Origin of the sequence: Streptomyces sp. A 4/2 (genome assembly GCF_940670765.1) — a bacterium.
GTDB lineage: Bacteria > Actinomycetota > Actinomycetes > Streptomycetales > Streptomycetaceae > Streptomyces.
The window spans coordinates 57,672-106,300 of record NZ_CALNVW010000038.1; the positions used below are offsets into that span (position 1 = coordinate 57,672).

Annotated in this window: 37 protein-coding genes and 1 pseudogene; 21 read left to right on the forward strand and 17 right to left on the reverse strand. The window is 70.8% G+C overall.

The window, feature by feature from the left end; translation table 11 throughout:
- Positions 1 to 100 precede the first annotated feature (100 nt).
- The 5 genes from NBY69_RS28025 (at position 101) to NBY69_RS28045 (ending at position 5,354) form a co-directional block, all read left to right on the forward strand.
- Complete coding sequence (locus NBY69_RS28025) at positions 101 to 862, forward strand: thioesterase II family protein (RefSeq protein WP_250304658.1); 762 nt, start codon at positions 101 to 103, stop codon at positions 860 to 862.
- Positions 863 to 906: 44 nt separating this feature from the next.
- Complete coding sequence (locus NBY69_RS28030) at positions 907 to 2,175, forward strand: macrolide family glycosyltransferase (protein ID WP_284349457.1); 1,269 nt, start codon at positions 907 to 909, stop codon at positions 2,173 to 2,175.
- A complete protein-coding gene (locus NBY69_RS28035) occupies positions 2,172 to 3,149 on the forward strand; it encodes an ATP-binding cassette domain-containing protein (RefSeq protein WP_250304661.1) in 978 nt (325 codons plus the stop codon). Before NBY69_RS28030 ends, NBY69_RS28035 begins: the two co-directional genes overlap by 4 nt.
- Positions 3,146 to 3,949: an ABC transporter permease gene (locus NBY69_RS28040; RefSeq protein WP_250304663.1), complete on the forward strand. Its 804-nt coding sequence runs from the start codon at positions 3,146 to 3,148 to the stop codon at positions 3,947 to 3,949. Before NBY69_RS28035 ends, NBY69_RS28040 begins: the two co-directional genes overlap by 4 nt.
- Positions 3,950 to 4,130: 181 nt before the next feature.
- Positions 4,131 to 5,354, forward strand: a complete 1,224-nt coding sequence (locus NBY69_RS28045; RefSeq protein WP_250304665.1) for an aminotransferase class I/II-fold pyridoxal phosphate-dependent enzyme — start codon at positions 4,131 to 4,133, stop codon at positions 5,352 to 5,354.
- A 93-nt stretch (positions 5,355 to 5,447) separates the two neighbouring features.
- Here the strand turns inward: NBY69_RS28045 and NBY69_RS28050 are convergent, their stop codons facing one another.
- Both NBY69_RS28050 and NBY69_RS28055 read right to left on the reverse strand, forming a co-directional pair.
- Positions 5,448 to 5,891 (reverse strand): FdtA/QdtA family cupin domain-containing protein, encoded by a 444-nt coding sequence (locus NBY69_RS28050; RefSeq protein ID WP_250304666.1) that lies wholly within the window; start codon positions 5,889 to 5,891, stop codon positions 5,448 to 5,450.
- Between the two features lie 132 nt (positions 5,892 to 6,023).
- Positions 6,024 to 7,208 carry an alpha/beta hydrolase gene (locus tag NBY69_RS28055; RefSeq protein WP_250304668.1) on the reverse strand — a complete coding sequence of 395 codons (1,185 nt, stop codon included), beginning with the start codon at positions 7,206 to 7,208 and terminating at the stop codon, positions 6,024 to 6,026.
- A 144-nt stretch (positions 7,209 to 7,352) separates the two neighbouring features.
- On the opposite strand from NBY69_RS28055, the gene NBY69_RS28060 reads away from it, so the two are divergent.
- The gene (locus tag NBY69_RS28060) at positions 7,353 to 8,312 is read left to right on the forward strand and encodes an acyltransferase domain-containing protein (protein WP_250304670.1); all 960 of its coding nucleotides are present in this window, start codon (positions 7,353 to 7,355) and stop codon (positions 8,310 to 8,312) included.
- A gap of 58 nt (positions 8,313 to 8,370) precedes the next feature.
- Here the strand turns inward: NBY69_RS28060 and NBY69_RS28065 are convergent, their stop codons facing one another.
- The 3 genes from NBY69_RS28065 to NBY69_RS28075 all read right to left on the reverse strand — a co-directional run bounded on the left by NBY69_RS28065 (position 8,371) and on the right by NBY69_RS28075 (position 20,846).
- A complete protein-coding gene (locus NBY69_RS28065; protein WP_250304672.1) occupies positions 8,371 to 17,838 on the reverse strand; it encodes a type I polyketide synthase in 9,468 nt (3,155 codons plus the stop codon).
- A 114-nt stretch (positions 17,839 to 17,952) separates the two neighbouring features.
- Positions 17,953 to 19,038 (reverse strand): arylcarboxylate reductase, encoded by a 1,086-nt coding sequence (locus NBY69_RS28070; protein WP_250304674.1) that lies wholly within the window; start codon positions 19,036 to 19,038, stop codon positions 17,953 to 17,955.
- 152 nt (positions 19,039 to 19,190) lie between these two features.
- Positions 19,191 to 20,846 (reverse strand): beta-N-acetylhexosaminidase, encoded by a 1,656-nt coding sequence (locus NBY69_RS28075; protein ID WP_250304676.1) that lies wholly within the window; start codon positions 20,844 to 20,846, stop codon positions 19,191 to 19,193.
- A gap of 143 nt (positions 20,847 to 20,989) precedes the next feature.
- Here NBY69_RS28075 and NBY69_RS28080 point away from each other — a divergent pair, with 143 nt between their 5' ends.
- From NBY69_RS28080 to NBY69_RS28100, 5 genes are read left to right on the forward strand one after another with little or no spacing between them, the layout of a single operon-like run.
- Positions 20,990 to 22,282: a macrolide family glycosyltransferase gene (locus tag NBY69_RS28080; protein ID WP_250304677.1), complete on the forward strand. Its 1,293-nt coding sequence runs from the start codon at positions 20,990 to 20,992 to the stop codon at positions 22,280 to 22,282.
- Positions 22,279 to 23,160: a glucose-1-phosphate thymidylyltransferase RfbA gene (rfbA, locus tag NBY69_RS28085; RefSeq protein ID WP_250304678.1), complete on the forward strand. Its 882-nt coding sequence runs from the start codon at positions 22,279 to 22,281 to the stop codon at positions 23,158 to 23,160. Before NBY69_RS28080 ends, rfbA begins: the two co-directional genes overlap by 4 nt.
- A complete protein-coding gene (locus NBY69_RS28090) occupies positions 23,157 to 24,377 on the forward strand; it encodes a macrolide family glycosyltransferase (RefSeq protein ID WP_250304679.1) in 1,221 nt (406 codons plus the stop codon). Before rfbA ends, NBY69_RS28090 begins: the two co-directional genes overlap by 4 nt.
- Complete coding sequence (locus NBY69_RS28095; protein WP_250304680.1) at positions 24,374 to 25,594, forward strand: macrolide family glycosyltransferase; 1,221 nt, start codon at positions 24,374 to 24,376, stop codon at positions 25,592 to 25,594. Before NBY69_RS28090 ends, NBY69_RS28095 begins: the two co-directional genes overlap by 4 nt.
- On the forward strand, positions 25,591 to 26,922 hold the full coding sequence (locus tag NBY69_RS28100; protein ID WP_308409507.1) for a cytochrome P450: 1,332 nt from the start codon (positions 25,591 to 25,593) through the stop codon (positions 26,920 to 26,922). The genes NBY69_RS28095 and NBY69_RS28100 overlap by 4 nt, the downstream gene beginning before the upstream one ends.
- Before the next feature lie 72 nt (positions 26,923 to 26,994).
- Here the strand turns inward: NBY69_RS28100 and rfbB are convergent, their stop codons facing one another.
- From rfbB to mqnE, 5 genes are read right to left on the reverse strand one after another with little or no spacing between them, the layout of a single operon-like run.
- Entirely contained in the window at positions 26,995 to 27,957 is a 963-nt protein-coding gene (gene rfbB / locus NBY69_RS28105) for a dTDP-glucose 4,6-dehydratase (RefSeq protein ID WP_250304681.1), read from the reverse strand.
- 15 nt (positions 27,958 to 27,972) lie between these two features.
- Complete coding sequence (gene mqnC / locus NBY69_RS28110) at positions 27,973 to 29,169, reverse strand: cyclic dehypoxanthinyl futalosine synthase (protein ID WP_250304682.1); 1,197 nt, start codon at positions 29,167 to 29,169, stop codon at positions 27,973 to 27,975.
- A gap of 55 nt (positions 29,170 to 29,224) precedes the next feature.
- Positions 29,225 to 30,130 carry a menaquinone biosynthetic enzyme MqnA/MqnD family protein gene (locus NBY69_RS28115; RefSeq protein WP_250304683.1) on the reverse strand — a complete coding sequence of 302 codons (906 nt, stop codon included), beginning with the start codon at positions 30,128 to 30,130 and terminating at the stop codon, positions 29,225 to 29,227.
- A complete protein-coding gene (locus NBY69_RS28120) occupies positions 30,130 to 30,423 on the reverse strand; it encodes a ferredoxin (protein ID WP_250304684.1) in 294 nt (97 codons plus the stop codon). Before NBY69_RS28120 ends, NBY69_RS28115 begins: the two co-directional genes overlap by 1 nt.
- A 53-nt stretch (positions 30,424 to 30,476) precedes the next feature.
- Positions 30,477 to 31,640, reverse strand: coding sequence for an aminofutalosine synthase MqnE (mqnE, locus tag NBY69_RS28125; protein ID WP_250304685.1), 1,164 nt, complete (start codon positions 31,638 to 31,640; stop codon positions 30,477 to 30,479).
- A gap of 322 nt (positions 31,641 to 31,962) precedes the next feature.
- Between mqnE and NBY69_RS28130 the strand changes: the two genes are divergently transcribed.
- From NBY69_RS28130 to NBY69_RS28155, 6 genes are all read left to right on the forward strand, one after another.
- On the forward strand, positions 31,963 to 32,391 hold the full coding sequence (locus NBY69_RS28130; protein ID WP_250304686.1) for a DUF6069 family protein: 429 nt from the start codon (positions 31,963 to 31,965) through the stop codon (positions 32,389 to 32,391).
- A 4-nt stretch (positions 32,392 to 32,395) separates the two neighbouring features.
- On the forward strand, positions 32,396 to 32,872 hold the full coding sequence (locus NBY69_RS28135) for a hypothetical protein (RefSeq protein ID WP_250304687.1): 477 nt from the start codon (positions 32,396 to 32,398) through the stop codon (positions 32,870 to 32,872).
- Between the two features lie 224 nt (positions 32,873 to 33,096).
- Positions 33,097 to 34,833, forward strand: a complete 1,737-nt coding sequence (locus NBY69_RS28140) for a thiamine pyrophosphate-binding protein (protein WP_250304688.1) — start codon at positions 33,097 to 33,099, stop codon at positions 34,831 to 34,833.
- On the forward strand, positions 34,805 to 35,482 hold the full coding sequence (locus tag NBY69_RS28145; protein ID WP_250304689.1) for an SRPBCC family protein: 678 nt from the start codon (positions 34,805 to 34,807) through the stop codon (positions 35,480 to 35,482). The genes NBY69_RS28140 and NBY69_RS28145 overlap by 29 nt, the downstream gene beginning before the upstream one ends.
- A complete protein-coding gene (locus NBY69_RS28150; RefSeq protein ID WP_250304690.1) occupies positions 35,479 to 36,477 on the forward strand; it encodes a 3-oxoacyl-[acyl-carrier-protein] synthase III C-terminal domain-containing protein in 999 nt (332 codons plus the stop codon). The genes NBY69_RS28145 and NBY69_RS28150 overlap by 4 nt, the downstream gene beginning before the upstream one ends.
- Positions 36,478 to 36,530: 53 nt before the next feature.
- Positions 36,531 to 37,886, forward strand: coding sequence for an aspartate aminotransferase family protein (locus tag NBY69_RS28155; RefSeq protein WP_250304691.1), 1,356 nt, complete (start codon positions 36,531 to 36,533; stop codon positions 37,884 to 37,886).
- A 117-nt stretch (positions 37,887 to 38,003) separates the two neighbouring features.
- Here NBY69_RS28155 and NBY69_RS28160 read toward each other — a convergent pair whose 3' ends face one another.
- The 3 genes from NBY69_RS28160 to NBY69_RS28170 all read right to left on the reverse strand — a co-directional run bounded on the left by NBY69_RS28160 (position 38,004) and on the right by NBY69_RS28170 (position 40,387).
- Positions 38,004 to 38,723, reverse strand: a complete 720-nt coding sequence (locus NBY69_RS28160) for a 4'-phosphopantetheinyl transferase (RefSeq protein WP_250304692.1) — start codon at positions 38,721 to 38,723, stop codon at positions 38,004 to 38,006.
- Positions 38,724 to 38,736: 13 nt separating this feature from the next.
- Positions 38,737 to 39,564, reverse strand: coding sequence for a metallophosphoesterase (locus tag NBY69_RS28165; protein ID WP_250304693.1), 828 nt, complete (start codon positions 39,562 to 39,564; stop codon positions 38,737 to 38,739).
- A gap of 139 nt (positions 39,565 to 39,703) precedes the next feature.
- Positions 39,704 to 40,387 carry a DUF4232 domain-containing protein gene (locus tag NBY69_RS28170; RefSeq protein ID WP_250304694.1) on the reverse strand — a complete coding sequence of 228 codons (684 nt, stop codon included), beginning with the start codon at positions 40,385 to 40,387 and terminating at the stop codon, positions 39,704 to 39,706.
- A 215-nt stretch (positions 40,388 to 40,602) separates the two neighbouring features.
- On the opposite strand from NBY69_RS28170, the gene NBY69_RS28175 reads away from it, so the two are divergent.
- Complete coding sequence (locus NBY69_RS28175; RefSeq protein WP_250304695.1) at positions 40,603 to 42,165, forward strand: acyl-CoA carboxylase subunit beta; 1,563 nt, start codon at positions 40,603 to 40,605, stop codon at positions 42,163 to 42,165.
- A 35-nt stretch (positions 42,166 to 42,200) separates the two neighbouring features.
- Positions 42,201 to 42,416: a DUF5988 family protein gene (locus NBY69_RS28180; protein ID WP_250304696.1), complete on the forward strand. Its 216-nt coding sequence runs from the start codon at positions 42,201 to 42,203 to the stop codon at positions 42,414 to 42,416.
- 503 nt (positions 42,417 to 42,919) lie between these two features.
- Here NBY69_RS28180 and NBY69_RS28190 read toward each other — a convergent pair.
- Positions 42,920 to 43,132, reverse strand: a pseudogene (locus NBY69_RS28190) (metallophosphoesterase); the annotation flags it as partial.
- A gap of 414 nt (positions 43,133 to 43,546) precedes the next feature.
- On the opposite strand from NBY69_RS28190, the gene NBY69_RS28195 reads away from it, so the two are divergent.
- Together NBY69_RS28195 and NBY69_RS28200 are read left to right on the forward strand one after the other, a co-directional pair.
- Positions 43,547 to 44,506, forward strand: coding sequence for a sensor histidine kinase (locus NBY69_RS28195; RefSeq protein ID WP_250304701.1), 960 nt, complete (start codon positions 43,547 to 43,549; stop codon positions 44,504 to 44,506).
- Complete coding sequence (locus tag NBY69_RS28200; RefSeq protein WP_250304697.1) at positions 44,490 to 45,167, forward strand: response regulator transcription factor; 678 nt, start codon at positions 44,490 to 44,492, stop codon at positions 45,165 to 45,167. The genes NBY69_RS28195 and NBY69_RS28200 overlap by 17 nt, the downstream gene beginning before the upstream one ends.
- A 53-nt stretch (positions 45,168 to 45,220) precedes the next feature.
- Here NBY69_RS28200 and NBY69_RS28205 read toward each other — a convergent pair whose 3' ends face one another.
- The 3 genes from NBY69_RS28205 to NBY69_RS28220 all read right to left on the reverse strand — a co-directional run.
- Complete coding sequence (locus NBY69_RS28205) at positions 45,221 to 46,951, reverse strand: endonuclease/exonuclease/phosphatase family protein (RefSeq protein WP_250304698.1); 1,731 nt, start codon at positions 46,949 to 46,951, stop codon at positions 45,221 to 45,223.
- A 72-nt stretch (positions 46,952 to 47,023) separates the two neighbouring features.
- Positions 47,024 to 48,139, reverse strand: coding sequence for a transglycosylase family protein (locus NBY69_RS37420; RefSeq protein ID WP_284349455.1), 1,116 nt, complete (start codon positions 48,137 to 48,139; stop codon positions 47,024 to 47,026).
- Between the two features lie 173 nt (positions 48,140 to 48,312).
- Positions 48,313 to 48,629: VCBS repeat-containing protein (locus NBY69_RS28220; RefSeq protein WP_250304699.1), on the reverse strand; the 317-nt coding region annotated here is incomplete at its 5' end.

The window sequence follows — 48,629 nt, forward strand, 5'->3', positions numbered from 1 at the left end:
TCGCCATTACTCGGCGAATTTCCCTAGATTGCCGAACCCTCGCGGTCAACCGGGTCCGGGCGCCTCCATGCTGACCCTGCTCGCGACCAGAGAGGCCAGCATGAACGACAGCGATTTGTGGATTCGGCGCTTCTTCCCCAGTACCCGGGCGGACTTCCAGTTGGTGGTGCTGCCGCACGCGGGCGGCTCGGCGAGTTTCTACCGCCCGGTCGCCCAGGCGCTGAGCCCCCGTATCGAGGTGCTCGCCGTCCAGTACCCGGGCAGGCAGGACCGGCGCCACGAACCCATGGCCGGCACCATCGCCGACCTGGCCGACGGGGTGTCCGAGGCGGTCGGAGCCGCCGTGGACCGCCCGTTCGCGATCTTCGGGCACAGCATGGGCGCCACCCTCGCGTACGAGGTGGCCGTCCGGCTCGAAGCCGACGGGATCCGCCCCGAACGGGTCTTCGCCTCGGGGCGGCGGGCGCCCTCCGCGTTCCGCGACGAGCGGGTGCACCAGCGCGACGACAACGGTCTGATCGCCGAGATGCAGTCGCTCAGCGGCACCGACCAGCAGATCTTCGGCGACGAGGAGTTGCTGCGCATGGTGCTCCCCGCCATCCGCAACGACTACCGCGCGGCGGAGACGTACCGGCACACCGGCGGCCCGCGGCTGGCCTGCCCGGTCACCGCGATGATCGGCGAGAGCGACCCCAAGGCCACCCTCGAAGAAGTACGGGCCTGGCGCACACACACCGACGGGGAGTTCGAACTGAAGACGTACACCGGCGGGCACTTCTATCTCGTCGAGCATGCGGCGGATGTGATCCGGGTGATCGGTGAACGGCTGAGTGAGCCGGCGACCGCAGTGCGGTCCCAGTGAGTACCCCAGGGCCTGCCCGGACGCCGCAGCACGTCGCGATCTTCATGTTCCCGGGGTACGGGCATGTGCATCCGACGCTCGAAATGAGCCGCTGCCTGGTCACGATGGGACACCGCGTGACGTACGTCCTCGACGAACAGCACACGGCGGAGGTGACGGCGACGGGCGCCGCGATCGTCCCCTACCGTTCGCGACGCGGCCGGATCGCGCAGGCCGCGACGGGCGAGGACATCGGAGCCCTGGGGCTGGAGTTCCTGCGGGAGTCGAAGGACGTGGTCCTGCCGCTGGCACTGGACGCCTTCCGGGACGACGTACCCGACCTGGTCCTCTACGACCTGGAGAGCTTCTTCGCGGCCCGGATCGCGGCCCGGCACTGGGACCGGCCCACCGCGCAGCTCTTTCCGTACGTCGCGACCAACGAGAAGTTCTCGCTGGCCCTGGAGGTCTTCGACGGGGCGGACGGACATGTGCAGCAGTGCATCGACCTCGCCACCGAGTACCTGACCGGTCAGGGCGAGGATCCCGACGCGGTCTGGACGTTCATGTCCAACTTCGACGAGCGCAACATCGTGCTGCTGCCCCGGGAGTTCCAGCCACTGGGCGAGACGTTCGACGAGCGGTACACCTTCACCGGTCACAGCTTCCCCACGGACCCGCCGGGCACCGGAAGTTGGCCGGGTCCGCCCGGTGGCGGCCCTGCGGTGCTCATCACGCTGGGCACCGAGGTGAACGAACGTCCGGACTTCTTCCGGCTGTGCGACAGCGCCTTCGCGGACGGCGGGCTGCACGTGGTGCTGCCGGTCGGCCGGGGCAACCTGCCCGCCGAGCCGGTCGCCGCGCATGTCGAGACGCACGAGTGGATCGCCTTCCACACGCTGGTTCCGCAGGTGGAGGCAGTGGTGTGCCACGGCGGCATGAGCACCATGCTGATGGCGATCCACTACGGCAAACCCCTCGTGGTCGTGGGCTTCACACCGGAGGAGAAGCTCAACGGGCGCCGGGTCGCCGAACTGGGCATCGGTGTGTCGCTGTCCGCCGAAGGACTCACCGCGGACCGGCTCCGCGCGGCCGTCGATCAGGCCATGAACGACCCGGCGATCCAGCACCGGGTCGCGCGGATGCGCATCGACATGCTGGCCTCGGGCGGACCGTCCCGGGCGGCCGTACTGGTCGAGGGCTGGCTGCGCGAAAGCACCCGCGCCCGGCTCTCCTGCCGGCCGCACGCGGCCACGACAGGCCGTCCGACAACTTACGGAGATCCCATGAGGCAGAGCGACCGGTGGGCCGAGCCCGACAGGACGGTCACGCCATGACGTACGCGTTCGAGACCGAAGGGCTCGTCAAGCGGTACGGCAAGGTCACCGCACTGAACGGGCTCGATCTGAAGGCGCGCCCCGGCACCGTGCTCGGCGTACTCGGCCCCAACGGCGCGGGCAAGACCACGGCGGTACGTGTCCTGGCCTCGCTCATCAAGCCGGACGCGGGCACCGCCCGGGTCGCCGGGTACGACGTGCAGCAGTACCCGCACGACGTCCGGCGGCTCATCGGGCTGACCGGGCAGTACGCGGCCGTCGACCAGGAGCTCACCGGCATCCAGAACATCGTGATGGTGGCCCGGCTGCTCGGTATGTCCCGGCCCGCCTCCAAGCGCCGCGCGGCGGAACTGCTGGAGCGGTTCGGGCTCTCGGACGCCGGGAGCCGCAAGGCGAGGACGTACTCCGGAGGTATGCGCCGGCGGCTCGACCTGGCGGTCAGCCTGGTCGGCGACCCCTCGGTGCTGTTCCTGGACGAGCCGACCACCGGCCTGGACCCGGAGAGCCGCTTCGAACTGTGGGACATCGTGCGTGACCTGGTCACCGGTGGTTCGACGGTGCTGCTCACCACCCAGTACCTGGACGAGGTCGACCATCTCGCCGACGACATCGTGGTGATCGACAAGGGCGTCTCCATCGCGGCCGGTACCTCCGCGGAGCTCAAGGCGAAGATCGACCAGCAGACCCTGGAGATCCAACCCGCCGACGAGAACATGCTGGACCGCACCTCGGAGATCGTCGAGGAGCTGAGCGGGGTGAAGCCGAACCGGCAGGGGCATCAGCTGATCCTCCAGGTCAACGACGCGGGCCTGCCCGCGGCGGTGCTGCGCAGGCTGGACGAGGCGGGCATCGAGGTGACCGAACTGGCGCTGCGTCAGCCGAGCCTCGACGAGGTGTTCCTCTCGCTGACCGGCAGCCGGGGCCGCCATGTACAGGAGAACCCGGCCGAATCGACGAAGAGTGGTGTGGCATGAGCGCGATCGCCGAGGCGCCGGTGAGGCACCGGCTCGAACCGTCCATGGTCATCCGTAACTGTCTGACCCTGGCCTGGCGCAATCTGGCGCACCTCAAGGCGAACCCGGCCGAGATCCTCGGCTTCGCCATCATCCAGCCGCTGATGGTGATCGTCCTCCTGGTGTACGTCTTCGGGGGCGCGATCTCCGGGGACTCGCACACCTACCTCCAGTACGCCCTGCCGGGCCTGATCGCGCAGTCGGCGGTCTTCTCGGTCCTCAGCAGCGGCGCCGGTCTCAACCAGGACATCAACAACGGGGTGTTCGACCGGCTGCGGTCCCTGCCGATCGCCCGGTTCGCCCCGCTGATGGGGCATCTGATCGGCGACATGGTGCGCTTCGCGTCCGGCCTGGTCATGTTGCTGACCTGCGGTGCGCTCCAGGGCTTCGAGATGCGCACCGGGCTGATCAAGACCCTTGCCGCGCTCTGGCTCGCCGCCGTGTTCGGCATGGGTCTGGCCTGGGTGTCGATGCTGGTGGGGCTGCTCGCCAAGTCGGCCACCACCGTGCATCTGTTCAGCAGCGTGCTGCTCTTCCCGCTCACCTTCGGCAGCAACGTGTACGTGAAGACCGACACCATGCCCGGCTGGCTGGCGGCCTGGGCCAACGTCAATCCGATCTCCCACGAGGCGACCGCGATGCGCGCGCTCATGTCGGGCGGCCCGCTCGGCAATTCGGTGTACTGGACGCTGGGCTGGGCGGCGGGCCTCACCCTCGTCTTCGCCCCGCTGGCGATCCGCGCCTACCGGCGGAGGATCTGATCGCGTGCGCCCGCGCGCCCGCGGCCCTCCTCCGGCCGCCCGAAAGGCCTCCCCCACCACCCCCCATGTCGCGGCCCCGGCCAGGGCTCACCGCCCGGCACCTCAGGGCCGGCGCCGCCGTGAACAAGGAAATGCCGACGGGATCACGTGACACCCATGGTTTGTGAAGGACGACCTTCAGATGAGAGACAGCATTCAACAGCTCGCGCTGTTCGGCGGACGGCCCGCGTTCAGCGAAAACCGCCGGGTGGGCCGCCCCAACACCGGAGACCGTGAGCGGTTCCTGGAGCGGATGAACCAGGTCCTGGACAACGAATGGCTGTCCAACATGGGGCCGATGATGTACGAGTTCGAAGCGCGGGTGGCCGAGCTGGCCCAGGTCCGCCACTGTGTCTCCCTGTGCAACGCGACGGTCGCGCTCCAACTGCTGGTCGGCGACCTGGCGACCGGCGGCGCCCCCGGTGACGAGGTGATCGTGCCGTCGCTGACCTTCCCGGCCACCGCGCACGCGGTGAAGTGGCGCGGTCTCACCCCTGTCTTCTGCGATGTCGACCCGGTGACCGGCCTGATCGACCCGGAGCAGGTGGAAGCACTCATCACGGACCGGACGCGGGCGATCATCGGAGTCCATCTCTGGGGGCAGGTCTGCGACGTGGCCCGGCTGGAGAAGATCGCCGAGAGTTACGGACTGCGTCTGTACTTCGACGCCGCGCCAGCCCTGGGCTGTTCGTACGGTGACGTACCCGTCGGCGGCCTGGGTCATGCGGAGGTGTTCAGCTTCCACGCCACGAAGATCGTGAACAGCTTCGAGGGCGGTGCCATCGTGACGGACGACGACGCGCTGGCCGAACGGATGCGGGCCGAACGGAACTTCGGGTTCGGCAAGGACGGGACCGTGCAGGCGGTCGGCACCAACGGCAAGCTGAGCGAGGCAGCCGCCGCCATGGGCCTCACCTCGCTGGAAGGGCTCGACGCCACCATCGCGCGCAACCGCACCAACTACGAGCAGTACCGGAGCGCGCTCACCGGGATCCCCGGTGTGACGGTCCTGGAGTTCGAGGGACCCAACCGCAACAACCACCACTACATGATGGTCAATGTCGTGGCGGGGGCGGCCGGGCTGCACCGCGACGTACTGCTCGACGTGCTGCGCGCCGAGAACATCCTGGCCCAGCCCTACTTCTCCCAGGTCATGCAGCAGATGACGCCGTACATCGGCGCACCGCCCGTACGGCTTCCCCGCTCCGAGGAACTCTGCGGGCAGTTGCTCGCGCTGCCCACAGGTCCGCAGGTGGACGCCGACGACATCCTGCTGATCGGTGAGGTCATCCGGACCGCGGTGGCGTACGGGCACGAAGTGACCGCGCGCCGGCGGCTCCGTCCGGCCGTCGGTCTCGCGACGTGAGGCGTCCGGCGGCGCCGCCCGCCCGCACGGTGGGATGAGAGTCCGCGCCGGTCCTGCTGCGGACCGGCGCGGCCCCGTACGGACTGCTTCCGGCTACCCGAACTGCCGGCTGTCCCGCAGGAACTCCTCGTAGTCGCGGTAGTAGTCCGCCTCCTCGTAGTGCTGGGAGGCCAGCACCAGACAGACTCCGCCGTCGGAGAACCCGCTGAGGTCCCGCCACACCATCGGCCCCACGTACAGGCCGGTCCCCGGGTCGTTCAGTTCGTACTCGGCCTGGTGGTGGCCGTCGTCGAGCCTGATGGTGAAACTCCCGTGGGCGGCTATGAAGAGCTGCTCCAGCTGGCGGTGCGCATGCCCGCCGCGGGAGGTGCCGCTCGCCAGGTCGTGGAGGAAGTAGACCCGTTCGACCGGGAATCCCGCAGTGTGGTCGGACTCGACGACGGACACACATCCGCGCTCGTCCTTGTGCTGTTCCAGTCCGATCAGCCGGGTGGGCTTCACCCTGCCGACGGACGTCCCGGTGATGGTCGCCGCCATGTAGCTTCTCCTCGCTCCTGTCCGTCGCGCCGCGGCCACGGCGACGTCAGACTACGGAGCAAATACCGGGCATCTCCCTGGTAGTTGAGGGGTGTGAAAAGCGGGAGCCCGGCCATCGGCGGCGCGACGGGTTCACGCCTCGGTGGGTTCCTCGCGCGGGCTCTCACGCGTGGCGCGCACCCAGGCCGTGAACGCCTCGACACCGTCGACGACCGACTCGAAGCGGAGCGAGGTGAACAGGTCGAACGAGTGCTGTGCACCGGGTAGTCGGGCGTAGACCACGGGGCGCGGGGAGGTGCCGCGCAGTGTCTCGACGAAGCGCCGGGCGCCGTCCGCCGACAGCACCGTGTCCCGGTCGCCGTGCGCCACGAAGAACGGGGGTGCGTCGGCGCTCGCGTACGACAGGGGCGACGAGGGGACGCGTTCCCCGGAGCCGAGGCTGCCGTAGTACCCGTACAGGCAGACGGCGCCGGTGACGGAGGTGTCCGCGCTCTCGAACCCCGGCTGGAACTGCGGGTCGCCGGGCGTCAGAGCCGCCAGCGCCGCCAGTTGGGCGCCCGAGGAGCTGCCCGCCACGAACACCGTCGAGGGGTCCGCGCCGTACTCGTGCCCGTGCTCACGCACCCAGGCCAGCACCTTCTTGACGTCGACCAGGTGGTCCGGGAACGTCGCAGCCGGACTCAGCCGGTAGTTGGCGCTGACGCACAACCAGCCCTGGGCGGCGAGCCGGTGGATGAGCGGCAGCGCCTCACGGTTCTTGCTTCCGCTGACTAAGCGTCCGCCGTGCAGATGCACCAGGACCGGGCTGCCGGTGGGCCGGGAACGGTGGCGGTAGACATCGAGCTGGTTGCGCACACCGGCAGGCCCGTAACTGATGTCCGCCAGCCTCTCGACCGCCCGGCTGCGGACCGCGAAGGGCGCGAACAGGATGCGGCCGTACGGGAGTCGGCGGCGTAGCGGGGACGCGGTACCGGCATCGACAGCGGTACGCCAGCCCGCGCCGAGACCGTCGTCCAGGGCCGCGTCCACCACCGGGCCCGCCCGCATCCCGCGACGGGCGACGACGAGGAGCCCGAGCGCCGCGAGGACGGCCAGCCCGAGGACCGCCCGGCCCCCGGGCGATCCGGTGTCACCCTGACTGACGGCCAGCAGGGTGGAGGCGACGATCCAGTAAAGGACCAGGAACGGGAGCTCGTTGAGGAGGAAGCCGAAGCGGAAGCTGAGGAGGGCCAGGGTCCACGGACGGCGCAGCGGCGCCAGAGCGAACCATGTGCACGCCGCGACCAGCGTCGTCGTCACCAGATATCCGATCGGCACCCGGGAACTGTACCAACCGGCCCCGCCGGAACAGGGGAACCGTTTCGGCACCGGGTGCCAAGTCTGGAAGAGTCACTCGACTCCCGTCCCTAGCCTGGTGAGATCCCCGGACCTTCCGGGATATTTCTCCATCGAGGTGACACCGTGGCTCTCGCGTCCATCTTCGGTACGAACCTTTTCCAGTACGAACCGGACCGAGTCATCGAGTTCTACGACGAATCCCCGGAGGTACGCGAGTCGTTCGCCCAGGCGTCCGCGTGGACCGGGCTGAGCGTCGAGGCCCTGCTGCGTCAGAACGGGAACTACGACGACGACGAGCAGCGCATCCAGGCGGTCTCCATCGGCCTCGCGGCGGCGCAGCTCGGCATCCAGGACGTGCTGTCCGGGAAGGGGCTGCGGCCGACCGTGGTCGGCGGGCTCAGCCTGGGCGGGATGGTCAGCAGTTGCGTCGCCGGGGCCATCGGCCGCAGAGAGCTGATGAGCATACTGCTCCGCGGCCGGCACGGGGTCGACCCGGCCGGGGGCGAGCGCGCCGAGGGCATCGCGGCGGCCTATCTGGCGCTCGACTACGACCCGGACCACTACTACGGGGAACAGCGCGAAGGGGTCTTCCTGAGCGGTGACTTCGGTTTGGATGCCGGCGGAAGGATCCGTATCCAGCTGCTCTGCGGCTACCGCGACTCGCTGGAGAAACTGGCCGCCCAGGAGCCCGAGGGCGTCATCAACGTCACCGAGGGCGTCGATGTCGCGGTGCACAGCCCGCTGCGCGAAAGTGCCCGGAGATCGAGCCGGGAGTACATCGACACGCTCCCGTTCACCGACCCGGTCCTGCCGCTCTGCTCGTGCCTGGAGCAGAAGACACTCACCCGGGCCGGTGAAGTGCGTGACATGTTCGTCGACAACGTGGTGAAGCCGGTGAGCGTGGTCCACCTCTGCGAGGAGATGAAGCGGCACGGCACCCAACTCGCCCTGGTCGTGGGGCCGTCGCCGGTCATGAACGCGCTCCAGTACCCGTTCCCCGTGGTGTTCGTCGACTCGCCGCGGGCGCTGCCGCAGGCGGTCGCGGCGGTCTTCGAGCACGGTGTCCCGCTGAGCCGCGGCTGACCGGGCCGCCGCCCGGCCCGTCCGGTGCGGGCGGCGGCGATCGTGCTCCGCGCGGATGTCAGGACCCGTCGGGTCCCGGTTCCGCGCCGAGCCATTCGCGTACCGCCCGCGCTGTCGTGGCCGCGTGCGTCTCCATCATGGTGAAGTGGTCCCCCGGTACGTCCACGGTGGTCCGGGCGCCCGGCCAGTGGGCCTGCCAGTCCCCTCCGTCGGCCGACGGCAGCGGCTGCGAGGCGCGGACCAGCAGCGTGGGCACGGACAGCGGTGCCGCGCGCCATCCCGCGAACAGCTCGAAGTAACGGCTCATGGCCGTCAGCCGGGTGAAGTCCATCGCCCCGAAGGCGCCCTGCCGCTCGTACATTCCCTCCACGAGGGCGTCGCGGAAGGCGTCGAGCGAGGATTCCACGCCGGTCGGTACATAGCTGTCCAGCAGGACCACCGCGTCCGGGGGCGTGCCCGACCCGGCCAGTCCGCACGCGACTTCATGGGCGAGCAGACCGCCCGACGAGGAGCCGACGAGCACGAAGGGGCCGCCCTCCGCGCACTGCTGCACGAGTGCGGTCTGCGCCTCGACGACGGTACGCCGGGTGAGCGGGAGCGGTTCACCCTCGCCGAACCCGGGGTTCGGCAGGGCCCGGACCGCGCGCTCGCCCCGGAAGTGCGAGGCGAAGCGGGCGTACTCGTGCACGCCACCGAGTGCCACGTACGAGCTGAGGCAGACGAGGGTGGGCGCACCGGTGCCCGAGCTGAGTGCGACCGGGGCGCGGTCCCGTCCGAAGTCGCCGGGCGAGGTGAACGAGGGGCGCAACTCGGCCGCGCCGCGCAGGAACGCGAAGCCCTGGGCGGACCGGCCGGAGCGGCAGGCTTCACGGAACAGGGTGCCGAGTGTCGGGGAGGAGTCCGCTTCCCCGTCGGCCGCGTACCGGCCGGGCACGGACCGCACGGACTGCACGGACTGCACGGACTGCACGGACTTCACGGACTTCACGGACTTCACGGACTGAGGCTGTACGGACGCGGACCCGGGCTGCGCGGACGCGGGATCCGGCGCCCCGGCGGGCAGTTGCTCCGCCAGGTGCTCGGCGAGTGCGGTGGGCGTCGGGCGGTCGAAGACCAGGGTCGTCGGCAGCCGCAGGGCGGTCGCCGCGCCCAGCCGGTTGCGCAGTTCCACAGCGGTGAGCGAGTCGAAGCCCGCCTCGCCGAGGCTCTGCGCCGGGGCGATGGCATCCGGCCCGGTGAAGCCGAGCACGGCGGCCACCTCGCTCCGTACCAGTGCCAGCAGGATGTCCTGCCGCTCGGGCGCGGAGCGGCCCGCCAGCCGCTGCAGCAGGCTCGCCGCCGCGCCGGGGCCGCTGTCCGCGGTGCGCCGGGCGGGGCGGCGTACCAGCCCACGCAGCAGCGCGGGCACGGGTTCCGTGTCCGCGCGCCGTGCCGCGGGGTCGATACGCGCGGCCACCAGGACCGCTTCGTCGTGGCCCGCCGCCGCGTCGAACAGGGCGAGCCCCTGGGCCGGGGAGAGCGCGCGCATCCCGTCCCTGGACATCCGGCCGCGGTCCGTCGCGGAGAGCCCGGCGGCCATCCCGGTGCCGTCCTGCGGTGCCCACAGCCCCCAGGCCAGCGCGGTCCCGGGCAGTCCCTGGGCGCGCCGGTGCTGCACCAGGGCGTCCAGGAAGGCGTTGGCCGCCGCGTAGTTGGCCTGGCCGGGCCCGCCGAGCACACCGGCCACCGAGGAGAACACCACGAACTCGGCGAGGTCGGTGTGCCGGGTCAGCTCGTGCAGGTGGAGTGCGGCGTCGGCCTTGGGCCGCAGCACCCGGTCGACGCGTTCGGGCGTCAGCGAAGCGAGCACCCCGTCGTCCAGTACGCCCGCGGTGTGGATCACCGCGGTCAGCGGCCGGTCCAGGCCGCCGACGAGCGCCGCCAGCGCGTCCGGGTCGGCCACGTCGCAGGAGACGGTCTCGGCCCGCGCCCCCGCTTCGGCGAGCTCCGCCACCAGTTCCCGGGCGCCCTCGGCGCGCTGTCCGGTCCGGCTGACCAGCAGCAGGTGCCGGGCCCCCCTCGCCGCCACCAGATGCCGGGCGAACAGCCGGCCGAGCGTCCCGGTACCGCCGGTGATCAGCACCACGCCTTCGGGATCGAGCGGTGTCGCGGTCCGGTCGGTGTCCGGGACCGGTACGCGGACCAGCCGGGGCACGAGTACGTCGCCCGACCGCAGCGCGAACTGTTCCTCACCCGACTCGACCGCGGCGGCCAGCGCGGCCACGGCGGCCATGCCCGAGCGATCCCGGGCGGCGGGGTCGAGGTCGGCGAGCACGATCCGGCCCGGGTGTTCGGACTGCGCCGAGCGCGCCAGTCCCCATACGGCCGCGTGTGCCAGGTCACCGACCGTGTCACCGGCCGCGGTGGAGACCGCGCCACGGGTCGCCAGCACCAGCCGCGAGGAGGCCAGCCGTTCGTCCGCCAGCCACTCCCGGATCCGGTCCAGCGCGTCCAGGACCGCCGTACGCACGGCGGTCGCCGAGGGTGCCTGCGCGGCGCCGTCGGCTGCCGTGGAGTCGACGGGCTCAAGCGGCACGAGGACGAAGTCCGGCGCCGCGCCCTCCCCCTCCGAGGCCCCCGCCGAGGCCCCCGCCGAGGCCCCGACAGCGGCCAGATCGGGGTAGGTCCACACGGCGTCGGGCGGCGCCCCGACGGCGCCGACCACCGCCCACCGCCGGTCGGGGACCACGGCGGGCGCCGCGACCGGCGTCCAGTCGGTGCGGAACAACGCGTCCCGGAGCGGGGCCGCCCCGGAGACCGTCGCGGCCGGGGAGACCGGCCGGGTCCGGAACGCCCCGATGGAGATCACCGGCGTCCCGCTCCGGTCGGCGGCCTCCACGGCGCACCCGCCGTCCGCGCCGCGCCGGAGCCGCACGCGCAGCGCCGTCGCTCCGGAGGCCGACAGCCGGACGTCGTGCCAGGAGAACGGGAGCCGCAGCACCCCGTCCTCCGCCGGCTGTCCGCCGACGATGTCGGCGTGCAGTGCGGCGTCGAGCAGCGCGGGATGGATTCCGAACTCCCCGGCCGGGACCGGCAGTTCGACCTCGGCGAAGGTCTCGTCGCCGCGTCGCCACAGGGCGCGCAGCCCCTGGAAAGCGGGGCCGTAGCCGTGCCCGCTCGCGGCCAGGCCGTCGTAGACCCCGTCGACCGGCACCGCCTCGGCGCCGTTCGGCGGCCAGACCGTGAAGTCGAACGGGGTCTGGGGCGAGGGCTCTGGTACGGCGGCTCGGTCCGTGCCGGTGAGGAAGCCGGACGCGTGCCGGGTCCACTCCGTCCCGCCCTCGGGGCCCGGGGCGTCCCCGTCGCCGTCCTCGGAGCAGGAGTACACGGCCACCGGACGTCTCCCTGACGCGTCGGGCTCCCCCACCCGTACCTGGATGCGGGTGCCGCCCTGCCGGTGCAGCACCAGCGGTGCCCCGATGACGAGTTCGTCGAGTGCGTCGCAGCCGACCTCGTCGCCCGCCCGGACGGCCAGCTCGACGAAGCCCGTTCCCGGGAACAGCACGGCCCCGCCCATCGCATGGTCGGCGAGCCACGGCTGGGACCGCACCGCAAGCCGCCCGGTGAGCAGCACACCCTCTCCGTCGGCCAGCCGCACCGCGGCGCCGAGCAGGGCGTGTGCGGCCGAGCGCTGGCCCAGGGAGGCCGGGTCGTCCGGCGCGGCCCCGGCTTCGAGCCAGTACCGCTCCCGCTGGAAGGCGTAGGTGGGGAGGTCGGTCCGGCGCGCCCCGGAGCCCGCGAAGAAGGCGGGCCAGTCGAGGTCCGTGCCGGTGGTGTACAGCGCGCCGAGGGCGTCGGCCAGGGCGGGCAGCTGCGCCGACGTCCGGCGCTGGGCCGCGACGAAGCGGAGCTCCCCGGCGGGCTCCACGTCGGACAGGCAGTCCTGGGCCGCCGCGGTGAGCGGGCCGTCCGGGCCGATTTCCAGGAAGGTGCGTACGCCGTCCTCGTAGAGGCTGCGGACGCCGTCGGCGAACCGGACCTCCTGGCGGACGTGCCGGACCCAGTGGTCGGCGGAGCAGATGTCGTCGCCGTCGACGAACCGGCCGGTCACGTTCGACACGATCGGGATGCGCGGCGGACGGTAGGCCAGGCCGTCGGCGACCTTGCGGAAGTCGGCGAGCATCGGCTCCATGCGGGCGGAGTGGAAGGCGTGCGAGACGCGCAGCTCCTTGACCGCACGCCCGGTCCCGGTGAACCGGGCGGCCAGCGACAGCACGGCGTCCCGGTCACCGGCGAGGACCACGGCGCGGGGGCCGTTGACGGCGGCGATGTCCACGCCCTCGCCGAGCAACGGCCGGATCTCCGCCTCGGTGGCCCGGACCGGGACCATGACACCGCCTGCGGGCAGCGCCTGGATGAGCCGTCCGCGCGCGGCCACCAGGGTGGCGGCGTCCGCCAGGGTGAGCACGCCCGCGACATGGGCGGCCGTCAGTTCGCCGACCGAGTGCCCGCAGACCGCGTCGGGGCGCAGGCCCCACGAGGTCAGCAGCCGGAACAGCGCCACCTCGTGCGCGAACAGTGCGGGCTGGGTGTACGCGGTCAGGTCCAGGAGTCCGGACCCGTCGGCGATCACCTCGCGCAGCGGCCGGTCCAGATGACGGTCCAGCGCGGCGCACACCTCGTCGAACGCGGCGGCGTAGGCGGGCTGCGCACCGTACAACTCGCCCCCCATGCCGGGGTGTTGGGCGCCCTGCCCGGTGAAGAGCACGGCGAGGCGACCGGCGTGCGCCCGGCCCGTGCGTATCCGGCTGAAGTCCCCGCCGACGACGGCGGCCCGGTACTCCAGCCCGGCCCGCCCGGTGGCCAGGGAGAACGCGGCGTCCCACGGGTCGAGTCCGGCCGCTGCCTCGCGTACCCGCTCCACCTGGGCGTGCAGCGCGGGCTCGCTCCTCGCGGACAGCACCCACGGCACGGCGGTGGGACAGGTCCGGGCCGGACGCGGGGCGGACCGCGCCGGGTCGGTGCGCGGCGCCTGTTCCAGGACGAGGTGGGCGTTGGTTCCGCTGACTCCGAACGAGGACACGGCGGCCCGGCGGGGACGCCCGGTCTCCGGCCAGGGCGTCGACTCGGTCAGCAGCCGTACGGACCCGGCCGACCAGTCCACGTGCCCGGTGGGCTGCTCGACGTGCAGGGTTCTCGGCAGCATCCCGTGGCGTATCGCCATGACCGTCTTGATCACGCCTGCGACCCCGGCGGCGGCCTGGGTGTGACCGATGTTGGACTTCAGGGACCCCAGCCACAGCGGGCGGTCGGCGGGGCGGCCCTGACCGTACGTGGCCAGCAGGGCCTGCGCCTCGATGGGGTCGCCCAGGGTGGTGCCGGTGCCGTGTCCCTCGACCGCGTCCACCTCGCCCGGGGTGAGCCGGGCCGCCGCCAGGGCCTGGCGGACGACCCGCTGCTGGGAGGGGCCGTTGGGTGCGGTCAGCCCGTTGCTCGCACCGTCCTGGTTCACCGCGCTCCCCCGGATGACGGCCAGCACCGGATGTCCGTTGCGGCGGGCGTCGGACAGCCGTTCCAGCAGGATCAGGCCCACGCCTTCGCCGAAGGCGGTGCCGTCGGCGGTGGAGGAGAACGCCTTGCAGCGGCCGGTCGGCGAGAGGGCGCGCTGGCGGCTGAACTCCACGAAGGGCGACGGGGTGGACATCACCGTCACCCCGCCGGCCAGCGCGAGCGAGCACTCGCCGGAGCGCAGCGAGCGGGCCGCCAGGTGCAGCGCCACCAGCGAGGAGGAACAGGCGGTGTCCACGGTGATCGCGGGCCCCTCCAGGCCGAAACTGTAGGAGATGCGGCCCGAGGCGACGCTGCCCGCGCTGCCGTTGCCGAGGTAGCCCTCGACCCCTTCGGGGAGCCGCCGGTGCAGCCGGGTGCCGTACTCGCCGAACATCACTCCGGCGAACACCCCGGTCCTGCTGCCCTTCAGCGAGGTCGGGTCGATCCCGGCACGTTCGAAGGTCTCCCAGGAGCATTCGAGCAGCAGCCGCTGCTGCGGGTCCATGGCCAGGGCCTCGCGGGGGCTGATCCCGAAGTGCGCGGCGTCGAACCGGTCCGCGTCGTGCAGGAATCCGCCCGCCGGGGCGTAGCTGCGGCCCGCCCGGTCGGGGTCCGCGTCGAAGAGGTTCTCGGTGTCCCAGCCCCGGTCCTCGGGGAACGCGCCCATCACGTCGGACTCCGCCATCACAAGACGCCAGAGGTCCTCGGCGGACGAGACCCCGCCGGGGAAGCGGCAGCCCATCGCGACGACGGCCACCGGCTCGTCGGCCTCCGCGGCTGCCTGCGCGGCTGCCTGCACCGCCGCCCGGCTGTCGTCGGCCGGTGGCGCTTCGTGGCCGAAGAGTTCCGTCAGCAGGTGCCCGGCGACCGCGGCGGGGGTCGGGAAGTCGAAGGCGAGGGTCGCGGGCAGCCGCACACCGACCGCGGAGGCGAGCCGGTCCCGCAGCCGGACGGCGGTCAGCGAGTCGAGGCCCAGATCCTTGAAGGCGGTGTCGGTCGTGACGTCGTGCAGGTCCTGCGGGCCCCGGACCGGCCCCAGGACGGCCGTGATCTCGGACCGCACCAGCTCCAGCAGGATCCGCTCGCGCCCGGCCCGCGACGACTCGGCAAGACGTCGCGCGAGGAGTTCCGCATCGGGGCCCGCGGCGTCCTGGCGCGGAGCGACCAGGACGCGCAACAGACCAGGAACCGGGCCGGTTTCGGTGCCAGGGCGGGTGCCGGTCAGGTCCAGCCGGGCGGCCACCAGCGCGGCGTCGGCGCCCGTGAGCGCCCGGTCGAACAGCGCCGCGCCCTGCTGCGTCGACAGCGACACCCGGTCGGCCCGCGCGGCCCACGGCCCCCAGGCCACCGAGACCGCGGGCAGACCACGGGCCCGCCGCCGCTGGGCCAGCGCGTCGAGGTACGCCGTGACGGGCGCGTGTTCGCTCTCCTCCGCGCTGCCCGGCTGCGCGGCGGCGGAGGCGTACACGAGGTGTGCCTCCGGCGCCTGAGTCAGCATCAGTTCGTGGAGCTGGGCCGCGGCGGCCATCCGGGAGGGCAGGGACCCTGGTCCGGTGGCCGCGTCCACCTGGACCACGGCGGTCAGCGGCCGGTCGAGGCTGCCGAACAGTGCGGCCAGGGCGTTCCGGTCGGCCGGGTCGCACTCCGCCACGGTGGCCCCGGCGCCGAGTTCGGCCAGTTCGGCGCGGAACCGCTCGGCGGACAACTCCGCCCCGGATCCCGCGGGTTCGTCGGGTTCGGCGGGTTCGGCGGGGCCGTGGCCGGTCAGCAGCAGGTGCCGTGCTCCGTACGCGGTGACGAGGTGCCTGGCCAGATCCGCACCCGGGGCGGTGGTCCACCCGGCGACCCACACCAGCCCCTCGGGATCGAGTACGGCGGCATCACCGGCCTCACCCTCCCGGGCCGGAACCCGCGCCAGGCGTGGCACGAGCACCGCACCCGCGCGGAGGGCGAACTGCGGCTCCCGGGCTCCGGAGGCCTCGACCGCCTCGACCGCCCGGCGGGCGTCGAACCCGGAATCGGAACCGGAACCCGCATCGAGGTCGGGGCCGGGTTCGGCATCGACATCCGCAGCCACATCCGTGTCCGGGTCGAGATCGACCAGTACGATCCGGCCCGGATGTTCGGCCTGGACGGACCGCAGCAGGCCCTGTACCGGCGCATGCGCCACATCGCGCGGCTCCGCGCCCGGAGCCGCCGCCACCGCACCCCGGGTGACGACCAACAGCCGTGCGGGCAACGGGTGTTCACCGGCCAGCCAGTCAGCCACCCGGGAGCGTACCCGCTCCGTCGCCTCGTAGGGACCGGTCGCCGGATCCGGCGGACAGGCCAGTACGTCGAAGCCGGGCAGCGCCTCACCGTCGCCCCCGCCGCCGTCCGCGCCCTCGTCCCGGGCCGTCGGCACCGGAACCCACTCGGTCCGCAGCAGCGCGTCGTGGTGGCTCACCCCGCCCAGGCGCACCCGGGCCGGGAGGTCGAGCAGCGACTGGCGCACGACCTTGCCGATCGCGGTCCGCGGGATGCGGTCGACCTCGTAGACCTCCGCGGGCACCTTGAAGTACGAGAGCCGGGCCCGGCAGGTGGCGAGCAGCCGGTCCGGGTCGACTCCGCCGGGGCCCGGCACCACGAAGGCGACCGGTACCTCACCGAGCAGTTCGTGGGGCTTGCCGACGACCGCGGCCTCGACGACGCCCGGCACCTCGGACACCACGTCCTCGACCTCGCGGGGGTGGATGTTCTCGCCGCCGCGGATGATCAGCTCCTTGATGCGGCCGGTGATGGTGAGGTAGCCGTCGTCGTCCCGGCGGGCCAGGTCCCCCGTGCGGTACCAGCCGTCGGCGAGCACCTCGGCGGTGGCCTCGGGCCTGCCGTGGTAGCCGAGCATCAGGGCCGGGCTGTCGACCCAGATCTCCCCCTCCCGGCCCTCGGCGGCCTCGGCGCCGGTCCGCGGGTCGGTGAGCCGTACGGTGAGCCCCGGTACGGGCAGCCCGCAGGAGCCCGCGATCCGCGGCCCGGTCGGCGAGTTGGTGGTAATCGGGCCGCCGGTCTCGGTGCTGCCGTAGCTGTCGAGCAGCCGTACGCCCAGCGCCTCCTCGAAGGAGTGGTGCAGCGCGGCCGAGCAGCCCGATCCGGCGACCATGCAGACCCGCAGCGCCGATGTGCCGAGGACCGTGCCGCGGGCCGATTCGAGTATGTGCTGGTAGAGGGTGGGGACGCCGCAGACGAAGGTGGACTGTTCCTCGCGGAGCGCCGTCACGATCTCGTCGACCGCCAGGCCGTCCATGATGCGCGCGGTGGCACCCACGGCGACCACCCCGAGCACACAGAGGTTGTGCGCCACGGTGTGGGAGAGCGGCAGCGGCCACAGCACCCGGTCGGACTCGTCGAGGCCGAGCACCGGCGCGTAGCAGGCCGCGACGCCCCACATGGACTTGCGGTGGGTGGAGAGCACTCCCTTGGGGGTGCCGGTGGTGCCCGAGGTGTAGAGCATCCAGGCGGTGTCGTCCAACTGGGCGTCATCGCGGGGTGGTTGGGGCGCATCGGTGGCCATCAGCGTGTCGAAGCGGGCGACACCGTCGGGCAGCGGCCCGTCCCCGGTGACCACCACCCGCAGCCGCTCGTGGCGCGGCAGTACCCGGAGCACCTGGTCCAGATGGGCGGGGTCGGTGACGAGGACCACCGCCCCGCTGTCGGTGAGCAGATGCTCCAGCTCCGCGTCGGTGGCGTGCGGATTGAGCGGCACGCCGATGGCGCTCGACCGGGCGACGGCCAGGTAACTCTCCACCATTTCGAGGCAGTTGCCGAGGAGCAGGGCCGCGCACCGGCCGCGCTCCAGGCCCAGCCCGGCCAGCTGCCCGGCGAGCCGTCCGGTGCGCTGGTGGAGTTCCGCGTAGGTGACACCGCGCCGGTCGTCCCGGAAGGCCGTCTTGTCACCGAGCCGGGCGGCGTGCTCCGCGATCAGTTCGTGCAGCGGTCGGATCAGCTCGGTGCGCAACATGCCGCCATGCCTCTCGGGAGGGTTTCGAGGTGAGGCGGGTGCGTCGGCACCGCCCGACCGCTGAACTGCCCGGCGGCGGGCGCCGGCCGGTGCTGCCGTACGAGGACCGGTGGCTCAGTACAGGCCCTCGGGCTTGTCGGCGGTGACCTGGAGGGGCTGCACGTTGGCCACCCCGTCGCAGGGCCACTGGTCCGAGGTCCGGAACCGGATCGCCTGGTCGCGCTCCAGGACGTTGGGCAGGAAGAGGTCCTCGTGCAGCACCATCAGCCGCACCCGGCCCACCTCGCCGTACTCCACGACCCGGGTGGGGTCGGTCTTGTCGACGACGGTCATCGTGGTGTGCGGGAAGTTCGGCACGTAGGGCAGGGTCGCGCCGCCGTCGGGTGACGGCAGGCCGTTGCCGTTGCCGAAGGTGTTGCCGTACGTGGTCCCGATGACCCCGCCGGGCATGGCGTCGGCGAACTTCCGGTAGGCGTCCGGGGTGAACTGGGTGCCGCCCAGGTAGACGCCGGAGAGCTTGGCCATCAGGTCGGGCCTGCGGTTGATCAGGGCCTGCACGGTGGCGGGGGTGGTCCGCAGGTAGTCCACCGGGCGGGTGTCCATGATGTCGACGATCTGCTCGATGACATGGCCGATGTACTCGTCCATCTCAAGGAGGCGCCCACCCCGGATGAGGTGCTTGATCCATCGCGGGTCGAGGTCGATCGAGTACACCGTGGAGCCGTACATGTCGGCCAGGTGGTCCGCCTCCTCGCCCACCAGGTGCGGGCCGCTGGGGCAGGCGTCGACCCAGACGCCGCCGGGCCTGAACCCGGCCATCTGCCGTCCGAGGTGGCGCCAGGCGGCCCAGTGCCGGCTCATCGCCTCGGTGTAGAAGGCGCGGCACGGCTTGCCCGTCGTGCCGCCCGACTCCCAGACCCGCCCGGCCAGTGGGCGGGCCACGCTCGCCGGTACGAAGTCGGCGGGGTCACCGTCGCGCAGGACCGCCAGGTCGAAGTTGTCGAACTGCGCCAGCTCCTCGTAGCGGGTGATCGCCAGGGGGTCGAAGTCGAGTTCGGTCCGCTTCTTCAGCCAGTAGGCGGACCCGTCCTCCGGGTCGAAGTGCCGCCGCAGCACGTGCCGCGTCCATGCGTCGAGGTCCTGGGCCAGCCAGCCATCGGTCAGCCCCTTCAGCTCATCCGTACTCAACTTCACCGACATGGCCGCAGTATCGGCCGGATCGTAGTGAGGAAGTCCCTAGGACCTGGTCCCCGGGACCTGTCCGGCACGGGGCGCCGGTCACGCGGGGAGGCCCCGGCGGCACACGCCGGGGCCTCCCTCGGCAGAGCGGCCACCGGGCCGCCCCGCATCGCTCAACTGCCGGACGGCCAGGGGATCTCGGGCGCGATGTAGTAGTTCACCCGGGCCTCCCGCAGCCGGGGCCCCTGGGCGGCGAGACGCGTCTTGAAGCTGTCCCAGTTGTGGCTCGACTCGGGCGACCAGCCGATCTCCGCGATGGAGAGGAGTCTCGGGAACGCGAGGTTCTCCAGCTGGTCCATACCGAAGACGGTCTCCGTCCACAACGGGGCTTCCACTCCGGCGATCGCCGACTCGGGCAGCCCCTTGAGCACCGTCTTCGGATCCCAGTTGTACGAGTCCGGCACATCGGTCGTACCGGCCCAGGTGTTGCCGACGGGGTACTCGGGCTTCTCCGCGTTGTACTTCATGTCGATGTACGCGTGGTCGGACGGGGCCATGACGACCTTCGCGCCGCCCTTGGCCGCGGCGATCACCTCGTCGTCGCCGATCCCGACGCCCCAGAGCTCGGTCGTCGTGGTCGCCGGGTCCAGGCCGACCGCCGACTCCTGCCAGCCGTACACCTTCTTGCCGTACTTCTGGACGAGGGGTCCGACCTTGTTGTAGTAGGTCTTCAGCTCGGCGGCCGACCGGTTCTGCGTCTCGTCACCGCCGATGCCGATGTACGGCCCCGGGGTCATCTCCGCGACCTCCTTGATCACCTGGTCCATGAAGGTGTAGGTGATCGGCTTGTCGACGCAGAGCAGGCCCTCGTCGCTCTTGAGGAAGCCGGTGTACAACTCCCGCGCCTTGCCGTCGCAGTTCAGCTCGGCGTACGAGGCCAGCGCCGCCTGCTGGTGGTCGGAGCCCTCGATCTCGGGAATCACGGTGACGCCGCGCGACCAGGCGTACCCGACGATGTCCTTGTACTGGGCCTTGGTGTAGTAGCCCTTCGATATGCCGCCGACCCCGGTGCTGCCGCCGATCTTGGTGAGATTCGGCCAGGAGTCGATCTGGATGCGCCAGCCCTGGTCGTCGACCAGGTGCAGATGCAGGTAATTGATCTTGTAGCGCGCGAGGTCGTCGATGTACCGCTTCACCCCGGTGTCGGGCATGAAGTTCCGCGCGACGTCGAGCATCGCCCCGCGGAAGCCGTACCGCGGCTGGTCCTTGATCGTGCCGCCCTGGATCCGCCAGGGTCCGCCGACGGGCTTCGGGCTCTCCAGCTTCGCGGGCAGCAGCTGCCGCAGTGTCTCGATGCCGTTGAACAGGCCCTCGCGCTTGTTCGCCCGGATCGTCACGGCCTTGGACGTGACGTCCAGCTGGTAACCCTCGGCGCCCTTCACCGAGTCGGCACCGCCCAGCACCAGCGCGACGCCGGTCGGCGTGGTGGAGGACGGCACACTGCGCACCGGCAGGGCGTACCCGGTCGGCTTGCGCAGCAGCCCCGCGAGGAAGTCCGCGGCGTCCTTCGCGTCGGCGGAACCGGCGGTCGCCTGGATCGCGGCGCCGGGCGAGAGGGTGTACGCCACACCCGGCTTGGTCTGCACGCTGGCCGGCTGGGGTACCACCCGGGTCAGCGGCACTGCGCCGCTCGCCGCCGGAGTGGAGGACGTGCTGCCCCACGCCGCCGCGGTGGAGACACCGACCGTGACGACCATCGCCACGGCGATGACCGAGGTCTTCGTGCGTCTGCTGAGGGGCCGTCCGGGCAGCCTTCCACTTACATTCATCTCGGACCGTGTCTCTCTCGCGAAGCTGGTCGGATTAGTAATGACTCTGTCAAAGACCACCTTCGCCGCTATGGACTAGCGGGAGCCCTAGTCTTCCCAACTCCGCTGTCGTGCTGGGCAATTCGCGGGTGCATACTCGCGCCGTGAATGGACAATCAGGTCTGAATCCCGCGCCTCACCCGCCCAGACACGTCGCCGTCCTCACCTTCCCCGCGTACGCGCACATCGCGCCCACGCTGCCGATGCTGGCCGAACTGGTCCGGCGCGGGAACCGGGTGACCTGCTTCGTCACCGAGCGTTTCGCCGACATGGTCCGCGCCGTCGGGGCGGAGGCCGTCGTGTACGCCTCCCGGTTCCCGTGGGCCGACGGACCGACCGGGTCCGCCGTGGAGAACATCCTGGAGTTCTTCGAGGAGTCGCTCGCCCCCCTGCAGGCGGTGGTGGACCGGTTCGGCGAAAGACACCCCGATCTCATCGCCCACGACCTCGCGGCGTCCGAGACCGGCCGGATCCTGGCCCGCGCCTGGGACGTCCCCGTCGTACAGCTCTGCCCGACCATCGCGTCGAGCCCCGGGTTCTCCATGTCCGACCGCCAGAGCCAGGAGGTCACCGGCCCGCCGCCGGAGCCGGTCGACCCCCAGGACCCCCTGATCACCGAATTCGTCGCCCGCCGGGACAAGCTGCTCACCTCTTGCGGGCTGGACCAGGTCCCGATCGACGGCTTCGGCGCCGAGCACGGCGACAACATCGTCTTCCTGCCGAAGGAATTCCAGATCGCCCCGGAGACGTTCGACGACCGGTTCGCCTTCGTCGGGCCGTGCCTGGCCGACGAGCCGGACGAGGCGGCCTCCACCAGCTGGTCGCCGCCCGCCGACGGACGGCCGGTGCTGCTGCTCTCGCTCGGCAGCTCCTACACCCCCGACCAGGGCAGTTTCCTGCGCTCCTGCGTCGAGGCGCTGGCCGGCTCACCGTGGCACATCGTGATGACCCTCGGCCACCGCGTCACCCTCGACGAGCTGGGCCCGCTGCCCGGCAACGTGGAGGCGCACCAGTGGCTGCGCCACCCCGAAGTGCTGCGGCACGCCACGGCGTTCATCACGCACGCCGGGATGGGCAGCGTCATGGAGTCGCTCTTCTTCGGCGTGCCCATGGTGCTCGTGCCGTTCCACATCGACCAGCGGGTCATCTCCGCCCAGGTGGCGGACCTCGACCTGGGCCGCGTCCTGTACCGGGAGGCGACCGGCCCGGACGCGCTGCGTGCGGCGGTCGACGAGGTCGCCACCAGTGCGCGGATCCGTGCCGCGGTCTCCCGGATGCGCCGGGACGTGCGCGAGGCGGGTGGTGCGGTGCGCGGCGCCGACGCGGCCGAGGCTCTGATGCGCCGTCCCCGACCGGCCGACCACCCAGCCCCGCCTACGGAAGTGACTCACCCATGAAGGGCATCATCCTCGCCGGGGGCGCCGGAACGCGCCTGCACCCCGTGACGCTGGCCGTCTCCAAACAGCTGCTGCCCATCTACGACAAGCCCATGATCTACTACCCGCTGTCGGTGCTGATGCTCGGCGACATCCGGGACATCCTGATCATCTCCACGCCCGAGGACCAGCCGCTCTTCCAGCGGCTGCTCGGCGACGGCTCGGAACTCGGGCTGAATCTGAGCTACGCCGTCCAGCCGGAGCCCGGCGGGCTGCCCGAGGCGTTCATCATCGGCGCGGACCATGTCGGCGACGACTCGATCGCGCTGATCCTCGGCGACAACATCTTCTACGGGCCCGGCCTCTCCGGCTTCCTCCACGACAGCCGGCAGACCCTGGACGGCTGTGTGCTGTTCGGCTACCGCGTCTCCGACCCGGAGCGGTACGGCGTGGGCGAGGTCGACGACGACGGGCGGCTGGTCGCCATCGAGGAGAAGCCCGCCCACCCGCGTACCGACCGGGCCATCACCGGTCTGTACTTCTTCGACAACACCGCCCTGGACATCGCGAAGAACCTCACCCCGTCGGCGCGCGGCGAGCTGGAGATCACCGATGTCATCCGGCCCTACCAGCGGGAGGGCCGGGCGAAGGTGATCGACCTCGGGCGCGGCTTCGCCTGGCTGGACACCGGGACCCACGACTCGCTGCTCGACGCGGGCCAGTACGTCCAGGTGCTGGAGCGGCGGCAGGGCGTCCGTATCGCCTGCATCGAGGAGATCGCGCTGCGACGCGGCTTCATCGACGCGGAGGCCTGCTACCGGCGCGGGGCCGCGCTGCCCAAGTCGGGCTACGGGCAGTACGTCATGGAGATCGCCACGACCGAAACGGAGCGCCGATGACCACCGGCCGCCACATCGCCTTCTTCAACTATCCGGCCCACGGCCACGTCAACCCGACCCTGCCGGTCGTCGCCGAACTCGTCCGCCGCGGCCACCGGGTGTCGTACGTGGTCGCCTCGCACTTCGCCGACGTCGTCGCGGCGACCGGGGCCGACGTCATCCCCTACGAATCGCTCGTCCCCAAGTCGTGGAACACCGTGGCCATCCCGTCGGAGATCACCGGTGACGACATGGCCCAGGCGGGCCTGGTGCACCTCTCGGAGGTCTTCACGCCGCTCGCCGAGGCGGAACGCCGTCTCGGCGCCGACCGGCCGGACCTGATGGTGTACGACTCGTTCGGCTACGCCACCGGCCGTCTGCTCGCGCGCAAGTGGGACCTGCCCACCGCGCTGACCGCGACCACCTTCGTGTCCAGCAACACGTTCTCCCCGTACGCCGCACTGGCCGCGTCCATGTCCCCGCCGGATCCGGACCATCCGGCGCTGCGGCAGGCGCAGGAGAAGATGCGCGGGACGCTGGACGCCCACGGGCTCACCGGTCTGTCGAACGAGGACTTCGCCGGGGCCGCCGAGGAACAGACCCTGGTGTTCGTGCCCCCCGAGTTCCAGCCCGGCATCGAGACGTTCGACGCCCGGCACGTCTTCGTCGGCCCGTGCATCGGCGACCGTGCCGGGCAGGGCACGTGGCAGCCGCCGTCGGACGGCAGGCCGGTGGTGCTGGTCGCGCTCGGCAGCTTCGGGTACGAGAACCAGGCGGCGTTCTACCGGGACGCCCTCGCGGCGCTGGCCGACCAGCCGATGCACGTCGTCATGTCGCTCGGCGGCCTGGTCACACCGGACGACCTGGGCCCGCTCCCGCCGCACGTCGAGGCGCGGCCGTGGGTGCCGCAGCTGGCCGTGCTCGCGCACGCGTCGGCGTTCGTCTCGCACGCCGGGATGGGCAGCACCATGGAGTCGCTGTACTACGGCGTACCGCCGGTCGTCGTCCCGCGCACCGGCGAACAGGACCTGGTCGCAGCCCGGTTGACCGAGCTGGGGCTCGGCCGCTCCCTCACCCCGGACGCGCTGACGGCGGACCGGCTGCGGGACGCGGTGCTCGGTCTGGCCGAGGACGCCGCGGCCCGGCAGCGGGTGAAGGACCTGTCCGCGAGCATCGCGGGCCGGGGCGGGCCGGCGCTCGCCGCCGACACCGTCGAGGCCCGGCTGGCCGCCTCATGACCGGGCCGCGCAGACATCTGGCGTTCCTGCCCTATCCGGCGTACGGGCACATGATGCCGGTGCTGCCGGTGGTGGCCGAACTCGTCGCGCGGGGGCACCGGGTGACCTGTTTCGCCACCGAGGACTTCGAGGAGCGGGTGCGCGCCACGGGCGCCGAGGTGCGCCCGTACGATCCGCCGCTCTCCTCGGACCCGCCGCCGGAGAACATCGACGCCGACGAGTGCGCCCGCGCCCCGCTCAAGCTGCTCGACGCGAGTACCGCGGTGCTGCCGACGATCGAGTCGTGCTTTTCCGGGGGGCCGCCGGACGCCGTCGTGTACGACACGACGCTCTGGCTGACCGGACGGCTGCTGGCCGCCCGCTGGCAGCGGCCGAGCATCCAGCTGTCCCCCACCTTCATCTCCAACGAGCACTTCGACCTGTCCGCGCAGCACCAGGAGTACGCCGGTCGGGTCGATCCCGCGCACCCGGCCATCGTCGAGTTCGCGGCCCGGCTGACGGAGACCGTCGGCAGCAGTGGGCTGCGGGACGAGCAGAAGGCCGAACTGTTCTACGGGCGGCGGGAGTTCACCCTGGCGTTCCTGCCCCGTGAGTTCCAGTTCGCGGGTGCGACCTTCGACGAACGGCACGCCTTCGTCGGACCGACCTGCGACGGGCGGCAGGAGGACGGCTGGCAGCCGCCCGCGAGCGGCGCTCCGGTGCTGCTGGTCTCCCTGGGCACCACGGTCAACAACCGGCCCGACTTCTTCCGCCACTGCGCGAAGGCCTTCGCCGACCTGCCCTGGCACGTCGTGCTGGCGCTCGGTGACCGGGTCGCCCCCGGGGAACTGGGTGAGCTGCCGCCGAACGTGGAGGCGCACCGGTGGGTCCCGATGGGTGCGGTCCTCGCCCACGCCTCGGTCTTCCTCTGCCAGTCCGGGATGGGCAGCATCATGGAGTCGCTGTACGCCGGGGTGCCGATGGTGGTCGTCCCGCACCACCCCGAGCAGCACGTCAACGCCCGGCGGCTGACCGAACTGGGCCTGGCCGAGGTGGTGCAGCGCGACGAGGTGTCCCCGGAGGCGCTGCGGGACGCGGTCGCGCGGGTCGCGGGTGACAGCGGGATGCGGGAGCGCGTACGGGACATGCGGGAGCACGTCAGGGCGGCGGGCGGGGCGCGCAGGGCGGCCGATGTGATCGAGGAGCGGCTGCGCACCGCTTCCTTGGAGGTCCGGTGAGCGAGCCGCGTACGCACCCGGAGGGCGACCGCACGCAGGGGGCGGTGCCCGGATCGGGGCCGGTGCCACGGCAGGTATCACCGCCGGTGTCGCCGCCCGTGTCGCCGCCCGTGTCGCCGCCCGTGTCGCTGCCCGTGGAGCGGGCCTGTCCCTTCGACCCGCCGGCGGAGTACGCCGCGCTGCGGGAGCGCTGCCCGGTCGCGCCGCTGGAGCTGACGGTGGGCCCCGGCGAGGGCTCCGGCTGGCTGGTCACCCGGCTCGCCGACGCGCGGGCCGTGCTCAGCGACGCCCGGTTCAGCCATCGCAACGAGCTGATCGGCCTGCCGATCCCGCCGCCGTTCCCGATGACCGCGTACACACCGCCACCCGCGGCACCCGGCGCCTTCATCAAGATGGACCAGCCCGACCACTCGTACTACCGGCGCTTCCTGACCCGCAGGTTCACCGTGCGCGGGATCGCCGGACTCACCCCGATGATCACCGGGATCGTCCGGGAACAGCTGGACGCGATGGCGAGGGTCGAAGGCCCGGTGGACCTCGTCGGCACGTTCGCCGAACCGGTGGCCGTCCGCGTGATGTGCGGGATGCTCGGCATACCGGATGCCGCCCGGGAGCGGTTGAGCACGCACATGGCGGTGCTGTCGCGCATGACGTACACGGTGGAGGAGCTGATCGCGTCCTGCACCGACATCGCCGAGGTGCTCCAGGAGCTCGTCGAGTCGAAACGGTCCGGATCCGGACCGGATCTGCTGAGCGAGCTGGCCCGGGACGGCAGGCTGACCGTCGAGGAACAGACCAATCTCGCCTGGGCGTTGATCGGCGGCGGATTCGACACCACCGCGAACATGCTCGCCCTCGGCACCTTCGCGCTGCTCACCCACCCGGAACAGCTCGCCGCGCTGCGGGCCCGGCCCGAGCTGATCGACAACGCGGTCGAGGAGCTGCTGCGCCACCTGACCATCTCGCACCTCGGGGCCAGCCGGGCCGCGCTGGAGGACGTGGAGCTGAACGGGGCGCGGATCAGGGCGGGCGACACGGTGGTGGTGGCACTGCCCGCGGCCAACCGGGATCCCGCGCACTTCCCCGACCCCGACCGACTCGACATCACCGGGGACCCGCAGGGGCATGTGGCCTTCGGGCACGGCGTGCACCAGTGCATCGGCCAGAACCTCGCCCGCGCCGTGCTGCGCATCGCCTATCCCGCGCTCTTCGACCGTTTCCCCTCGCTGCGCCTGGCGAAGGCGGCCGGGGACGTGCCGATGCGCGCGGACATGCTGCACTACGGCGTGCACGAGCTGCTGGTCGGCTGGGACGGGAACGACGCATAGGGGTGTGCCGAAGGGCGGCTGCCGGATGGTTCCGGCAGCCGCCCTTCGGCGTACCCCTATGACTCCGTGACGTCAGCCGGCGTCCGGCGCCCACCAGGACGGGTGGTCGCGGTACCAGCGCACGGTGGACTCAAGACCGGCGGCGAACTCGTACGCCGGAGTGAAACCGAGCTTGGTGATCTTCCCCAGGTCCAGCGCGTACCGCAGGTCGTGGCCCTTGCGGTCGGCGACGTACCGGATCAGTCCCGGGTCGGCGCCGCACAGTTCGACGAGCCGGTCGGCGATCGAGGCGTTGGTCACCTCGACGCCGCTGCCGATGTTGTAGATCTCGCCCGGACGGCCGTCGGTGAGGACCAGTTGCAGCGCCGCGCAGTGGTCGGCGACGTGCAGCCACTCGCGTACGTTGGCCCCGTCGCCGTACAGCCCGACCGGCCGTCCGCGCAGCAGGTTGGTGATGAACAGCGGGATGAGCTTCTCGGTGTTCTGGTACGGGCCGTAGTTGTTGGAGCAGCGGGTGATCCGCACGTCCAGGCCGTGGGTGCGCCAGGCGGCCCTGGCGACCAGGTCGCTGCCCGCCTTCGACGCCGAGTAGGGCGAGTTGGGCAGCAGCGGCTCGTTCTCGTCCCAGCAGCCGGCGTCGATCGAGCCGTACACCTCGTCGGTGGAGACGCACAGCACCGTACGGACCCCGGCCGTCAGGCAGCTGTCCAGGAGCTGCTGGGTGCCCAGCACGTTGGTGGAGGCGAACGGCACCGCGCCGACCAGTGACCGGTCCACGTGGGACTCCGCCGCGAAGTGCACCACGGCGTCGTGGCCCGGCAGCACCGAGGCGAGCAGGTCCGCGTCCCGGATGTCGCCCCGGACGAACGTCAGCCGTTCCTGGTCCATCGGCAGGTTCGCCGTGTTGCCCGCGTAGGTGAGCAGGTCGACGACCGTCACTTCGGCGTCCTCGTACCCGGCGTACTCGCCGGCCAGCATCGCCCGCACGTAGTGCGATCCGATGAAGCCCGCGCCGCCGGTCACACATACCTTCATGTCGACCGTGTCCCCTCAGCCGACCGGCAGGACCTTGAGATTCCGGCGGGGTGCGCCGGAGTCCGCGGTCGACGACAGGTGCGAGACGACCCGCTCGTCGACCGGGTCGTTGGCCGGGTCGTCGTGCACCCGGAGGATCTCGTACGAGGTGTTGCGCTGGGCCGGTACGCGGTCGGAGCCGCGGATGAGGTCGATCAGCTCGGGCAGGTTGGAGCGGTGCTTGGCACCGGCCGACGAGACGACGTTCTCCTCCAGCATCACCGAGCCGAGGTCGTCGGCGCCGTAGTGCAGGGTCAGCTGACCGAGTTCCTTTCCGGTGGTCAGCCAGGAGCCCTGGATGTGGGCGACGTTGTCGAAGAACAGCCGGGCGATGGCGATCATGCGCAGGTACTCCAGCGACGTCGCCTGCGTCTGACCCTTCAGGTGGTTGTTCTCCGGCTGGTAGGTGTACGGGATGAACGCGCGGAAGCCGCCCGTCCGGTCCTGCACGTCACGGATCATCCGCAGGTGCTCGATGCGCTCGGCGTTGGTCTCGCCGGTGCCCATCAGCATCGTCGTGGTGGACTCGACGCCCAGCCCGTGCGCGGTCTCCATGATCTCCAGCCAGCGCTCGCCGGACTCCTTGAGCGGCGCGATGGCGGTGCGCGCGCGGGCCGGGAGCAGCTCCGCGCCCGCGCCCGCGAACGAGTCGAGACCGGCGTCCCGGATCCGGCCGATCGCCTCGGCGGTCGACACCCCGGAGATCTTCGACATGTGCGCGACCTCGGAGGCGCCGAGGGAGTGGATCACGAGCTGCGGGTAGGCCTTCTTGATCGCGGAGAAGGTGCGCTCGTAGTACTCGACGCCGTAGTCCGGGTGGTGGCCGCCCTGGAACATGATCTGCGTGCCGCCGAGTTCGACGGTCTCGCCGCAGCGGCGCAGGATGTCGTCGAGATCGCGCTCCCAGCCCGCGTCGGACTTCGGCGGGGCGTAGAAGGCACAGAACTTGCACGCCGTCACGCAGACGTTGGTGTAGTTGATGTTCCGCTCGATGATGTACGTCGCGAGGTGCCCGCTGTCCGCGAAGCGGCGCCGGCGTACGGCGTCCGCGGCCGAACCGAGCGCGTGCAGCGGGGCGTCGCGGTACAGCTCCAGCGCCTCGTCGGGCGTGATGCGGCCCCCGTCGGCGGCGCGGTCCAGAGCAGCGGTGAGATGACTGTTCGGCTGGGCCACTTCGGGCCGCCTTTCTTGGGGTGGGGTGGCGGTGCTTCGCACGGGTCGGGGCCCGTCAGACCGTCCGGCCGGTGTCCATCAGCCGGAGTGCGACGTCCGGGCGGAAGCCCGCTCCGGCGCCGCCGACCCGGCGGGCGAATTCCCGGAGACCGGCCAACTGCCGTTCTCCCAGGCTGAAGTCGAGCGCGGAGAGGTAGTAGCGCTTCAGGGTCTCGGCGTCGAACTCCTCCCAGCGGGCGGCCTTGGTGCAGACCTCGTCGATCTCGGCGAGGAACAGTTCACGGGAGGCGAGGAATCCGGCGTGGACCTCGCGGACGAGGACGTCGTTGCGGGCCAGGAAGTCGCGGCGGGCCGCGAAGACCGCGAAGACGAAGGGCAGGCCGGTCCACTCCTGCCACATCTGGCCCAGGTCGTGCACTTCGAGCCCGAGGGTGCCCGCTTCGAGGAGTGAGGCGCGCAGGGCGGCGTCGCCGATCACCACCGCGGCCGGGGCGCCGGACATCATGGTCGGCAGGTCGGGCGGGCAGCTGAAGTACTCGGGCCGCACGCCCACGGATTCGGCGAGCAGCAGCTCGGCCAGGCGTACCGAGGTACGGCTGGTGGTGGTGCAGGCGACCGGGACGCCGTCGAGCTCCTTCAGCGGCACCTTGCTGACCAGCAGGCAGGACATCACGGGCCCGTCCGCGCCCACCGCGATGTCCGGCAGGACGACCAGGTCGTCGGCGTTGCGCAGATACTCCATGACGCTGATCGGGCCGATGTCCAGCTCGCCGGAGACCAGCGCGTCGCTCAGCCGCTCCGGGGAGTCCTTCCGCAGGTCCAGGTCGAGCAGGTTCCCGGTGCGGGCGAGGCCCCAGAACAGCGGGAGGCAGTTCAGGAAGTCGATGTGCCCGACGCGCGGGCGGCGCAGGGCGGCCCGCGGTCCCTGCCCGGCGGGGCGCCGGTCGGTGGTCTCCAGCATCAGGCGTCGACCGCGTTCGGTCCGTACACTTCGACGCCGTCGCTCACCCGGCGCACGTGGATGCACTCCCCCGGGCACTCGGTGACGGAGTCGGTGACGTCGCGCAGGGCGGGCACCGGGACCGGGACCGCCGAGCCCTCCTGCTGCCGCAGTTCGCCGTCGGCGCCCTTGACGTAGGCGAGCCCGTCGATGTCCAGCTCGAAGACATCGGGGGCGTACTGGCAGCAGATGCCGTCTCCCGTACACAGATCCTGGTCTATCCAGACCTCAAGGGTCTCGTCCCGCGCAGTCATCTCACACCTACCGGTCGTTGGGTGATTCCGGGCATGGTCGGATCCGTCACGGGTCAGACCCGCATGGGCTGCGGGGACTCCCGGCGGTCGGCGTCCGGGCCGTCGAACTCGTTGACGATCTCGTAACGGGTGTTGCGCTCGACGGGCTTGAAGCCGGCGTCGCGGATCAGGTCGAGCAGACCTTCGCGGGACATCTTGTCCGGTGTGCCGTAGGCGTCCGCGTCGTGCGTGATCTTGTACTCGACGACCGAACCGTCGATGTCGTCGGCGCCGTGGTTGAGGGCGAGCTGGGCGGTGCGCAGCCCGTGCATGACCCAGAAGACCTTGACGTGCGGGACGTTGTCGAAGAGCAGCCGCGAGACCGCGAAGGTCTTCAGCGCCTCGGCGGACGTCGCCATCTTCGTCCGCGCCATCAGCTTGTTGCGCACCACGCCGTCCATCGAGTCGTGGAAGTCGTGCTGGTAGCGCAGCGGGATGAAGACCTGGAACCCGCCGGTCTCGTCCTGGAGTTCACGCAGCCGCAGCACGTGGTCGACGCGGTGGCGTGGCTCCTCGACATGGCCGTACAGCATCGTGCAGGGCGTCTTGATGCCCTTCTCGTGGGCGAGGCGGTGGATGCGCGACCAGTCCTCCCAGTGGGTGGCGTGGTCGACGATGTGCTGCCGGACCTCCCAGTCGAAGATCTCGGCGCCGCCGCCGGTCAGCGACTCCAGACCGGCCTCGATCAGCTCGTCGAGGATGTCGGAGGCGGAGAGCCCGGAGATCGTCTCGAAGTGGTGGATCTCGGTGGCGGTGAACGCCTTGAGGGAGACGTTCGGGAGCGCCTTCTTGAGTTCGCTGAGCGAGCGGGGGTAGTAGCGCCACGGCAGGTTGGGGTGCAGGCCGTTGACGATGTGCAGCTCGGTGAGGTTCTCGCCCTCCATCGCCTTGGCGAGGCGCACCGCGTCCTCGATGCGCATCGTGTACGCGTCCTTCTCGCCCGGCTTGCGCTGGAACGAGCAGTAGGCGCACGAAGCGGTGCACACGTTCGTCATGTTGAGGTGACGGTTGATGTTGAAGTGGACGACGTCGCCGTTCTTGCGCGTACGCACCTCGTGGGCGAGGCCGCCGAGCCACGCCAGGTCGTCGCACGCGTACAGCGCGATGCCGTCCTCACGGCTGAGCCGTTCGCCGGCCCGGACCTTCTGCTCGACCTCGCGCTTGATCCCTGCGTCCACCCGTGCCAACTCCTCAGGTATGTGTTCTTCGGTGCCCGATGGGGAACAACGGCCTGATGTGCGCGGACGTGCGGAGGGACGCTGCGACGAACTGTCGGTACGCGTCCGCCCCTCGGGCGTGATGTGACATTCCCGCGAAGCACAACACCCCAGGCGAGTGAGGCTCAATCATGGCGGACACGCCCCTAAGGAATTCCCTACAGGCCAACGGCCGGACAGTGACCGGGACCTGCGGAACGCAGCCCTTCGCTACTGTCAACTCCCGTTAACCGCTGGATGGTTCAGAACCGGGCACACGCACCGGTGCAAGGAGGCTTGACACATGTCGAACACGAGTACCGCGACCGGCGGCACGGCGACCCGCAGAGGCGCCGGAAGACAGCGGATCGTGACCGTGGTGGTGGCGACCCTCGCCACGGTGGTGGTCTGGCTCCTCGCCCACTCGGCCTTCGGCGTCGACATCGAGGTGAAGACGAACGGGTCCGCATCCTCGGTGCAACTGCCCGCGGTCATCTTCGCCACGCTCGTTTCCGGGCTGCTCGCCTGGGCATTGATCGCTCTGCTGGAGCGCAGGCCGTCCGGAGGACGCAAGGCCTGGGTGATCATCGCCGTGGTGGTGTTCCTGCTGTCGCTGGTGGCCGGACCGGGCAGCGGAGTCACCACGTCGGCGAAGATCGCCCTGGCCTGCCTGCACACGGTGGCAGCGCTGGTACTCGTTCCCGGCCTCGCACGAACCGTCAGGAAAGGCTGAACCCATGCCCCCCACACTCACTCTGACGAAGAGTCATGGATCGTACGTACTGGAGGGAACCGCGGGCGAAGCCTCGCTGGAGACCGGAAAGTCGATGCGGCGCGGTGAGATCACCGTGAACGGCCGGACCCTGCCGGTCGAGGTCAACAACCCCCGGCGGACCGGGATAACGGTCGGCGGCAGCTCGCCGGTCCTCCGCCTCGACCACCAGGACAGCTTCCTCCCCGGCAGCGGCAAGGCGGTGCAGTGGGAGCTGTCGAGGAGCTTCCGCGGCTACCGCGCCGCGGTCGTCAGCGGCGGCGACCGGATCGACCTGTGGCTGCCCAAGTTCCACGGCAAGTCCGTCGAGGTGAAGGTCGACGGTGACTGGGACCAGCTCGAACTGGTCGCGCTCTCGGCGTGTTTCGCGGTGCTGTCCCGGCGCCGGGGCGACGCCTTCCGGGCGATGGCCGTGGCCGGCGCGACCGGACACGGTCACTGACCCGAGGCCGCCGCTCGACGGAGCAACAGGGGGAAAGATACCCGGGCCGGACCGCTCCGGCCCGGGTATCTTTCCCGCCGCCCCGAAGAACTAGTACAACAACTAACCACTTGCTCTCCGCCATGGCCGCCCGAATTCCGGCTGGCTAGTCTGCCGCGTACACCGACCCGCTCGAAAATCCTCCGTCCAGCCATGAGGTGGGTCACCGGCTCCTGGGGAGAGCAATGCGGAACGGTCATACACGCGTCGCCGACTACATCATTTCCTCGCTGGCGGAACTGGGCGTCGACCACGTATTCGGGGTCGGTGGCGCAAACATCGAGGACATGTACGACGCCGTCCACCACGGCGACGGGCGGGTGAAAGCCGTCGTCGCCAAACACGAATTCTCAGCCACCTGCATGGCCGAGGGAAGTCACCGGACGGTCGGCGGACTGGGTGTCGTCATGGCGACCTCGGGAGCGGGCGCGATGAATCTGGTGCCGGGCGTCGCGGAGGCGTACGCCGCCCGGGTCCCGCTGCTCGCCCTGGTCGGCCAGCCGCCCCGCGACCTGGAGGGCCGCGGCGCGTTCCAGGACACCAGCGGACGGTCCGGCGCCTTCAACGCGGTCGAACTGTTCGGCTCCATATCGCGCTTCTGCGCACGGGTCGACGATCCGGCCGACACCGGCAAGCTGCTCGCCGCGGCGGTCGACGCCGCGCGCTCACCACGTGGCGGGCCCGCCGTGCTGCTGCTGCCCAAGGACGTCCAGCAGGCTGCCGCCGGGGCGCTCCGGCCGCTCGACGAGCTGTTGACGCCCACCACCGTCCCGGCCGCCGCCCACCGGCAGGCCGCCGCCGATCTGCTGGCCGACGCCGCGCGCGGCGGCTCCGGCATCGTGCTGATCGCCGGGGACGGCGTGGGACACCAGGACGCGCGGGCCGAACTCGCCGCACTGGCCGACCGGTTGGGCGCGTCGGTGGCGGTGACACCGGACGGCAAGGACGCCTTCGACAACCGCGAACCGCGCTATGTCGGCGTGGCGGGCGCGATCGGGCACCCGACGGTGCGGCGCCAGCTGGAGGAGGCCGCGGTCTGCGTACTCGTGGGCACCCGGCTGCCGGTGATGGCGCGGGCCGGACTCGACGGGGTCCTCGCGGACACCCCGCTGATCTGCTTCGACCCGGAGCCACCCTTCATCGGCCCGCAGCCCGACGGCCCGCCGGTGGTGCACGTGGACGGCGATCTGCGGGCCGAACTGCGGGCGGTGTCCGACCTGTTGCCCGTGCTGCCCGCCCGTCCGGCGCCCGCGCGGGGCCCGGAGTACCTGGTCACGCCGCGGCCCGACAGCCCGGGAGTGCGGCTCTCCGACGCCGTGGAGGCGATCGGGTCCGCGCTGCCCGACGACGCCCCCGTGGTGTCCGACGCGGGCAATGCCAGTTCGGCGGCCGTGCATTACCTGACCGCCCCGCACCGCGGGAAATTCATCATCGCGATGGGCATGGGCGGAATGGGCCACAGTTTCGGTACCGGAATAGGCGCCGCGTTCGCCACCGGCCGGCGTACCTATGTGCTGGCGGGCGACGGGGGTTTCTACGCGCACGGCATGGAGATTCATACCGCCGTCGAATACGACCTGCCGGTCACCTTCATCATCTTCAACAACAACGCACATGCCATGTGCGTGACGCGTGAGCAATTGTTCTACGAGGCGGACTACTCGTTCAACACATTCAAACCCTCGTCCATCGCGGCCGGTGCCGGTGCCATGTTCCCCTCACTGAACGCGGTGCGGGCGACCACGGCCGGAGAACTCCGTACCGCCCTGACCGAGACGAATTCCACCCCCGGTCCCGCACTTGTCTGCGTCGAGGCCGACCCGGCCGAGATGCCGCCGTTCGTGCCGTTCCTCCGTCAGCTCGAATCCCTTACCACTCCTTCAGGAGCGACTCATGTCGACTACGTCACCCCAGTTGGCTGACATTCCCGATCTGCTGCGCTGCGAGACCACCAGCACGGACGAGATCCTCGCGCGGGCGAGCGAGCGGACCGAGGCCGCGTACCCGCACGACCTGGTGTACGGCGACTTCTGCACCATCCAGGACTACATCGACTGTCCGCCGGAGGAGGTCTTCGACTACCTCTGCAACATCAACAACCTCGACGAGTACACGGTCAGCACCCGTGGCTTCGCGCCGACCGCGACCCCCGATCTCTATGTCGGCCGGGACACCCTGGCACCCGACACCAAGATCTACATGACGCTCAAGCCCAACCGTGAGGCGCTGACGCTCGACTACCACTGCGCCTGGGACCAGGGTGAAGAGCTCTGGATGATCTATCTGTTCCGGATCGTGCCGGCCCAGCAGGTGCTCGGCAAGCCCGGTTCGGTGGTCATCTGGTCCAACTGCCACCACCCCAACTACGACAAGAACCCCTACCCGGAGCTGGCCCCGAGTCCGGACCGGATCTGGGTGGGCGACCTGTGGCCGCTGTTCTACGCCGGCCACCGCATCGAGCTGGACAACCTCAAGACGATCCTTGAGTACCGCCACAGCAACGGCCTGCCCATCTCGGTCGCCCCCGCCCCCGAGGCCACCCCGAAGACCGGCCCGGAGGCCGCCCGGTGACCCCCGTCAGCCTGGTCGACGTCGGCAGCTACCTGCCCGAACGCACCGTCGGGACCGACTTCTACGCCAACGGGGACACGGAGACCGCCGAGGGGCTCATGTTCCGGGCGCCCGCCTTCCGCCGTCACGCCGCGCCGGACGAGACCGCCACCGACATGGTGGAGAAGGCCGCCCGGCCGATGCTGGAACGGCTGCGCGCACAGGGCGATGCCCAGGTGGACATCGTGCTGACCAACGTGGCGCTGCCGGAACGTGCCTTCACCGGGGCGGGCGCCGACATCGCGGCCCGGCTCGGACTCGACCCGGTGCCCGAGTGGATCATCGACGTGCACAACAGCGGCTGCGCCTCCTTCGTCTACATGATGAAGATCGCCCGCCGGATCATCGAGGGCGGCGGCGCCCGCAGCGCACTGATCTGTTCGGTGCAGAACATGGCGGGGCAGCTCTTCGCCCGCCCGGACGTACGGACCCGCAAGCACGCTCCCGTACCGGGTGACGGCTGCGGCGTCGGGTTCCTGCGGGCGGGCGACGAGTCGCCGATCCTTGACGTGGTGAGCTACCAGGGCGTCGAGTACGCCAACGACATGAACCTCTCCGTGGAGACCCGCAAGTACTGGGAGCCCGGCGAGGGCGAGATAGACATCGGCTTCAGCGACGGGAAGGTGGCGCAGATCGTCGCGCGCGGCAACCAGCTGGTGCCTCAGGTCGCCACCGAACTGTGCGAGCGCATCGGCACGCCGACCTCCGACATCGACGTGTTCATCACCAACCAGCCGAACCAGATGTTCCTGCAGAACTGGCGGGAGGCGCTGGGCGTCAAGCCGGAACGGCACCTCGACACCTTCCACCAGTACGGCAACCTGTTCGGCGCCGGTATCCCGGTGACCCTGGCCCAGGCCCGCGACGAGGGGAAGCTCCGCAAGGGAGACCTCGTCGTGCTGTCCGGTTTCGCGCACGCGGGCGACTTCGCCGCAGCCGCCGCCGTCCGGTGGTAGCGCGTGTCCCGTGAGCAGCGCCGTCCGTCCGATCTCTCTCTGGAGTTGCGCCGATGACCGATCTCTCCGTTGCACCGTCCCCTGCCCCTGCCGCACCGGCCCTCACCGGTGACGAGCTCGCCGAGCTGGACCGCCGTCATCTGCTGCACCCGTGGACCCCGATGGGCGACCCCGAGCAGCTGTTGATCGTCTCCGGCGAGGGCTGCGACGTCACCGACTCGTACGGCCGCACCTATCTGGACGGGCGCAGCGGCCAGTTCAACGCCACTCTCGGGTACGGCCACCCCCGGGTGCTGGCCGCCCTCCAGGAGCAGGCCGGCAAGCTGATGACGTACGCACTGCTGGGCTCGTCGAACGAGCCCGCGGTGCTGCTCGCGGCCAAGCTGGCCGAACTGCTGGGTGAGCCGCTCAGCCGTACGCTCTTCTGCAACTCCGGTTCGGAGGCGTCCGAGGCGGCGGTGCGGATCGTCCGGATGTACCACACGCTCCAGGGGCAGCCGGAGCGGACGACCGTGATCTCGCTGGCCGACGGCTACCACGGGACGACCAGCGGGACGACGGCGATGTCGGCGTCACCGATCGCCTGGGCGGGCTGCGGTCCGCGGCCCGGCGGGTTCGTCCAGATCGCCACGCCCCGGTGCGCGCAGTGCGCGTCCGGTGCCGCGCACGATCCCTGCGCGGTGCCGGGACCGGAGGCGCTGGAGGAGGCCGTCCTGGCGCAGGGCGCGGAGAACGTCGCGGCGTTCTTCGTGGAACCGGTGCTCGGCGTGGGCGGTCTGCTGCCGCTGCCCGCCGGTTACCTGCGCGGTGTGCGGGACATCTGCGACCGGTACGGGGTGCTGCTGGTCGTCGACGAGGTGACCACGGGACTGGGCCGTACGGGGGCCTGGTTCGCCCACCAGCGCGAGGGCATCACGCCCGACATCGTCACCACCGCCAAGGGTCTGACGAGTGGGTACGCCCCGCTCGCGGCGGTCACCATGACGACCGCCATCGCCGATGTGTTCGCCACCGACCCGATGCTCGGCGGCCTGCGGCACGGGCACACCACCAGCGGGCACGCGATGGGCGCCGCCGCGGCGCTGGCCGTGCTGCGGGTGATCGAGGAGGACGGTCTGATCGAGCACGCGGCGGCGGTCGGTGAGCGGCTGTGCGGTCAGCTGACGGCGCGGCTCAAGGGGCTCGACGGCGTACGCGACGTCCGTGGGGTGGGGCTGCTCGCCGGGATCGAGTTCGACTCCTTCCCGCGCGCCTCCCAGGTGGTAGCCGCCTGTCGCCGGGCCGGGGTCGTCGTCCGCAGCGAGGGCCCGGTGCTCTTCGTCTCGCCGCCGCTGATCGTGACCGAGGAGCAGGTGGACCGGATCGTCGACGCGCTGTACGCGGGCGTGGTCGCCACCGGCGCGGCGTAGGCGGCAGCCGACCGGCGACGGCGGTCGGGGGCAGCGGTCGGGAGCAGGTGAGCAGCGGCAGGGCCAGGTCCTCCGGGACGCCGGGCCCTGCCACCGACTGCCGCCGACTGCCGCTGCTCAGCCGGGCGTACGGGCACCCGGCACCGCGATCGCGGTGATCACCAGCCCGTCCCGGACCAGCCACCGGCCGGGCAGGCTGTCGAACCCGGCCGGGCCCCGGACGCCGGCCGGGACCTTCCAGAGGCCCGGCGTCGTCGGCCGGGCGGTGAAGGTCCCGGCGGACCGGACGTCCGGCCCCGGCTCGATGCCCTGATGTCCGAAGCTGATGTCGGCGTCCTCGAAGTCGAGCCGCTGCCCGCCGTACATGTACCAGGCCTTGTAGACGGCTTCCTTGGCGCTGAACAGCAGCCGGTCCATGTGCAGTGCGGGCCGCTCGGCCCGCTCGGCGGACAGCCGGTCCCGCTCCTGCGGCAGGGCGACGACCTCCTCCACGCCCTCCGGCAGCGGGCCGTGCGGCTCGGCGTCGATCCCGATCATCAGCACGTCGTCCCGGTACGCGAGCGCCGCCGCCCGGTACCCCTCGCAGTGCGTGAGGCTGCCGACCACCGAATCGGGCCAGCGGGGCGCACCGTGCGCGTCCGGAAGCACCGCCATCGCGGGCAGACCCAGCTCCGCGAGCGCCGTTCGCGCGCAGTGCCGCACCGTGGTGAACTCCCTGCGGCGCACCTCGACGGCCCGCGTGATCAACCGCGTTTCCTCCGGGTACAGTTCAGCCCCCGCCGGGTCGCCGAACGCCTCGCTCACGGCAACACCGGCCGGCAGGATCCCCTTCAGCATCGTCCGGCACCCTCTAGTGAAGGACGCGTCGGGGACGGAGCGTGCTGGGGTGCCCCGGCCGTTTCCACTCCCGTGGGTAGCCGACCGACACCTCCTCGAACCGCACCCCGTCGTGCCAGGTCGTGCGCGGGATGTGCAGATGCCCGTAGACCATGGCGGCGACGTTGAACCTCCGGTGCCAGTCGGCGGTCCCCTCCGTTCCGCACCAGAGCCCGAACTCGGGGTAGCGCAGGATCCGGGTCGGCTCACGCACCAGCGGATAGTGGTTGATCAGGACGGCCGGCAGGTCCGGGTCCATGGCGGCCAGCCGCACCTCGGTCTCCTTCAGCCGGGCCTCGCACCAGGCTTCCCTGCTCGGATACGGGTCGGGGTGCAGCATGAACTCGTCCGTACAGACGATGCCTTCGGCGCGCGCGGCGGCGAGGGCCTCCTCCTGGGAGAGTCCCGGGTCGGTGCGGAAGGTGTAGTCGTAGAGCAGGAACAGCGGGGCGACGGTCACCGGCCCGCCGTTCCCCTCCCACCGGGGGTACGGGTCCTCGGGGGTGACGACGCCCAGGCTCCGGCAGATCTCCACGAGGTGCTGGTAGCGCGCGACCCCGCGGAGCTGCAACGGATCCTCGCGCGGGGTCCACAGCTCGTGGTTGCCCGGCGTCCAGACGACCTTGGCGAAGGCCCTGCTGAGCGTGGTCAGCGCCCAGGTGATGTCCTCGGACATCTCCCCGACGTCCCCGGCGACGATCAGCCAGTCGTCGTCGGACGCGGGGCGCAGTTCCTCGACGATGCTGCGGTTCTCCGCGTACGCGACATGGAGATCGCTGATGGCCAAGAGCTCTCCGGGCATCGCCCTGTCCTCTCCCGCGCTGTCGATGTGGATCCAACGAGCTTACGGGTGAGGCTACTTGCCTCCGTCATGGCCGAGCGGCCGAACCGCCTCCCGTGGCCTGAACTGCCGACCAGGGCCTGTTCCGCGCAACCGCCCACTAGTTGGTCGTGTGCGTGGGGTAGACCTGAACGTCGGTGTAGGCGCCCTTGATCGCCCCCGCGTTCGCAGGCCAGTCCAGGGTCACGGTGTGGGTCTCGTTCGGGGGCGTCACCAGGATGTTGGTCGGGGACGCGAGGCTGTTCCCGGTGGTGTCGATGTCGTAGGCGAGGTCGAAGACAGCGGCGTCGCCCGGCTTCAGGGTGGTGATACGGGGCTGGGCGTGGCCGCGCTCGATGGGGTTCGAGGTGTGGTCGGCGTCCTTGATGTCGACGCCCGCGAAGCCGGTCGCCGAGCAGGTGGTCGAACCCCGGTTGATCATGGTGATGTTGATCCTGCCGGAGTCCGCTTCGTCGGGCGCGGCGTCTATGGCCAGGTCCTCCGTCTTGCAGAACGTGACCTTGCCGCCGGTCTCCGCTGCGCCGTTCGCGGCGTCCGTGCGGGCTCCGGTGCCCTCACCGGAGCCCGACTTCGCGCTGTCGGCCTGCGTGCCACCGGAACCCGAGCCGCTCTCCGGCTTCGAGCCACCGTCCGAGGACGAACCGCCCTCCGAGGACGAGGAGGACGAGGACGAGGAGCCCTTGGCGGCCGAGTCCTTCACGGTGCCGTCGCTGTCACAGGCGGTGAGCGAGAGGGTGGCGGCGAGGCTGATGGCGGCGAGAGCGGTGATGCGGGTGTACTTCACGGGGTTCCCCCAGGAGTTGCGCGGTGCAGGTGGTCGAGAACATTTGTATCTCGCACCGAGTTACAGACAGTCCTCCACGACGTCTTCGTTCTGTCACAGGGGGACCGGCCTCACGGCCCGTCGAAGTGCCACCGTCCGGTCATCCGCCTAGCACTCTCACCAGTCCTCCGGACGGCCACAATTCAACTGCGCGACCGGTGGACACACTTGGGGGCATGACCACGGTTGAGCCGGCACGAGTGAAAGCAGCGGAGCTGGCCGCGTTGCGGGATCGAGTCCGCGGCGGGCCCGGAGCCGAGGCGACCGACGCACAGCACAGGAAGGGAAAACTGACCGTCCGGGAGCGGCTGTGCCTCCTCTTCGACGAGGGGAGTTTCACCGAGATCGAGGGGCTGCGCCGGCACCGGGCGACCGGGTTCGGGCTGGAGGCGCGCAGGCCCCGCACCGACGGTGTGGTGACCGGCTGGGGCCTGGTGCACGGGCGGCGGGTGTTCGCCTACGCCCATGACTTCCGGATCTTCGGAGGTGCGCTGGGCGAGGCCCACGCGGAGAAGATCCACAAGCTCCTGGACCTGGCGGGTACGGCCGGATGTCCCGTCGTGGGGCTCTGCGACGGAGCCGGGGCCCGGATCCAGGAAGGTGTCACGGCGCTCGCCGGGTACGGCGGCATCTTCCGGCGCAACGTCCGCTACTCCGGTGTCATCCCCCAGATCAGTGTGATGCTCGGCCCCTGCGCGGGCGGCGCCGCCTACTCCCCCGCACTCAGCGACTTCGTCTTCATGGTCCGCGACATCGCGCAGATGTTCATCACCGGGCCGGACGTCGTCCAGGCCGTCACCGGCGAGGCCGTCTCGCAGAACGGTCTCGGCGGCGCGCAGGTGCACGCGACGGCCTCGGGGGTCGCCGCCTTCACCTACGACGACGAGGAGAGCTGCCTGGACGAGGTGCGGTACCTGCTGTCGATGCTGCCCGCCAACAACCGCGAACTGCCGCCCCCCGCACCGTCCGACGACCCGCCGGACCGCCGCACCGGGGCCCTGCTCGACATGGTGCCGGTCAACCCTTCGCACGCCTACGACATGCGCGCCGTCATCGAGGAGATCGTGGACGACGGGGAACTGTTCGAGGTGCATCCGTCATGGGCGACGAACGTGGTCTGCGCGCTGGTGCGGCTCGGCGGGCGGACCGCCGGTGTCGTCGCCAACCAGCCGCAGTCGCTGGCGGGCGCGCTGGACATCACGGCGAGCGAGAAGGCGGCGCGCTTCGTGCAGTTCTGCGACTCGTTCAACATCCCGCTCGTCACCCTGGTGGACGTGCCCGGCTTCCTGCCGGGCACGTCCCAGGAGCACCAGGGCATCATCCGGCACGGGGCGAAGCTGCTGTACGCGTACTGCAACGCGACGGTCCCCCGGATCCAGCTGATCCTGCGCAAGGCGTACGGCGGCGCCTACATCGTCATGGACTCCCGTTCCATCGGCGCCGACCTCTCCTTCGCCTGGCCGACGAACGAGATAGCGGTGATGGGCGCCGAGGGCGCCACCGACGTGGTCTTCCGGCGGGAACTCGCCGCGGCCGAGGACCCGGACGCGCGGCGTGCGCAGCTGGTCAAGGAGTACACCGCGGAGCTGATGCACCCGTACCACGCCGCCGAACGCGGTCTGGTCGACGACATCATCGACCCGGCCGAGACACGTCAGGTCCTCATCGACTCCCTGGCGATGCTCGCCACCAAACACGCGGACCTGCCGTCCAGGAAGCACGGCAACCCGCCCCAGTGAACGTACCCACACCTGCGAGGGAAGGCAGAAGGCACATGACCGTGACCCACTCCCCCAACGTCCTGCTGGTCGGCGGACCTTCGGAACTCGACGGCCACCGGACCCGCTACGTCGCCGACACCGAGGAGAAGGTGAAGGTGTTCCGGGGACACCGGTACGACCACTTCGAGCCGACGCCCGAGATCTCCGTACGGGACGGCCAGGAGTTCCGGGTCTTCGTCTGGACCCAGTGCACCTACGTCGCCGAGTGAGGGTGGGGCTGCCCTGACCGCCGCCTACGTCCTGACCGATGTGGCACGCCGCTGCCCGCGCGGTATCGCTTCGCACTGCCGTAGTTGCTTGTACCGTGCGCGCATGACCGGGACGCATTCCGACGAACAGAGAGTCGGGATCTTGGGCGGATCTTCTCCCGCTGTCCTCTCCCGTACGGGCACCGGATAGCCGGTGGGGGTTGCGGCGGCCTTCACCGCCTGCCAGTTTCTTTTCGTACGGCCGGACTTGGGTCTTGGCTGGGACGAGGCGGTCCATGTCAGCCAGGTGGGTTCGCACGCACCGGCGGCGTTCTTCAGTGCGCACGCGCGCCCGTGACATCTCGTACCTGGTGGCACCCCTCGCGGCGCTGACCTCCTCGACCGTGGTGCTCCGCCGCTACCTGGCCGTACTGTCCGGCGCCGGTCTGCTGGGGGTGCTCGGGGTCCGGCGCCGGTTCCAGGTCTGGCGGCCGGCCGCACCTCGGTCTCCTTCAGCCGGGCCTCAGCTCATGGTTGCCCGGCGGCCAGACGACCTCGGCGAAGGCCCTGCTGAGCGTGGTCAGCGCCCAGATGATGTCCTCGGACATCTCCCCGACGTCCCCGGCGACGATCAGCCAGTCGTCGTCGGACGCGGGACACAGCTCCTCGACGATGCTGCGGTTCTCCGCGTACGCGGCATGGAGATCGCTGATGGCCAAGAGCTCTCCGGGCATCATCCTGTCCTCTCCCGCGCTGTCGATGTGGATCCAACGAGCTTACGAATGAGGCTCCTTGTATCGAATGCGACGGAGCGCCGAACCGCCTTCCACGGTCTTCACGGGAACCCCGGACCCACCCCACCGCACGCGCGGGAAGCCGTCCGGATGAACGCCGACGGTCCGCGCGGCGTCCTTCTGGCCACACTCCGGGGATCGTCACTCCCGGGCAGAATAGTGTTGAATGCAACAAAATTTGTGACGTCGCAGGAAACGTGCAGGTGGGGGCATCGCATGGCACGAACACGACAAGCACCAAGAGCAGTGGCCGACGAAACAGCCGGACTGATCTCATCTCTTCGGAAAGAGATCCTCGCGGCGTACGAGGACAGGGTCCGGCTCACAGGAGCACAGACCGCGAACAACCCTGACGCGATGGACAGGGCACTCGCCGACGCACACGGCATTCTCACGGAACTCACCCGCGCCCTCGGCGCAGGTCCCGCAGAGACCGGCCGGACGGACGGCGCGGGCGGAGGGGAGCACACCAGGATCGCGGCGGCGCGCGCGGACCCGTACGAGATCACCGAATCCATGTCACTGCTCTTCGACGCGGTGCTGTCGGTGGTCACTCCGTACATACCGGCGGAACCGATGGCTCCGCACACATGGCAAGCACTCGTGACGACCCTTCAGCGGATCCTCGCCGTCCGCATGCGCGCGTCGTTCGCGGAGCACACGGGGGTGGCGCCGAGTGGTGTACCGAGGGCGCTGGCCGAGGAACGCCGCCGGATCGCCAGGGAGCTGCACGACCGGATGGGCTACTGCCTGAGCATGACGCAGCGGCAGCTGGAGCTGTACGACATACGCCGGGCCAGCGATCCGCCCGTCGCGGAAGGCCACTGGGAGGAGGCCTGGGAGGCGCTCCAGGAGTCGATGCGACATCTGCGCGTGGTGACGTCCACGCTGCACGATCAGCAGCCGCCGCGCAGTCTCGACGCGGCGCTACGCGCGTATCTGGGGGCCGCCGACACCGGCGATTCACTGGTGGGAATCCAGGTCAGCGGCGACGAGACCTGGGCGCCGCCCAGAGTGCTCGACGAATGCTTCCTGGTGCTGCGGGAGGCGGCCCGTAACGCGCTGGCGCACGCGCGGCCCCGCTCGCTCCGCATCACCGTGGCCATCACCCCCCACGAACTGCGTGGCACCGTCCTGGACAACGGTCGCGGCTTCGACACCACCGGCACGGCCCGCGAGGGTTTCGGCCTGATCTCGATGGCGGAGCGGACCGAACTGCTCGGCGGGCAGCTGGCCCTGGCGAGTGTGATCGACGTGGGCACCGTGGTCCGCTTCGCCGTCCCACTGAGAGGACGCAGCGTTGAGAACATCACGTGACGCCCGGATCCGGCTGCTGCTGATCGACGACCACACCCTGGTCCGCGACGGACTGCGAGAGATCCTGGACTCCTACAACGACCTGGTGGTGGTCGGCGGCGCCGCCACCAGTGGGGACGGGGTGGAACAGGCCAGGCGGCATCGCCCGGACATCGTGCTGCTCGATGTGGAACTGCCGGGGGGCGAGGTCACAGAGACGGTACGGAGGATCCGCACCGTCTCACCGGCCTCGCGGATCATCATCTTGAGCATGTTCGACGAACCGCGGCTGCTGCACCGGCTCGTCACCGCGGGTGTACGCGGCTACCTGGTCAAGAGTGTGAGCCGGCACGAACTGGTGTCCGCGATCCGTAGCGTGCACCGCGACGCGGAACGCCTGGTGCACGCCGTGTCCCGGGAGACCCTGGCCCGGATGCGGTCCGGTGCGTACGGACCCGGTCTGTCGGACCGCGAACTCGAAGTGCTGGAACTGGTCGCGCTGGCGCTGAGCAACAGTCAGGTCGCCGACCGGCTGGCCATCACCGAAGCCACCGTCAAGCGGCATCTGCGGAACGTCTTCGCCAAGCTCGGAGCCGTCTCACGGATCGACGCGGTGAACAAGGCCGTCGCCGCATCGCTGATCGTGTCCGGCGCCCCGAGGCGTACGGCCGGCCACGGCTGACCGGCTCCGCCCCGGACCGCCTGTGCGGGCGGCCCGGGGCGGAGGGACCGCTGCTACCAGCCGGTGCCGATGAGGACGCGCGCACCGCCGGCGAAACCCGGTCCCGAGTACCGGTACAGCTCACCGGTCGCCGCCTTGGTGGCGATGATGTCGGGTGCGCCGTCACCGGTCAGGTCGCCGACCCCGGTGATGTTGCTCATCGAGTTCCAGCCCGTTCCGGTCCGTGCCTTGCTGCTGTCGGCGTAGTCAGGACCCGAGAGGCGGAACAGGTCACCGTTGGCATCGACTGCCAGCAGATCCGACACGCTGTCACCCGTCAGGTCGCCGACCCCGGCGAGCTGGTTGTAGACGTTCCAGCCGGTGCCGATACCGACCCGCGATCCGCCCGGGAAACCGGGGCCCGTGTACCGGTAGAGAGCGCCCGTCGACCGTGCGACCGCCACGATGTCGGGGACGTCGTCCCCGGTCAGGTCGCCTACCGCGCTGATACCGGCCATGCCGCTCCAGCCGGTGCCGATCTGTACCTTGCTGTCGGCGGCGTAATCGGGGCCCGAGTAGCGGAACAGGCCGCCGTCGCCGTCGACGGCGAGCAGATCGGACACACCGTCACCGGTCAGGTCACCGACCCCGACGATCCGGTCGTAGACGTTCCAGCCGCCGCCGAGCGACACCCTGGAGGCGCCGCTGTAAGCAGGGCCCGCGTACCGGTAGAGAGTTCCACTGGCGCGGGCGATCGCGACGATGTCGCCGGCCGAGTCGCCCGTCAGGTCCCCCACGCTCGCAGCACCCGACATGCCGGCCCATGACACGGCGCCGCGGTACAGCTGGTGGTCGGAGACCGTTGCGTCGCGGGGCAGGACGTCACCCTGCGCGGCTCTGAAGTACCGCTCGCCGAACATCAGGTAGTCGAGCTTGGAGACGGTGCTTCCGGTGAAGGTGGTCTCGCCCGACCGGCAGTACAGCCGTGCCGCCGGGTCGCACACCTGCTGGTTGAAGGAGTCCTTGTCGGTTTCGTCCGCCTCGATGAACCGGCCGTGTCCGCCGTCGTCGGCGCTGGGGCTGTAGAAGCTGCCCAGTGAGGTGCTGCGGGGCGTTGCGTTGAAGTCACCGCCGAGGACCACCGGGGTACCGGCGTCCTCCCAGGCCTTGGCCTGTGCCGCGAGTTTGACCGATTCGGCCTGGTTGAGGGCTGCGTCCTTCCAGTACAGATGGACCGAGCACGCCCAGGTGTCCCTGCCGTGGAGGGTGGTGCGCACACAGGGGACGAGGATCTTCTCCACTTCGTTGCCGACGGTCAGCGGCAGCACCGTCGAGGCGAGGATCGGCCCCTTGACGAACAACGCCACACCGTAGGCGTACTTCCCCTTGCAGGCGGTCGCGCTGCCGCCAGCGGCGATCGTCGCGGTGAACTTCCCGTGGTAACCGAGCGGCTGCAGACGGGTGTTGAACGTGTCGTACTGGTCCTCGCACACCTCCTGCAGGAAGATCGCATCGGTGTTCCATCCCTGCGGGGATGCCTGGGCGACCACCGCGTTCATACGGTTGGTGGCGCTGTCGGTGGCGCTCTTCGGGCATGCGCTGCCGCAGATGTTGTAGCTGACGAAGTGCAACGACTGCGGGGTGGTGACGGGCAGCGAGTCGGCCTGCGCATACGTCGGCAGCGCCATCAGCAGCAGAAGCAGCGAGCAGATCGCGGCCCACCGGCGGGTGAGGCGCGCGGTTCCTCGGGGCATCGGGACGGCGCCGTCGCGCCCGGCGCGGGTGATGCGGTGATGCGGACGCACGAAGGGTTCTCCTGTCGGACGGGAGGAGTGGTCGTTACTGGGCGGGCGCCATCGCGGCGGCGGCGCCCGGGACTACCAGCCGGTACCGATGCCGGTACGGGTCGCGCCGCTGAAATCGGGACCGGCATAGCGGTAGAGAACGCCACTGACCACGTTCACGGCCAGCAGGTCGGGGACGGCGCTGCCGGTGATGTTGCCGGGTCCGACGAGCTCGGCCATGACGTCCCAGCCGGTGCCGATCTGCACCCTTCCGCCGCCGGAGTAGTCGGGGCCGGTGTAGCGGTAGAGCTTGCCGCGGGCGTCGGCGGCCAGGATGTCGGCGACCCCGTCGCCGTTCTGGTCACCGACCGCGGTCACGTCGGTCATCGATCCCCAGCCGGTACCGATCTGCACCCGGGTGTCACCACTGAAATCAGGACCCGAGTACCGGTACAGAACACCGGTGGACCTCTTGACGGCGATGAGGTCCGGCACACCGTCACCGGTCAGGTCGCCCACCCCGGTGGCGTCGGTCATGGATGTCCAGCCGGTGCCGATCTCCACCCGGGCCGGACCGCTGTAGTCGGGACCCGAGTAGCGGTACAGCGTTCCGTCGGACGCGGTCGCCAGGATGTCCGTGACCCCGTCGCCGTTCTGGTCACCGACCGCGGTCACGTCGGTCATCGATCCCCAGCCGGTACCGATCTGCACCCGGGTGTCACCACTGAAATCAGGACCCGAATAGCGGTACAGAACACCGGTGGACCTCTTGACGGCGATGAGGTCCGGCACACCGTCACCGGTCAGGTCACCCACATTCGTCAGATTCGCCATCCGCGGCAGCGGATACGGGTCCGCGGTGTCCGTCGACAGGCCGGTACCGGGACTGCACGTCCAGGCACCGGCGCCCTGGTCGGCGAGGATCTTCTCGGCGATGAGGATCTGCTGTTTCTTGGTCGCCTGGTAGGCGTGGGGTGCATAGGCGGTGCCGCCGTAGTGCTGCCAGTTGTAGCCACTGATCTGCAGGCCGCCGGTGTAGGTGGTGCCGGTGTCGATGCTCCAGTTGCCGCCGCTCTCACAGCGGGCGACCTTGTCCCAGGTGCTGACCGAGGCAGCCGACGCGGGAGTGACGACGGCCAGGCTCAGGGCGAAGACCGCGGCGGCGGCCGACGAGCGCAGTGCGGACGGGAAACGGCGTACGCGTGTCACGGGGCTCCTTCGTCGGAGAATCGAAGTCGGGAAGTCGGGAAGTCGGAAGTCGGGGAGTCGGAGGTCGGGGAGTCGCAGAGGGGTGGACTTCGCCGTGCGGGCCGGAACGCCCGGGGCCTGCTCCCGAGCCGGCCCGCATGCCCCGGCCCGCACGGCGAAGTCGGTGGCCCGGACTACCAGCCGGTGCCGATCTCGGTGCGGCTCGCGCCGCTGAACGCCGGACCGGTGTAGCGGAAGAGCTGAGAGGTGGACAGCTTGACGCCCAGCAGGTCGGGAATGCCGTCACCGTTGAGGTCGCCCGGACTCACCAGGTTGTTCATGGAGTCCCAGCCGGTGCCGATCTCCACCCGGGCCGGACCGGTGTAGTCGGGACCCGAGTAGCGGTACAGCGTTCCGTCGCCCTTGGCCGCGATGATGTCGGTCACCCCGTCACCGTTCAGGTCACCGACCGCCGTGACGGAGTCGAAGGAGTTCCAGCCGGTCCCGATCT

Coding starts and splice junctions, on each gene's coding strand:
- NBY69_RS28025 (WP_250304658.1), top strand. CDS start 101: ATGAACGACAGCGATTTGTGGATTCGGCGCTTCTTCCCCAGTACCCGG.
- NBY69_RS28030 (WP_284349457.1), top strand. CDS start 907: ATGTTCCCGGGGTACGGGCATGTGCATCCGACGCTCGAAATGAGCCGC.
- NBY69_RS28035 (WP_250304661.1), top strand. CDS start 2,172: ATGACGTACGCGTTCGAGACCGAAGGGCTCGTCAAGCGGTACGGCAAG.
- NBY69_RS28040 (WP_250304663.1), top strand. CDS start 3,146: ATGAGCGCGATCGCCGAGGCGCCGGTGAGGCACCGGCTCGAACCGTCC.
- NBY69_RS28045 (WP_250304665.1), top strand. CDS start 4,131: ATGAGAGACAGCATTCAACAGCTCGCGCTGTTCGGCGGACGGCCCGCG.
- NBY69_RS28050 (WP_250304666.1), bottom strand. CDS start 5,891: ATGGCGGCGACCATCACCGGGACGTCCGTCGGCAGGGTGAAGCCCACC.
- NBY69_RS28065 (WP_250304672.1), bottom strand. CDS start 17,838: ATGTTGCGCACCGAGCTGATCCGACCGCTGCACGAACTGATCGCGGAG.
- NBY69_RS28070 (WP_250304674.1), bottom strand. CDS start 19,038: ATGTCGGTGAAGTTGAGTACGGATGAGCTGAAGGGGCTGACCGATGGC.
- NBY69_RS28075 (WP_250304676.1), bottom strand. CDS start 20,846: ATGAATGTAAGTGGAAGGCTGCCCGGACGGCCCCTCAGCAGACGCACG.
- rfbA (WP_250304678.1), top strand. CDS start 22,279: ATGAAGGGCATCATCCTCGCCGGGGGCGCCGGAACGCGCCTGCACCCC.
- NBY69_RS28090 (WP_250304679.1), top strand. CDS start 23,157: ATGACCACCGGCCGCCACATCGCCTTCTTCAACTATCCGGCCCACGGC.
- NBY69_RS28095 (WP_250304680.1), top strand. CDS start 24,374: ATGACCGGGCCGCGCAGACATCTGGCGTTCCTGCCCTATCCGGCGTAC.
- rfbB (WP_250304681.1), bottom strand. CDS start 27,957: ATGAAGGTATGTGTGACCGGCGGCGCGGGCTTCATCGGATCGCACTAC.
- NBY69_RS28115 (WP_250304683.1), bottom strand. CDS start 30,130: ATGCTGGAGACCACCGACCGGCGCCCCGCCGGGCAGGGACCGCGGGCC.
- NBY69_RS28120 (WP_250304684.1), bottom strand. CDS start 30,423: ATGACTGCGCGGGACGAGACCCTTGAGGTCTGGATAGACCAGGATCTG.
- NBY69_RS28130 (WP_250304686.1), top strand. CDS start 31,963: ATGTCGAACACGAGTACCGCGACCGGCGGCACGGCGACCCGCAGAGGC.
- NBY69_RS28135 (WP_250304687.1), top strand. CDS start 32,396: ATGCCCCCCACACTCACTCTGACGAAGAGTCATGGATCGTACGTACTG.
- NBY69_RS28140 (WP_250304688.1), top strand. CDS start 33,097: ATGCGGAACGGTCATACACGCGTCGCCGACTACATCATTTCCTCGCTG.
- NBY69_RS28145 (WP_250304689.1), top strand. CDS start 34,805: ATGTCGACTACGTCACCCCAGTTGGCTGACATTCCCGATCTGCTGCGC.
- NBY69_RS28155 (WP_250304691.1), top strand. CDS start 36,531: ATGACCGATCTCTCCGTTGCACCGTCCCCTGCCCCTGCCGCACCGGCC.
- NBY69_RS28160 (WP_250304692.1), bottom strand. CDS start 38,723: ATGCTGAAGGGGATCCTGCCGGCCGGTGTTGCCGTGAGCGAGGCGTTC.
- NBY69_RS28165 (WP_250304693.1), bottom strand. CDS start 39,564: ATGCCCGGAGAGCTCTTGGCCATCAGCGATCTCCATGTCGCGTACGCG.
- NBY69_RS28175 (WP_250304695.1), top strand. CDS start 40,603: ATGACCACGGTTGAGCCGGCACGAGTGAAAGCAGCGGAGCTGGCCGCG.
- NBY69_RS28180 (WP_250304696.1), top strand. CDS start 42,201: ATGACCGTGACCCACTCCCCCAACGTCCTGCTGGTCGGCGGACCTTCG.
- NBY69_RS28195 (WP_250304701.1), top strand. CDS start 43,547: ATGGACAGGGCACTCGCCGACGCACACGGCATTCTCACGGAACTCACC.